49 protein-coding genes (2 of these 49 running past the window's edge) are annotated in these 57,510 nt (G+C 63.3%); 25 read left to right on the forward strand and 24 right to left on the reverse strand.

The annotated features are described in order from the left end of the window. The 3 genes from C4S68_RS18545 to C4S68_RS18555 form a co-directional block, all read right to left on the reverse strand. Nucleotides 1–720: the 5' portion of a PDZ domain-containing protein gene (locus tag C4S68_RS18545; RefSeq protein WP_103934607.1), read on the reverse strand. Its footprint begins 168 nt before the window's first position; only the first 720 of its 888 coding nucleotides appear in the window; its start codon is at nt 718–720; its stop codon lies off the left edge, out of view. Nucleotides 721–817: 97 nt separating this feature from the next. Further along, nucleotides 818–1,777 (reverse strand): HEAT repeat domain-containing protein, encoded by a 960-nt coding sequence (locus C4S68_RS18550; protein WP_103934608.1) that lies wholly within the window; start codon nt 1,775–1,777, stop codon nt 818–820. 106 nt (nt 1,778–1,883) lie between these two features. Further along, on the reverse strand, nt 1,884–2,657 hold the full coding sequence (locus C4S68_RS18555) for an RNA polymerase sigma factor (protein ID WP_103934609.1): 774 nt from the start codon (nt 2,655–2,657) through the stop codon (nt 1,884–1,886). Between the two features lie 198 nt (nt 2,658–2,855). Between C4S68_RS18555 and C4S68_RS18560 the strand changes: the two genes are divergently transcribed. The 3 genes from C4S68_RS18560 (at nt 2,856) to C4S68_RS18570 (ending at nt 7,340) form a co-directional block, all read left to right on the forward strand. Next, nucleotides 2,856–3,389 (forward strand): gamma carbonic anhydrase family protein, encoded by a 534-nt coding sequence (locus tag C4S68_RS18560; protein ID WP_103934610.1) that lies wholly within the window; start codon nt 2,856–2,858, stop codon nt 3,387–3,389. Nucleotides 3,390–3,406: 17 nt separating this feature from the next. Continuing rightward, nucleotides 3,407–6,655 (forward strand): DUF3857 domain-containing protein, encoded by a 3,249-nt coding sequence (locus C4S68_RS18565; protein WP_103934611.1) that lies wholly within the window; start codon nt 3,407–3,409, stop codon nt 6,653–6,655. Between the two features lie 217 nt (nt 6,656–6,872). Beyond that, nucleotides 6,873–7,340 (forward strand): ferritin-like domain-containing protein, encoded by a 468-nt coding sequence (locus tag C4S68_RS18570; protein WP_103934612.1) that lies wholly within the window; start codon nt 6,873–6,875, stop codon nt 7,338–7,340. 81 nt (nt 7,341–7,421) lie between these two features. On the opposite strand, the gene C4S68_RS18575 is transcribed toward C4S68_RS18570, so the two are convergent. Together C4S68_RS18575 and C4S68_RS18580 are read right to left on the reverse strand one after the other, a co-directional pair. Then, complete coding sequence (locus tag C4S68_RS18575) at nt 7,422–7,754, reverse strand: hypothetical protein (protein WP_146072222.1); 333 nt, start codon at nt 7,752–7,754, stop codon at nt 7,422–7,424. A gap of 68 nt (nt 7,755–7,822) precedes the next feature. Continuing rightward, entirely contained in the window at nt 7,823–8,482 is a 660-nt protein-coding gene (locus C4S68_RS18580) for an RNA polymerase sigma factor (RefSeq protein WP_103934614.1), read from the reverse strand. 180 nt (nt 8,483–8,662) lie between these two features. Here C4S68_RS18580 and C4S68_RS18585 point away from each other — a divergent pair, with 180 nt between their 5' ends. From C4S68_RS18585 to C4S68_RS18610, 5 genes are all read left to right on the forward strand, one after another. Then, nucleotides 8,663–9,139 carry a DUF6249 domain-containing protein gene (locus tag C4S68_RS18585; RefSeq protein WP_103934615.1) on the forward strand — a complete coding sequence of 159 codons (477 nt, stop codon included), beginning with the start codon at nt 8,663–8,665 and terminating at the stop codon, nt 9,137–9,139. A gap of 172 nt (nt 9,140–9,311) precedes the next feature. After that, nucleotides 9,312–11,006: a histidine--tRNA ligase gene (gene hisS / locus C4S68_RS18595; protein ID WP_235011703.1), complete on the forward strand. Its 1,695-nt coding sequence runs from the start codon at nt 9,312–9,314 to the stop codon at nt 11,004–11,006. Between the two features lie 23 nt (nt 11,007–11,029). After that, nucleotides 11,030–11,218 (forward strand): type II toxin-antitoxin system HicB family antitoxin, encoded by a 189-nt coding sequence (locus C4S68_RS18600; protein ID WP_103934616.1) that lies wholly within the window; start codon nt 11,030–11,032, stop codon nt 11,216–11,218. 3 nt (nt 11,219–11,221) lie between these two features. Next, the gene (locus tag C4S68_RS18605; RefSeq protein WP_103934617.1) at nt 11,222–11,515 is read left to right on the forward strand and encodes a type II toxin -antitoxin system TacA 1-like antitoxin; all 294 of its coding nucleotides are present in this window, start codon (nt 11,222–11,224) and stop codon (nt 11,513–11,515) included. Then, entirely contained in the window at nt 11,484–11,903 is a 420-nt protein-coding gene (locus C4S68_RS18610; RefSeq protein WP_103934618.1) for a type II toxin-antitoxin system VapC family toxin, read from the forward strand. Before C4S68_RS18605 ends, C4S68_RS18610 begins: the two co-directional genes overlap by 32 nt. A 35-nt stretch (nt 11,904–11,938) precedes the next feature. Here the strand turns inward: C4S68_RS18610 and C4S68_RS18615 are convergent, their stop codons facing one another. From C4S68_RS18615 to C4S68_RS18625, 3 genes are all read right to left on the reverse strand, one after another. Beyond that, nucleotides 11,939–12,784, reverse strand: coding sequence for a 3-keto-disaccharide hydrolase (locus C4S68_RS18615; protein ID WP_103934831.1), 846 nt, complete (start codon nt 12,782–12,784; stop codon nt 11,939–11,941). Nucleotides 12,785–12,960: 176 nt separating this feature from the next. Continuing rightward, entirely contained in the window at nt 12,961–14,079 is a 1,119-nt protein-coding gene (locus tag C4S68_RS18620) for a nucleoside hydrolase (RefSeq protein WP_235011704.1), read from the reverse strand. Between the two features lie 23 nt (nt 14,080–14,102). Next, nucleotides 14,103–14,774, reverse strand: coding sequence for a TetR/AcrR family transcriptional regulator (locus C4S68_RS18625; RefSeq protein WP_103934619.1), 672 nt, complete (start codon nt 14,772–14,774; stop codon nt 14,103–14,105). Between the two features lie 87 nt (nt 14,775–14,861). Here C4S68_RS18625 and C4S68_RS23295 point away from each other — a divergent pair, with 87 nt between their 5' ends. After that, on the forward strand, nt 14,862–15,017 hold the full coding sequence (locus tag C4S68_RS23295; protein ID WP_160115230.1) for a hypothetical protein: 156 nt from the start codon (nt 14,862–14,864) through the stop codon (nt 15,015–15,017). Between the two features lie 34 nt (nt 15,018–15,051). Here C4S68_RS23295 and C4S68_RS18630 read toward each other — a convergent pair whose 3' ends face one another. The 4 genes from C4S68_RS18630 to C4S68_RS18645 form a co-directional block, all read right to left on the reverse strand. Further along, nucleotides 15,052–16,188: an esterase/lipase family protein gene (locus tag C4S68_RS18630; RefSeq protein ID WP_160115231.1), complete on the reverse strand. Its 1,137-nt coding sequence runs from the start codon at nt 16,186–16,188 to the stop codon at nt 15,052–15,054. 92 nt (nt 16,189–16,280) lie between these two features. Beyond that, on the reverse strand, nt 16,281–16,766 hold the full coding sequence (locus C4S68_RS18635) for a DUF6968 family protein (protein WP_160115232.1): 486 nt from the start codon (nt 16,764–16,766) through the stop codon (nt 16,281–16,283). Continuing rightward, a complete protein-coding gene (locus tag C4S68_RS18640) occupies nt 16,738–17,034 on the reverse strand; it encodes a BrnT family toxin (protein ID WP_103934622.1) in 297 nt (98 codons plus the stop codon). Before C4S68_RS18640 ends, C4S68_RS18635 begins: the two co-directional genes overlap by 29 nt. Nucleotides 17,035–17,039: 5 nt before the next feature. Then, the gene (locus C4S68_RS18645) at nt 17,040–18,524 is read right to left on the reverse strand and encodes a circularly permuted type 2 ATP-grasp protein (protein WP_103934623.1); all 1,485 of its coding nucleotides are present in this window, start codon (nt 18,522–18,524) and stop codon (nt 17,040–17,042) included. 244 nt (nt 18,525–18,768) lie between these two features. On the opposite strand from C4S68_RS18645, the gene typA reads away from it, so the two are divergent. Beyond that, nucleotides 18,769–20,592, forward strand: coding sequence for a translational GTPase TypA (gene typA / locus C4S68_RS18650; protein ID WP_103934833.1), 1,824 nt, complete (start codon nt 18,769–18,771; stop codon nt 20,590–20,592). Nucleotides 20,593–20,669: 77 nt separating this feature from the next. Here typA and C4S68_RS18655 read toward each other — a convergent pair whose 3' ends face one another. After that, nucleotides 20,670–21,083, reverse strand: a complete 414-nt coding sequence (locus tag C4S68_RS18655) for a methyltransferase family protein (protein WP_103934624.1) — start codon at nt 21,081–21,083, stop codon at nt 20,670–20,672. A 110-nt stretch (nt 21,084–21,193) separates the two neighbouring features. On the opposite strand from C4S68_RS18655, the gene C4S68_RS18660 reads away from it, so the two are divergent. Then, nucleotides 21,194–22,171 (forward strand): bifunctional helix-turn-helix transcriptional regulator/GNAT family N-acetyltransferase, encoded by a 978-nt coding sequence (locus C4S68_RS18660; RefSeq protein ID WP_103934625.1) that lies wholly within the window; start codon nt 21,194–21,196, stop codon nt 22,169–22,171. An 8-nt stretch (nt 22,172–22,179) separates the two neighbouring features. Here C4S68_RS18660 and C4S68_RS18665 read toward each other — a convergent pair whose 3' ends face one another. From C4S68_RS18665 to C4S68_RS18675, 3 genes are read right to left on the reverse strand one after another with little or no spacing between them, the layout of a single operon-like run. Further along, nucleotides 22,180–24,243 carry a TolC family protein gene (locus tag C4S68_RS18665; protein WP_103934626.1) on the reverse strand — a complete coding sequence of 688 codons (2,064 nt, stop codon included), beginning with the start codon at nt 24,241–24,243 and terminating at the stop codon, nt 22,180–22,182. Further along, a complete protein-coding gene (locus tag C4S68_RS18670) occupies nt 24,240–25,835 on the reverse strand; it encodes an efflux RND transporter periplasmic adaptor subunit (protein WP_103934627.1) in 1,596 nt (531 codons plus the stop codon). The genes C4S68_RS18665 and C4S68_RS18670 overlap by 4 nt, the downstream gene beginning before the upstream one ends. Then, nucleotides 25,835–29,080 carry an efflux RND transporter permease subunit gene (locus C4S68_RS18675; protein ID WP_103934628.1) on the reverse strand — a complete coding sequence of 1,082 codons (3,246 nt, stop codon included), beginning with the start codon at nt 29,078–29,080 and terminating at the stop codon, nt 25,835–25,837. The genes C4S68_RS18670 and C4S68_RS18675 overlap by 1 nt, the downstream gene beginning before the upstream one ends. Nucleotides 29,081–29,343: 263 nt before the next feature. On the opposite strand from C4S68_RS18675, the gene C4S68_RS18680 reads away from it, so the two are divergent. Then, entirely contained in the window at nt 29,344–31,197 is a 1,854-nt protein-coding gene (locus C4S68_RS18680; protein ID WP_146072223.1) for a tetratricopeptide repeat protein, read from the forward strand. A 69-nt stretch (nt 31,198–31,266) separates the two neighbouring features. Here C4S68_RS18680 and C4S68_RS18685 read toward each other — a convergent pair whose 3' ends face one another. After that, nucleotides 31,267–31,878: a superoxide dismutase gene (locus tag C4S68_RS18685; RefSeq protein WP_103934630.1), complete on the reverse strand. Its 612-nt coding sequence runs from the start codon at nt 31,876–31,878 to the stop codon at nt 31,267–31,269. Between the two features lie 293 nt (nt 31,879–32,171). Further along, nucleotides 32,172–32,477 (reverse strand): hypothetical protein, encoded by a 306-nt coding sequence (locus tag C4S68_RS18690; RefSeq protein WP_103934631.1) that lies wholly within the window; start codon nt 32,475–32,477, stop codon nt 32,172–32,174. A gap of 546 nt (nt 32,478–33,023) precedes the next feature. Here C4S68_RS18690 and C4S68_RS18695 point away from each other — a divergent pair. Together C4S68_RS18695 and C4S68_RS18700 are read left to right on the forward strand one after the other, a co-directional pair. Beyond that, entirely contained in the window at nt 33,024–35,492 is a 2,469-nt protein-coding gene (locus tag C4S68_RS18695; protein ID WP_103934632.1) for a glycoside hydrolase family 15 protein, read from the forward strand. 21 nt (nt 35,493–35,513) lie between these two features. Then, nucleotides 35,514–36,050, forward strand: coding sequence for a VIT1/CCC1 transporter family protein (locus tag C4S68_RS18700; RefSeq protein ID WP_235011705.1), 537 nt, complete (start codon nt 35,514–35,516; stop codon nt 36,048–36,050). A 42-nt stretch (nt 36,051–36,092) separates the two neighbouring features. Here the strand turns inward: C4S68_RS18700 and C4S68_RS18705 are convergent, their stop codons facing one another. From C4S68_RS18705 to C4S68_RS18720, 4 genes are all read right to left on the reverse strand, one after another. Then, on the reverse strand, nt 36,093–36,515 hold the full coding sequence (locus C4S68_RS18705; RefSeq protein ID WP_103934633.1) for a VOC family protein: 423 nt from the start codon (nt 36,513–36,515) through the stop codon (nt 36,093–36,095). A gap of 82 nt (nt 36,516–36,597) precedes the next feature. Continuing rightward, on the reverse strand, nt 36,598–37,584 hold the full coding sequence (locus C4S68_RS18710) for an SRPBCC family protein (RefSeq protein WP_103934634.1): 987 nt from the start codon (nt 37,582–37,584) through the stop codon (nt 36,598–36,600). Further along, entirely contained in the window at nt 37,581–38,102 is a 522-nt protein-coding gene (locus C4S68_RS18715; protein WP_103934635.1) for an SRPBCC domain-containing protein, read from the reverse strand. The genes C4S68_RS18710 and C4S68_RS18715 overlap by 4 nt, the downstream gene beginning before the upstream one ends. Further along, nucleotides 38,074–38,535: an ArsR/SmtB family transcription factor gene (locus tag C4S68_RS18720; RefSeq protein WP_103934636.1), complete on the reverse strand. Its 462-nt coding sequence runs from the start codon at nt 38,533–38,535 to the stop codon at nt 38,074–38,076. The genes C4S68_RS18715 and C4S68_RS18720 overlap by 29 nt, the downstream gene beginning before the upstream one ends. Before the next feature lie 192 nt (nt 38,536–38,727). Between C4S68_RS18720 and C4S68_RS18725 the strand changes: the two genes are divergently transcribed. From C4S68_RS18725 to C4S68_RS18755, 8 genes are all read left to right on the forward strand, one after another. Then, entirely contained in the window at nt 38,728–39,018 is a 291-nt protein-coding gene (locus C4S68_RS18725) for an ArsR/SmtB family transcription factor (protein ID WP_103934637.1), read from the forward strand. A 308-nt stretch (nt 39,019–39,326) separates the two neighbouring features. Continuing rightward, the gene (locus tag C4S68_RS18730; protein ID WP_103934638.1) at nt 39,327–40,076 is read left to right on the forward strand and encodes an SDR family NAD(P)-dependent oxidoreductase; all 750 of its coding nucleotides are present in this window, start codon (nt 39,327–39,329) and stop codon (nt 40,074–40,076) included. Nucleotides 40,077–40,202: 126 nt separating this feature from the next. Further along, a complete protein-coding gene (locus C4S68_RS23810) occupies nt 40,203–40,328 on the forward strand; it encodes a hypothetical protein (RefSeq protein WP_268807300.1) in 126 nt (41 codons plus the stop codon). 132 nt (nt 40,329–40,460) lie between these two features. Beyond that, the gene (locus tag C4S68_RS18735) at nt 40,461–42,116 is read left to right on the forward strand and encodes an ABC-F family ATP-binding cassette domain-containing protein (RefSeq protein ID WP_103934639.1); all 1,656 of its coding nucleotides are present in this window, start codon (nt 40,461–40,463) and stop codon (nt 42,114–42,116) included. Between the two features lie 198 nt (nt 42,117–42,314). Next, nucleotides 42,315–43,160 carry a response regulator gene (locus tag C4S68_RS18740; RefSeq protein ID WP_103934640.1) on the forward strand — a complete coding sequence of 282 codons (846 nt, stop codon included), beginning with the start codon at nt 42,315–42,317 and terminating at the stop codon, nt 43,158–43,160. Between the two features lie 114 nt (nt 43,161–43,274). Further along, nucleotides 43,275–44,726, forward strand: coding sequence for a sensor histidine kinase (locus C4S68_RS18745; RefSeq protein WP_103934641.1), 1,452 nt, complete (start codon nt 43,275–43,277; stop codon nt 44,724–44,726). Between the two features lie 14 nt (nt 44,727–44,740). Then, the gene (locus C4S68_RS18750) at nt 44,741–45,169 is read left to right on the forward strand and encodes a response regulator (RefSeq protein ID WP_103934642.1); all 429 of its coding nucleotides are present in this window, start codon (nt 44,741–44,743) and stop codon (nt 45,167–45,169) included. A 29-nt stretch (nt 45,170–45,198) separates the two neighbouring features. Continuing rightward, the gene (locus C4S68_RS18755) at nt 45,199–46,701 is read left to right on the forward strand and encodes a hybrid sensor histidine kinase/response regulator (RefSeq protein ID WP_160115233.1); all 1,503 of its coding nucleotides are present in this window, start codon (nt 45,199–45,201) and stop codon (nt 46,699–46,701) included. An 86-nt stretch (nt 46,702–46,787) separates the two neighbouring features. Here the strand turns inward: C4S68_RS18755 and obgE are convergent, their stop codons facing one another. Then, entirely contained in the window at nt 46,788–47,909 is a 1,122-nt protein-coding gene (obgE, locus tag C4S68_RS18760) for a GTPase ObgE (protein ID WP_103934644.1), read from the reverse strand. 324 nt (nt 47,910–48,233) lie between these two features. Between obgE and C4S68_RS18765 the strand changes: the two genes are divergently transcribed. The 3 genes from C4S68_RS18765 (at nt 48,234) to C4S68_RS18775 (ending at nt 56,446) form a co-directional block, all read left to right on the forward strand. Next, nucleotides 48,234–51,656, forward strand: a complete 3,423-nt coding sequence (locus C4S68_RS18765; RefSeq protein WP_103934645.1) for a TonB-dependent receptor — start codon at nt 48,234–48,236, stop codon at nt 51,654–51,656. Nucleotides 51,657–51,909: 253 nt separating this feature from the next. Next, the gene (locus C4S68_RS18770; protein WP_146072224.1) at nt 51,910–55,320 is read left to right on the forward strand and encodes a TonB-dependent receptor; all 3,411 of its coding nucleotides are present in this window, start codon (nt 51,910–51,912) and stop codon (nt 55,318–55,320) included. Nucleotides 55,321–55,462: 142 nt separating this feature from the next. Then, nucleotides 55,463–56,446 carry a VTT domain-containing protein gene (locus C4S68_RS18775; protein WP_103934647.1) on the forward strand — a complete coding sequence of 328 codons (984 nt, stop codon included), beginning with the start codon at nt 55,463–55,465 and terminating at the stop codon, nt 56,444–56,446. Nucleotides 56,447–56,476: 30 nt separating this feature from the next. Here C4S68_RS18775 and C4S68_RS18780 read toward each other — a convergent pair whose 3' ends face one another. Continuing rightward, on the reverse strand, nt 56,477–57,510 hold the 3' portion of the coding sequence (locus C4S68_RS18780) for a geranylgeranyl reductase family protein (protein WP_103934648.1). 217 nt of this gene lie beyond the right edge of the window; 1,034 of the gene's 1,251 nt are visible here — the last part of the coding sequence; the start codon falls outside the window, past its right edge; it ends in the stop codon at nt 56,477–56,479.

The raw sequence follows: 57,510 nt of genomic DNA on the forward strand, positions 1-57,510 counted from the left end.
TACGCCGTCGGCCTTCAGGAGCACGTCTCCGGCCTTGAGTCCTGCCTCGGCGGCCGGGCTGTTGGGCGCGACGCTCTGGATCAGCAGGCCGTTGCCGTCCGCGACGCCGAAGAACCCGGCGAGCTGTGGCGTCATCACTTCGAGCTCCAGGCCGGTGAACGGGCCGGTGTGGAGCACTGTGCCCAGGAAGGTCTGCCCGCGCATCGCCTTCGTCGGAGGCGGTGGAGCTGGATCGGCGAAGTCGGCCCGCGCCTCTTCCGCGTCGACGGGGTCCGAGGCGGAGTTGGTCGAGATGGCAGGCTGGTTGTTGACGCCGATGTGCGCGATGACGTCCTTCTCAATCTGGCTGCGATCGGCGAGGACGGTGTTGACGTGGACGTCCCGGCCCTGGCGGACCAGCGAGAGCGCCATGTTGAAGCCCGCGCCGGCGTCATGGATCATGCGACGCAGCATATCGGCGCTGGCGGAGTTCTGGCCGTTGACGGAGACGATGACGTCCTGCGGCCGCAGACCGGATTTGCCGGCTGGGCCGTCGTGGTCAACGGCGACGATCAAGATGCCGCGGGTGCCTTTTTCGTGCAGGGCAGTGGCTTCGGCGTCGGAGAGGTCGTGGAACTCGATGCCGAGGTAGCCGGAGGTGTGCTGCGGCTGGGTGTGGCCGGTATGCGCTGCGAGGCCGAAGGCACTGGAGCTCGCACCGGGAAATAAAGCCGTAGCCATGCACGCATACAGGCATACCGTCTGCGCGCAGCGGTGGAGCGCCGCGCGGGGGACGCCGGGCCGAAGAATATCGCGATGAGCGAGCACGGTCACAAGCCTACTGAATATCTGACGCCCCCTGCAGGACCTGGAAGCTGGCGTTACGGACGGCGGGGTTCACATCGCGTGTCGAGACGGAGCGGAGGACCTCGCGAACGCTGGTGTCGGCGTGAACGGGAGTCAGCATGCTGATGGCCTGGGCGCGGACGTCGGGGTTGTGGTCGCGGAGCACAGCATCGAGCACGGCGTCGCGCACGTTCTCGTCGTCGGCCACATACGGCTGCAGGCCGGTGAGCGCCTTGAGGCGTACGGCGGAGTTCCTGTCGCTGCGCAGCGAGGTGATCAGGGTGCCGCGGATACCGTCGGGCTGCCCGCTGCTCTCGCAGTCATGGCCGGCGATGCATTCCTTCGCGAGCAGGTCCACGGAGTTTGCATGGACCTCACCGGAGCTTGCCAGCGTGGTGCCGAGCATCAGCAGGTGGCGGATCTGGGGATCGTCGAGCGAGCCCTGAACGCTCTCGGGGACGAGGCGGTTGTAGTTGACCTGCACCACCTCGGAGTTGGGGGTCTGCACGATGCCGGAGACGCTGGCGATGGGGCCGGTGCCGCCGTTGAGAACGACGGTCGACGGGAGCCTGGGCGCGTGGGCGACCTGGTAGCGGTTCAGGATGTTGCCGCTGAGGAAGCCGACGCCGAGCAGCAGCGTCGCGAGTGCGGGAGCGCCCTGCAGGAAGCCGAGCCAACGGAAGGCGTGGCCCAGAAATCGTTGTCCGGCGGAGCGCGGCGGGATGGCGTCGAGGGCTTCGTCCAACCGCATGCGCGAGGCTGCCAGCAGGTTGGGCGAAGGTTCGACGACCGGCAGCGTGGCCAGCTCTTCATTCAGGGCGATCAGCGCGTTCCATTCGCGCCGGCAATCCGCGCACCCGTTCAGGTGTTGCTCCAGCGGGAGCTGCATCTCGTCCGGCAGCTCTCCGTAGTGCGCGAGGATCATCGTCTGTTGCGAAGTCTCACAGTTCATGGTGCGTACCTCAGTGGCCTATCCGAAGTGGGTGCTGCCTTGTTGCTGCTGCCCGGCGCCGATCATTTGTCGTCGGCACTCTGAGCGGGGTGTTGCCGATGCTGCGCTACCGCACCTCCGCGAGTTTGGCTCGCAGCTTTCTGGTGGCGCGGAAGAGCGTATTCTTGGCCGTTTCCTCAGTCGTCGAGAGCATCTCGCCAATCGTACGAAGCTTGAGGCCCTGGTAATGCTTGAGTTCGAAGACCGTGCGCTCCCGGGGGGTGAGCTCATCGAGCGCGCTCTGGATCGCGGTGTGCATGGTCTTGCGTTCGAGCTCGCGGGCTGGATTCGCTCCGGCGCGCCCGTCGGTGATGTTGGCCAGCAGGTCCATCTCTTCGCCTGCAGCGTCGGTGGCCGTGGAGGGATCTTCGCGGCGGCTCTTGCGGCGGCGAAGCTGGTCCAGGCAGAGGTTAGTGACGATCCGGTAGAGCCACGTGTAAAACGAGCACTCGAACCGGAAGTTCGAAAGATGCCGGTACGCCTTGATGAAGGCGTCCTGGTGCACGTCCTGCGCGTCCTGCTCGTTGCCGAGCATATGCAGCGCGAGTCGAAGTACGCTGCGGTCGTAGCGGCGCACCAGCGTGTCGAAGGCGGCGCGGTCGCCCTTCTGGGCCTGGCGGATGAGTTCGTCATCCTCAGCCCGCTGCTGCTGGCGCACTTCCATCTGCTCGGCGGTTAGCCGGGCGCGGGCGCCGGGTTGGGCTACGGCTCTGGGCACTGAGGGCGATTCTACCGCCAACAGGGTAGACGATTGCGTCAACGTCTCCTCCAAACCGAGAGCAAAGGGACTGCGGCGCCGGCCTACGTCGCCGGGGAGGACGATCGCATCGGAAGCGTTCATTTGTTGCTGACTCCGGAAGTCAGGGTACGTACCTGTTCTGGTAGACGCGGGGGTGGTGGAAAACGTGAGCAGGGAAAGGCGAGGGTCCAGGGCCCAGGGTTTAGGGCCCAGACGGCGTGTGTGTTCCGCGGAAGGCTTTCCTGGACCCTGGACCCTGGGCCCTGAGCCCTGAGCCCTAATCCCTGTACCCTGTCTTTCATGCTCCGTCCCTTCAACAACATCCTGCCCTCCGTCCCGGCTTCCGCCTATGTTGACCCCAGCGCGCAGGTTATCGGCGACGTGGTGCTGGGCGAGCACGCCAGCGTCTGGATGAACGCCGTCATCCGGGGCGATGTGAACTCCATCCGGGTTGGGGCGCGGTCCAATGTGCAGGACTGCGCGGTGCTTCACGGGCAGCGCTATCTCTACTCGGTCACCGTGGGGGAGATGTGCACCATCGGGCACAATGCCACGGTGCACGGCTGCGTGCTGGAGGATGAGGTGCTCATCGGCATCAACTCCGTGGTGCTGAACGGGGCGCACATCGGTACTCAGTCCATCATCGCGGCCGGGGCGGTCATCCCGGAGCGCACGGTGATTCCTCCCCGTTCGCTGGTGGCAGGCGTGCCCGGCAAGGTGCGCCGCGCCATCACCGAGGAGGACATCGCGCTGATCCGAACCTACGGCAACAACTACCTCGACTACCTGAAGGTGTATCTTTCCTCCAACAGCACCCCCAGCAGCATTCCATAGTCAGGCCCAGATACCTCATGCAGAGCTCGTTCCCCGCACGCCCGCTTTCCGTCCTGTCTCTCCTGCTTGCGCTCACCGGCATCGCCGGAAGGATGCACGGGCAGGCTGCCGCGTCTGCCGTCGCCGATTACCGCAATGAGTCGAGCTACTTCGAGCGCGTTGACCGGACGTATACCTACAACGACGATGGCACGGGGGTGCGCGAGTTGCTGGGCATCGTGCATGTGCAGACGCAGGCCGGCGTCAAAGATCTGAGTGTCCTCAGTTTTCCGTTTGCCTCGGGCTCGGAGCACGTCGAGATCGACTACGTCCGGGTGCGCCACGCTGATGGCACGGTCGTGAATACGCCGGCGACAGACGTGCAGGAGCAGCCTGCGCCCGTGACGCGCGAAGCTCCCTTCTACTCCGACCTCAAGGATGAGCAGATTCCGGTGCGGAGCATCCGGCCCGGCGACACGCTGGAGTACCACATCCGCTTCGTGCGGACCCGCGCCGAAGCTCCGGGGCAGTTCTGGCAGAGCGAGAACCTGATGATCCCGTCGAGCGGCGTGGTGACGCTGTCCGAGAATGTGATCCTCCGCGCTCCCGCGGCCAAGTATGTGCAGGTCTGGAGTCCGGGACGCACGCCGGAGATCGCGACGGCGAACGGCCAGAAGACCTGGACGTGGCATAGCTCGCAGCTCACGCCCATCGTGGGCAACGACAAGGCGACGCTGCTGAAGCTCGACAACCTGCCTGACCTCGGGACCAACGATCAGCCGCGGCTGCCGGCCATCGCGTGGACGACCTTCCACTCCTGGGCGGAGGTGGGCGCCTGGTATCGCAAGCTGCAGGCTGCTCGCGTCGAACCCGATGACGACGTTACGGCGAAGGTGCAGCAGCTCATCGCCGGCAAGACGACTCCCGAGGAGAAGGCCCGCGCGGTATATGGCTTCGTCGGCCCGCAGGTGCGGTACATCGGTGTGGCGTTTGGCATCGGGCGCTATCAGCCGCATGAGTCCGGTGATGTGTTGCGGAACCAGTACGGCGACTGCAAGGACAAGCACACGCTGCTGGCCGCGATGCTGTCGGCCGTCGGCATTCAAGCGGATGCAGCGCTCATCGGCGCGGGCGAGGCCATCAGCCCGGATGTACCTTCGCCGGGCTGGTTCAACCATGTCATCACGGTGGCGCACATCGACGGCAAGGAGAACTGGCTGGATGCGACCGCCGAGGTGGCTTCCTTCCGCCTGCTGATGCCGCAGCTCCGCGGGAAGCAGGCGTTGGTGATTCCGGCCACCGGGGACGCACACCTCGAGACCACGCCCGCGAAGGCGCCGTATGCGCTCGAGGACCACTTCGTCTCCATCGGCACGCTGGATGAGCAGGGCACCGCGCACTCCAAGATCACCCTCGACCTGCACAGCGATGCGGAGATCCTCTTCCGCCAGGCCGCGCGCTCGGTATCGCCCGCGCAGTGGGACGACCTGATGCAGAAGATCAGCGAGTCGCTGGGCTTCCAGGGCAAGGTGGCGGATGCGGAGTTCAGCCGTCCGGACGACCTCAGTACACCGCTGCACATCGCCTACAGCTACACGCGGGAGAAGAGCGGCGACTGGGAGAACCTGCGCATTGTGCCGCAGATTCCTCCTGCGGGGATCGGGGACGTCGACGAGAAGGATCCGCCCGTGACACCGATCGAGCTTGGCTCGCCCAATGTGCAGATCGCCCACTCGGAGATGAAGCTTCCTCCGGGCTGGACCGCGGAGCTGCCGCTGCCCATCCACGCGCATGCCAGCTTCGCCACGCTGGACAAGACCTACAAGCTCGATCACGGCACGCTGATCGTGGATCGCCGGGTGGAGATTCTGACCGACCACCTTCCCGCGACAGAGTGGAAGACCTATCACCAGTGGTTCAAGGATGCGAGCCTCGACGGTGAGCTGTACATCCAGCTCGATCGCGCGACCGGGCACACCACGGTGAACAACGAGAGCGCGGGTTTGCTGATTCAGGAAGCGTCCGAGCTGATCTCGCAGAAGGACCTCGAAGCGGCACGCAAGAAGCTCGACTCGGCGAAGTCGCTGAACGAGCACCAGGCGCGGCTCTGGAGCACTTACGCCGCGGTGGAGCTCGCCTATGGAGCGCCCACGAAGGCCACCGAGGATCTCAGGAAAGAGATTGAGTACCACCCCGATGAAGGCCTCGCCTATCGGATGCTCGCGACCGCGCAGTTCCAGCGCAAGGACAACGATGGCGCCATCGACACGATGCGCAAGTTCCTCGATCGCAACCCGGGCGATGAGAGCGCAGCGCTGTTCCTGGCATCGATGCTGAAGACCAAGGAAGATCTCAAGGGCGCGGAGGTGGTTCTCCGCTCCGCGCTGGAGAAGAACCCCACGAGCGTCCCCATCAAGCTCGAGCTGGGCTCCGACCTGATGCAGGATGGAGGTCAGGCCGAGGCTCGTCCCCTGCTGGAGTCGATCATCAACGAGGTCCGCGACCCGATCCAGCTGAACAACGCAGCGTATGAGCTCGCCAACCACTCCTTCGACATTCCACTGGCAGAGAAGGCCGCTCTGAAGGCGCTGGACCTGCTGGACGAAGCCAGCGCTACCGGCGAGACCGGCCGCGCGATGCTCTTCCGCTCCGAGCTGCTGATCAACACCTGGGACACCTACGGCTGGATCCTCTACCAGGACGGCAAATATGACGAGGCCCTGCCGTGGATCAGCGCGGCGTGGCGCAACGGCCTCGCGCAGGAGCCCGGTATGCACCTTGGCCAGGTGCTGGAGAAGACGAAGCACGAGCCTCAGGCGCTTGCGGTCTACCAGCTTGCGACGACGGCGAAGGCGGATGGCGGCGAGAAGCTCGCGGACACCATCAAGCAGCGGATCGCAGCGCTGAAGTCCGCCGGTGTGCATCCGGCGGCGAGCAACGACGCCCGCGATCTCGCCACGACGCTGCAGCAGCAGCGGACGTACAAGGTGCCTCGTGCGAAGAAGGGTGGAGCGTTCTGGTCGGAGGTGGAGCTGGATCTCACCGCGCAGGGAACGAACTCGGTGCGGTTCATCGAGGACTCGTCGAAGAGTGGCAGCGATGCGGGCTCCGTGGCGGATCGCGATGCCGAGCTCGATGCCGTGAAGGGGTTCGATCTCGGGCTTGGCGTACCGCCTGCAAGCCATGGGCACCTCATCCGGCGCGGCGTGTTGAGCTGCCACAACGACAAGGAGTGCGACCTGGTGCTGGAGCTCGCAAACGACGTCGCGACGCAGGCCCAGCAGTAGCGCCTGCACGCGTTTTCCTTTCGCGATTCACAAGCGATCCCTAAGCGATCCATAAGGAATCCAATGGATATTCGCAGGGAATCCACCAGTAGCTCTACGCTCATTTTCCGGGAGACCTCATCCCCGTCGCGTGCATCCTACCGCTTATAAGCCTGGTTCATGCCGTGGCTGCAGCGTTCGACCCGCCTCCCCGCGGGAGAAAAAGAGGATGTATTTCATGTCGACCCAGAAGAGCTCCATCACCAAGGAAGCGTTCATCGATCTGCTCAACGAAGACCTGGCCCGCGAATACCAGGCCGTCATCGCCTATGTGAACTACTCGCAGGTGCTGAAGGGCGCGCAGTACATGAACATCGCGGCCGAGCTCGCCAAGCACGCCGAGGAAGAGCTTTCGCATGCGCTGAAGCTCAGCTTCTGGATCGACTACCTCGGCGGTATGCCCTGTGTGAAGCCCAAGGCCGTGAAGACCAGCGAGAAGGCCGAGGACATGCTGCGCTTCGACCTGGAGAACGAGAGCGAGACGATCCGCAACTATCGCCGGCGCGTGAAGCAGGCCGAGGAGCTGTCGCACTATGCCATCGGTGAGGACCTGCGCGAGATCCTGCGCGACGAGGCCGACCACCTCAATGCGCTCGCGACCGCGCTGGGCGAGGATACGCCCGATCCCGGCGTCGCTGACGAGTAACTTCCAAGGTGAAAGCAACGCAGAAAGGCCTGCCATCGCGGCAGGCCTTTTTATTGCATTGATCTTCGCAGACCGCAGCTGCTACATCTCGCGGCGGAGAGCGTAGTACCATCCGATGGCGCAGAGTTGCACGAGCATCAGCAGCTCCATATCGAAGGCGAAGTTGGTAAGCACCGGGTGCGCGGCAGGAGCCAGAGCGAACATCACCAGCGTCACGACCATCGCCGCTCCCAGCGAGATAAGGCTGCCAAAGCTGCGTGGAGCGCGGCGAGGCGACTGGGGCGGCAGCGCGGCGGCCACGCGAGCGGCGAAGCCTTCCGGAACCGCGATCTGCGGCTTGCGCTCGAGCGTGCGATTGAGCAGAGCGTCTTCGCTTGCGGTCATCTTGAAATCGACTGGTACGTTCTGCTGCATCGCCTTCGCTCCTTTCAGCAACTTCCATCCTATCGTGCGGTAGTTTGGCCGGTCGTTCGTTTGTGCTGTCACGCCCATCGCCAGAGCCTCTTTCTGGGTGCATCGACGACCGGCAGGGCTTCCGGTGCGGCAGCCGGAGCCGACGCTGGCCGCCCGTCCCTGGCTCCTCGCAATCGTTCACCCAGCCGCTTGCGCCCGCGATGCAGGTGGGTCCGCACGGTGTTTACCGGCAGACTCAAGGCCGAGGCGATGCCCTCATAGCTCAGCTCTTCCTGGTGGTAGAGCACGATCACAGCTCGCTCCATCTCGGGCAGCGCCTGGAGCTCGGCTTCGAGCGCGCGTTCCATCTCGGCCAGCTCCATGCGATCGTGCGGGGTGCGGGCATGCTCGCTGGCGTCGGCATCCCCGGCAAAATTCTCCAGCCATGCTGCGCTCTCGCCCTCGTCCTCGACAAAGGCGGGAACCTCCGCGATGTGCTCGCGCTCCTTCTTGCGGCGCTTCCATTCGTCCTGCGCCACGTTGACGACGATGCGGTAGAGGTAGGTCGAGAGCATGGCCTCGCCGCGAAACTCCGGCAGAGCGCGATAGAGCCGCAGGAAGACCTCCTGCGCCAGGTCCTCGACGTGCGTGCCTGCGCCGGTCATGCGCGTGAGCGTGCGAAAGACCATGCCCTGGTGCTCGCGCACCAGCGATTCGAACCCCTCTGGACTCGTCAGGTCTCTCCGCAAACTTACGTCTCCAGTCCCGCAACCATCATGACCCCACCTCAGACCGTGGGGAAATCGAAAAGTTTCACGAGCGGCGCTGAAACTTTCGCAACCCTCCCCGGTCATAGGGTCCATCAAGTTTCGGGCTGCAACGGCGGGACCCCCGGCAGCCCAGAGAAATCCAAATTCAGGAGAACCACCATGCCGCTTCTTTCCCTCGCACTCTTCCTCTTCCACGAGTCCGGCCTCGACAGTCCGTTCATCGTTCCCGTTGCCGGCTGCCTCATGATTCTCGGCATCGTCATCGCGGGCGTGTGGTCCAGCAATCGCGCCAACGAGATGCGCAGCCGCGAGCGCCTGGAGTGCATCGCCCGAGGCGTGACGCCGCCCCCCACCGCCGAGGAGCTGGCCATCATGCACGGCAAACCCACTGCCGACCGCGTCCGCCGCCGCGCCAACATCCGGCTCTCCGGCATCGTCGTGCTCTCCGCCGGCGTGGGCCTGGTCGCGTTCTTCATCGCGCTCTCGGCCATCCTGCAGCAGCGCGAGGTGCTCTCCGGCGCCGCCGTCGGCCTCGTCCCGCTGGCCATTGGGCTCGGCTTCCTCATCGACACCAGGCTTCAGTCGAAGGAGATGAGCGAGTCGAACAGCTCCTCCTCCTCGTCAGACGTGGCCTAGGTTCTATCAACGTATACGGCTCCCTCGGGTGTGTCATTTCGACCGGAGCGGTGCGGCTTCATCGCACCGCGCAGTGGAGAAACCTGCATCTTGCCCAGGCGAACAGGCTGCAGATCCCTCGACTTCGCTCGGGATGACACCTCCCACGGGCTCCCCGATACACTGGAAGGGTATGTCGACCAACGCCGGCGCGCCGCAGAAGCGCCCCACCCTCAAGGCCGTCCGCGGCACCCGCGATCTCCTCCCCGACCAGACTCCGCTCTGGAACTTCGTCGAAGCCACCGCCCGCGGCGTCTTCGCCCGCTACGGCTTCGGCGAGATCCGCACGCCGATCCTCGAAGATACCTCCCTCTTCGCCCGCGCTGTGGGCGAGGAGACCGACATCGTCGGCAAGGAGATGTTTACGTGGGAAGACGGGTTGCGTGAGGACCTAAGGTCGCTTGAGTCAGATTGGCGACGAGTCCACGCAGATTTGTTAGACGTTGAAAGTACCTTCACACTTACCGCGAGGCCGATCGCGTGGACGGTTGCAACAATTGAAGGCAACCTGACGTTCGTGGAATTTCGAGTTCTGGTTCCTAAGACTCCTGACTTCGAGCTGAAGAAGAGAAATTCTGAACTTAAGGACCAGGGGACCCTTCACCGCGTAGTCGTCCCGAATTGGCGGATGGACCTTCTGGATCTGACCGCCTATGAAGATGCAGGTATTCGGGTCGAGGCCTTGAGCGGTCGCCATGTGGCCAAATCGGAATCGGTCTCGCTCCGCCCCGAGAACACCGCAGGCGTCGTCCGCGCGTACATCGAGCACAAGCTGGGCGAGACCGGCCAGCTGCAGAAGCTGTACTACATCGGCCCGCAGTTCCGCCGCGAGCGTCCGCAGAAGGGCCGCTACCGGCAGTTCTGGCAGATCGGCGCCGAGGTCATCGGCCCGCAGTCGTCGGGCTCGGAGTCCGCGCTGCGCGACGCCGAGGTGCTGCAGATGCTCGCCGCCCTCCTGGACGAACTCGGGATCCGAGGCTGGAGATTAGACCTGAACTCCGTAGGCTCCAGCGAAGATCGGGCCCGCTACAACGAAGCCCTGCGCGCCGCTCTCGCACCGGTCAAAGACCAGCTCTGCCCTGACAACCAGCGCCGCGCCGAGACCAACCCCCTGCGCGTGCTCGACTCCAAGGACGAGAACGACCAGGCCATCATCGAAGGCCTGCCCAAGATAGCCGACTACCTCGCCGAAGACTCGCGCGAGCACTTCCAGCAGGTGCTCGCCGCGCTCGATGCCTGCGGCGTGAAGTACAACCTGAATCCGCGCCTCGTGCGCGGTCTGGACTACTACACCCGCACCACCTTCGAGTTCACCGTGACCACCGGCCTGGGCACGCAGAACGCCCTGCTGGGCGGCGGGCGCTACGACGGCTTGAGCGAGATGCTCGGCGGCCCACGCGCGCCTGGCATCGGCTTCGCCATCGGCGAAGATCGCCTGATCCTCACCCTGCAGGCCCAGGCCGAGGAAGACGCTCGCGTGGCCAGGGAATCGGGTGCCCTTGTTTCTGGAGCCAGTCTCGCTTCTGAGACCTGGGTTCCTGCATGGGCAGCGAAGAAGCTCGACGCCTACATCGCCCCGCTGGGCATCGCCCAGAACCCTGCAGCCCTCGCCCTCGCGCACGAACTCCGCTCCGCCGGCCTCACCGTTGAAGTCGGCGATGGCGCCTTCAAACTCCGCAAGAGCTTCGACGTCGCCGACTCGCTGGCCCGCAACATCATCCTGCTCGGCGAAGACGAAGTCGCAACCCAGACCGCAACGGTGAAGAGCTTCGCGAGCGGGGAGCAGAAGAAGATTGCGCGTGCAGAGTTGATCGCCGTGTTGCGGTAAAGTGGACGCACGCGAGGTGTGGCATGGACTTCAGCATTGAGATGGAACGCGAAGACGATGGCCGCTGGATCGCCGAGGTGCCCGAGCTTCCGGGCGTCATGGTCTATGGGGCAACTCAAGCCGAGGCCAAGTCGAAGGTCCAGTCACTCGCTTTGAGTGTCTTCGGATGCGTGAAATCTGTTGACTTGGGCCATGCAACTTCCCAGAATTGATCCATGGCGGGAACCTCCGGTGTCGTCAATCCGATCGATCTTCACGTGACCATGGAGCAGCTTATGCTCTTGCGCGAGGCTGCGGAGCGCGAGCGGAGCTCCCTGGAGGGTTTCGTACTGGACGCCGCATTGGACGCTGCTCGAGCTCATTCCTCCAGCAAGCGCCGCGTAACCCGTGACGAGGCTCTGGCGCTTTTGCGAGAGGCACGCGCCGCCGTTCGGCATGCGAATCCGCTGAATCGCGACCTGGCGGCGGAGTTGCTCGATGAACGCAGAGCCGAAGCGGACCGTGAATAAGGTCGTTCTTGACGCCTCCGTCATACTGGCCCTCCTCAAGGAGGAGCGGATCGACGAACGAGCTCTTGATCTTGTCCAGGGCGGCTATATGAGCGCCGTCAATGTTGCAGAAGTGTTCAGTAAACTTAGCGACCTAGGACCGTCACCCTCCGAAGCCATGGAGAAGATATCCGCTCTCCTGGAACTACTCGAAGAGATCGTCCCGTTCACGAATGGACAGGCTCGGACGGCCGGAGCCCTGCGGGAGTCGACCAGGCATCTGGGGCTTTCGCTCGGGGATAGAGCGTGCCTGGCTCTGGCAATTGCGCTCCAGGCTGATGTCTACACCGTGGACCTGAATTGGCTGTCGCTGGGGATCTCTGGGATCAACATCAAGGCCCTTCGATAGATGCTTTGCCCCTGACAACAAGATCCCTACTATAGCTAATTGATCTTCTTCAACCAGACATTCCGCACGCTGATCGTCGTTGGCGTGCCTTCGAGCTCGATGCCGATGAGTCCCGCGATGTTGTTCGACGACTTCGGATCGTCGTCGATGAACACCGCCATCAGCTGGCCGTTGAGGATGTGCATCATCACCGGGCCTCGGGCGATGATCTCGTACTGGTTCCAGCCGTTGTCGCGCACATAGCCGCCCAGCGCGCTGCGGTCGCCGATGGTGCCAACGACGGCGTTGTTCGTGGTGTCCCCGCCCTGTGTCGTGGTCGATTGCGTGACCTGGCCGCGCCACGTGAGGATGCCCAGCGTGGTGTTCTCGGAGTAGAACTGGCCGCTGTACTGCTCGTGCTGTGGGTCGACCGGGAACCAGAAGTCCGCCTGCGGCCCGGTCATCAGCCATGCGGGTTTGGGCAGTGGCTGGCCGGGACGCGCGCGAATCCACGGCTGCCCCACCGTCCCGCGATACTGGATGCCCGTCCCGCCGCCATGCTCCACCTTCACCTCGAGCTTCAGGTCGAAGTCATGCGCGATCGCCGCCGGATCGTTGGGGCCGCTGCCGTGATAACTGATGTAGGTGTTCGGCGGGCGCACCGTCAGCGACGTCGACTCGCCGACAATGGCGCTGTTCTCCACGCGCCAGATCGCAGGATCGCCATCCCATCCCTTCAGCGATACACCATCGAAGATCTGCGTGAAGCCTTCGTGATTGTCGAAGTCGAAGGCTCGCGGCTCGTGAAACTGCACGCTCACCGGAGGCTTCGCAGCGGGCTGCGCCGGCTGTTGCGCGGAGAGAGACGTAACGCAGAGGGCAAGTGCGAGAGCTGTGCGCATGATGTGCATGAGCGTATCGCAGCCGGATGAGAACTGGGAACGGCGTACGGCCGGCGTGCCGCATGGTGAAACCGTCTCATCGAGTTGCGAGTTGCGAGTTGCGAGTTGCGAGTTGCGAGTTGCGAGTTGCGAGTTGCGAGTTGCGAGTTGCGAGTTGCGAACTAACAACCATCCCGCTACCTACCCGGCTGCGCCTTCATCAGCTCCACAAACAGCTTGTAGAACCGCGGTGCGTCGAGATCATCCTGCACATGCACGACGGGCATGAAGCGCTCCGGCTTGTTCGCCTTCGTCCACGTCAGAGTGTCGCCGTAGTTGGGTCCGGGGTTCAGGTCCACGTCCACGTAGAGCTCGCGCTCCTTCGTGATGATCTTCGGATCGAGCAGCGTCGCGGACTCTAGCTCATCCCACAGGTAGTAGAACTCGTGCGTGTATTTCGCGAGATACTGCGCGCTCGGCGAGTTCGACTGCGCAATCTCCGCGAGCATCTCCTTCGTGAAGCGCGTCTTCACGCTGATGTCGACCGTGGTCAGGTCGATGCGCGGCCATGGCGCGCGCAGCGTGATGTGTACGGCCTCGGGATCGAACCAGAAGTTGAACTCATGCCGAGGGTGCGTCGCGAACTCCGGATCGTCCGTCACCGGTGCCAGCGCTCCACCCATGATGTAGATGCCCTGCGTCAGCTCCGCAAAGTGCGGATCGATCGTCAGCGCGAGCGCGATGTTCGTCAGCGGTCCCGCGGCATAGATCGTCACCTGGTGCGGATGCGCATGCACCTGCCGGATAAGAAAGTGCGCAGCGTCCTCATCCAGCGGCTTCGTCGTGGGGTCGCCCTCTTCGAGCTTTGGCACCACGTAAGGTCCGTGATACGGCTGCGCGCTCGTGGACTGGGCTCCGGGAGTGCGGGCGAGATCGCCCCACGCGCCATACCAGGGCTGTGTGCCGTTGCGCGCCTTGTCGGCGAGGCTATCGGCTTCCGTGCGCAGGAGAGGAAAGATCGCGCCGGGCACGACGGGCACATCGGCGTGGTGGGTGATTTCCAGCATGCGCAGCGTGTGCGCGACCTCTTCGGGCTCCCACGCGTTGCCGCTCACCATCGTGATGCCGAGCACCTTCACCTGCGGTGACTGCAGCAGCACCATCATCGCCATCTGGTTCGAGCCGCCGGGGCCGGAGCCATCCTGATCGATGAGGACAAGGCGTTGCGCGCGGGCGGCGGAGCACGCGAGAGCGAGCAGGCAGAGAAGACCGGAGAGAATGCGGGACATATCCGCAGGGTATCGCAGCTTGCGCATCTTCACTCGAACCGCCAGCTAAGTTACGCGGGATCGCTGCCCAGCCAGCGCTCGATGGACTCCACGGCAAAGCGGTCCTGCTCCTTGCGCGGCAGTCTCCGGCTCAGCGGGCCAGCTGCGCTCAGCACGATCATGCCGTGCAGGAACGACCAGATGGAGACTGTGCGCTCCGACGCCTGCTCGCGCGTCAGGTCGGGCCTGTGCTCCGCGATGAGGTCGCGAATCAGATCGAAGCTGAGGTTGGCTGCCGATTTGAGCTCAGGCGAAGAAGCCGCAGAGACCTCGGGAAGAAACATCGCGGCGTAGTAGCCGCGCTCGCGTCGCGCGAAGCCCAGGTAGGCCAGCGTCAGCGACCTGATCCGGTCGGCGTACTGCTCGCTCTCCTGGGCAGCTTGCAGGAAGTCGTCATACAGCAGCTTGTAGCCATCGATCGCCAGAGCGACCAGAAGGGTCGTGCGGTCTTTGAAGTGGTGATACGGCGCGGCTGTCGTGACACCGAGCCTGCGAGCAAGGTCCCGGAACGATAGAAGATGCGCCTCGGGACCGGAGAGAACCTCCAGCGCGGCGAGCTTAAGCGTCTTGGGCAGGTCCCCATGGTGATACGCAGGGGCGCTGCGAGTCCTGGGCGCTGTGGACTTCGCGACGGTGGGCTTTGTCGGTGTGGATGTGCGTTTTTTCGCGGCTTGTGCGGACACAGGAACGATCCTATACTGTCTAAGCAGTGCTTAGATTGCTTGTCGGCGATTCCTGGCAGGCAGATTTCCGATTCAGGAGGGTGCCCTATGACCGTTGACTGGCTCTTGTCCCCACTCACCATCGCCGTCGAGCTGGACTTCGGACTTCAGTTCGAGGACCTGCTCAACCGCAGGACGAAACAGATGCTCGGTCGGGCCGTCGCCGCACGGCAGCTGGATCTCCGCCCCGTCCGCGTCGCATAACGGACGACCCGCCGGCGCGCAGCCTGGCTGCGGTCTACTCGATCTCCGGCACCTGGCTGTGTACGTGGAAGTGCACCAGCACGGACGCGTGCCCGGTCGGGCAGCCGAAGACACCCAGACCCCGGCCTTGTCCTTTGAAGGAGTACGCGATGTGCGCGATGCCGTTGGGGTCGATCTTTGTCACGGTTGGCCCGGTGATGTCGCGGACTTTCTCGGTATCGACAAGTTCGGCCTCGGCGGCTGTCACCTGTTCATGCTGTGCAGGGTTCAGCGCGATCGGCACCTGCAGATCAGTGCCGGAGTTCACCTTGTTGCAGGGAACGTTCAGGCCGGCGAGCTTGTTGTCGCGCACGGTGTCGACGACGTCGATGATGGGGTTGTTGTGATAGACCTTCGCGAAGAAGGTGTAGGCATCGGCGTTGCGATTGGCGGGCTTCACGATGTCGATGTGGTCGGCCATCACCTTTTGTGGAGGCGTGTCCACGTCACAGCCGAAGGTCGCGCTGTAGTAGCTCACCACGCGAGTGTGTGCGCGAAGATATTTGCCGACGCCGGCGCCGCTCGCGGTGTCCACGCCCTCGTAGGCGCAGTACCGATGGATGCGGGCTGCTGCGGGTGTGCCGCGCCAGCGCTGCTCGAGGTCGATGAGGAAGTTGTTGTCGTCGCCATCGCGCAGGTCCAGCAGCACCGGATCGCTGTCGTAGACCTTGGCGACACTGGCGACGAAGGAGCCCTGATGCGGCGTCGCGTAGGAGACGATGAACTGCACCCGGTTTGCGTCGGCGGGGTGATTCAGCAGCATCTGCTCGGTGACGAGGCCGCCGAGCGAGTGCGCGATGATGACGACCTCGCGGTGGTCCCAGACGCGCTGTTTCTTCAGGCCCTGGTAGAGGATCTCGGAGAGCTGCGTCGTCGAGTTGTGCCCATGCATGGAGGGCGTTGGGTACTCAGCCACCACGACATCGGAGTGCGAAAAGTGCGGGTCGGTGCGGACGAGGTCCGGCCAATACGCTCCGTTGGCTGCGCGCCAGGTCTCCTTGTCGCCATGCAGGCCGTGGATGAAGACGATGACGCGCGGCTTCAGGTTGTCGGCGTGGGCTGAAGAGCACACCGCACCAAACGCAACCAGACTCAGGATCAACGCCCGAACGAAAGCGACTGCACTCCGCAACCCAGACTCCTCTCGCGCACCCATGCTGATGCTTGGACGACGCTGCTTTAAGAGTAGCTGACCGTTAAGCGAGCCAGGAAATGGGCGAATTCCTAGGCACTCTTGAGCTCGTTGAGCCTGTCGAAACCGTGGCCTCGCTCTTGGTGGTACAGCCAACGGTCACCACCGATGCGATCCAGTTCGCTGCCGGTAAAGCGGAGGGCCAGTTGCAGCGCCTGCACGCCATCGACGCCGTGGATGTCGAAGTTGAGTTCCTTATCCGGTGCTGCGATCCGCACATGGCACGAGTAGTCCGCACCTTCATCCTTCAGTGGGCCGATCTCAACGTCCACGCTGGCGTTGGCCGGCGGCTGCAGGAGCGTCAACGTACGGCGAACGAGCGGCTGGGACTGTGAGGTGCCGGAACGCACCAGCGAGCGCAGGCGAATCGCGTGCTGCCACTGAGCGTCGGTGGTCTTCGGGATATCGGAGAAGTCGATTTCGCTGTCGGGCCTATGGCGCAGGGTTTCAAGCTGCTGCAACGCCTCGGGAGAGAGCGGGTCTCCGGGCTTATACATCGAACGTACGATACCGTTCACGTTCGTTTCTGTCGGCGCGCCGGGCCGAGATGATTCGAATGATTTCTTCATCGCGTTCCCCATCGAAAACGGTATGGGCTACCAGAAGAAGTATCTCGCCGGCGGCCATGCCGATTGCCTGCCAGCGAGGTTCGCCTTCCACCATCCTATCCTGCATTAGCACCAGGCCGGGATCCTCAAAGACTGTTTGCGCCAGCTCGAAGCCGATGCCGTGCTTGCGGATGTTGATGCGTTCCTTCTGGGGGTCCCACTCGAAGTAGATCGCCATTGGCGCTAGCTGAGGACCCAGGTGTCCTTCGACCCACCGCCCTGCGAGCTGTTCACGACCAGCGAGCCCTTCTTCAGGGCGACGCGGGTGAGGCCGCCGGGGACGATCGTCACCTTGTCGCCGTAGAGCACGTAGGGGCGGAGGTCGACGTGGCGAGGCTCCCAGGCGTCGCCGATGAGGCATGGGGCGCGGGAGAACTGGATCGTGGGCTGCGCGATGTAGTTGCGCGGGTTGGCCTTGATCTTCTCCGCGAAGACCTCGCGCTCTTTCGGTGTCGAGTGTGGGCCGACCAGCATGCCGTAGCCGCCGGACTCGCCGACGGCCTTGACCACCAGCTTGTCCAGGTTGGCGAGCACGTAGCCGCGCTCCTTGTCGTCCCGGCAGAGGAAGGTCTTGATGTTGGGGAGAATCTCGTCCTCGCCCAGGTAGTACTTGATGATCGACGGCACATACGCGTACAGCGCCTTATCGTCCGCGACGCCGGTGCCGAAGGCGTTCGCCAGCGTCACGTTGCCCGCGCGATAGGCGTTGAACAGGCCGGCGACGCCGAGCATGGAGTCTGGGCGGAAGGCGAGCGGGTCGATGAAGTCGTCGTCCACGCGGCGATAGATCACGTCGACGCGGCGCAGGCCGCTGGTCGTGCGCATGTAGCAGATGTTGTCGTGGCAGACGAGGTCGCGGCCCTCGACGAGCTCGATGCCCATCTGGCGAGCGAGATAAGCGTGCTCGAAGTACGCCGAGTTGAAGACGCCGGGCGAGAGCAGCACGATGTTCGGCTCTGGTCTGCCTTCGGGGGCGAGCGCGCGCAGGGTGCTGAGCAGCACCTGGGTGTAGTGTTCGATGGGGCGCACGTTGTAGTTGCGGAAGAGCTGCGGGAAGATGCGCTTCATCACGCGGCGGTTGGTGAGCATGTAGCTCACGCCGGAGGGCACGCGGAGGTTGTCCTCGAGCACGGCGAAGGTGCCGTCCTGCAGGCGGATCAGGTCGGTACCGCAGATCGCGACGTACACATTGCGCGGCACCTGCAGCCCCTTCATCTGGCGGCGGAACTGCGGGCAGGCGTAGATCAGCTCCTTGGGGACGATGCCGTCCTTGAGGATGCGGCCCTCGTTGTAGATGTCCTTGAGGAAGAGGTTGAGCGCGGTGATGCGCTGCGTGAGGCCGCGCTCGACGCGCTCCCACTCCGCGCTGGTGATGATGCGCGGCAGCATGTCGTAGGGGAAGATCTTCTCGGTGCCTTCGTCGCGCCCGTAGACGGTGAAGGTGATGCCCTGGTTGAGGAAGCTGAGGTCGGCGGCCTGCTTGCGGCGCTGCACTTCCTCGGGGGGAAGGCCTGCATAATGCTCGAGCAGCGGCCCATAGTGCTCGTGGAGGGCGCCTTCGCCCTCGAACATCTCGTCGTAGGCTTCGTCGAGATGGTAATCGCGAAGCGCGTCGAGCGAGAGAGGGTCCGTCGCTGAGGAAGTCACAGCCTGCTCGAGATTATCCATGGGTTCGGACAGTATAGGGCACCGGCGGACGACTTCCGCCCCCCGCATTCACCGTGTCGTCACGAAACACCTGCCGGCGGCACGGGTGGGGTAAACTGGTACAGGCGCGCAGAATCAGTTTTCCTACGGCCCGGAACGGTCTATCGCAAGGCCGTTGGCGCGCAACCCGGCGCGCAATTCGCCGCTGGTCGATCGCCCAAAGCAGCGCCCCACAGACTTTTACAGAACAGGACACCTCTTCGCAGTGAGCAGCCCTTCGACCGTCATCCGCAATATCGCCATCATCGCCCACGTTGACCACGGTAAGACCACGCTGGTCGACGCCATGTTGCGCCAGTCCGGCACCTTCCGCACCAACGAGGCTGTCGTCGACCGAGTGATGGACTCCAACGACCTCGAAAAGGAACGCGGCATCACCATTCTGGCCAAGAACACGGCTATCCACTACAAGGACTCGAAGATCAACATCGTGGACACCCCCGGTCACGCCGACTTCGGCGGCGAGGTGGAGCGCGCGCTGAAGATGGTCGATGGCGTCGTCCTGCTGGTGGATGCCAGCGAAGGTCCGTTGCCGCAGACCCGCTACGTGCTGTCCAAGGCCCTCGAGGCCAAGCTGACCCCGATTCTCGTCATTAACAAGATCGATCGGCCCGACGCTCGCGTTGCCGAGGTCCTGAACGAGGTCTATGACCTGTTCATCGATCTCGATGCCGACGAAGACATCCTCGACTTCCCGGTGATCTACACCAACGGCAAGGCCGGCACTGCCACCATGGATATGGCGACCCCGGGCACCGATCTGCAGCCGTTGTTCGAGCTGATCGTGAAGACGATTCCCGCAGCGCCCGGCACCGCAGACGGCGATCTGCAGGTCCTGGTGACGAACCTCGACTACTCGGATTACCTCGGACGCCTCGCGATCGGCCGTGTCTTCAACGGCACGCTGCGCAACGGGCAGGAGGTCAACCTCTCCCGCGCCAATGGCAAGCTCGAGACGGTGAAGATCACCAAGCTCTTCACCTACGACGGCCTCAAGCGCGTCGACACGGACGAGACTACCGTCGGTGACATCATCGCCATCGCGGGCATCGAGAACATCACCATCGGTGAGAGCTTCTGCGCGCTGGAGAACCCCAAGCCGCTGCCCATCATCGCCATCGATGAGCCGACCATCGCCATCGTCTTCTCGGTCAACAACGGACCGTTCGCCGGCCGCGAAGGCAAGCTGGTCACCTCGCGCAACATCAAGGAGCGCCTGGAGCGCGAGCTGCTTACCAACGTCTCCATCCGCGTCGAGGACACCGGCACGCCCGATAACTTCAAGGTGCTCGGCCGTGGCGAGTTGCAGCTCTCCGTGCTCATCGAAATGATGCGCCGCGAAGGCTTCGAGCTCATGGTCTCGCGTCCGCAGATCATCACCAAGCGCATCGACGACAAGCTGATGGAGCCCTCCGAAGTCCTTACGATCGATATCCCGGAGAGCTTTGTGGGCACGGTGATCGAGCGTCTTGGGCCGCGGAAGGGCGAGATGACCAAGATGTCGAACCACGGGTCTGGACGCGTAAGGATGGAATTCAAAGTCCCATCAAGAGGCCTCATCGGCCTGCGCAACGAGATGCTGACGGAGACGCGGGGCACGATCGTGATGAACTCCATCGCGGGCGAGTACATCCCCTACACGGGCGAGATTCCGCAGCGTCCCACGGGCGCGCTCATCTCCGACCGTCAGGGTACGACGACTCTCTACGCTCTCGATGGCATCCAGGAGCGCGGCGTTCTCTTCCTCGGCGACGGTGTGGAGACCTACGAGGGCATGATCATCGGCGAAAATTCGCGCGATAACGACCTCGACGTCAACTGCGTTCGCGAAAAGAAGCTGACCAACATGCGCGCGTCCGGTTCGGACGATGCCGTCCGCCTCGTTCCGTTCAAGGTGCTCACGCTCGAGCAGTGCATCGAGTTCATCGCCGATGACGAACTGGTTGAGGTGACGCCGAAGTCGTTGCGCATGCGCAAGAAGGTGCTTCAGGTGAACCGCCGCCCCAAGAAGAACCAGCCGGTCGACTAGTTGATTCGCTTTACAGATCAAGGCCCGGAGCACACACTGCTCCGGGCCTTTTTGCGTTTGCAGAACAAGGAATCGGGTCAGAACCAGGTCTTCTGCCTGTACCTCACGTACTCGTCTCCAAAGGCCTCGAGGAGTTCACGCTCTTCGCGCCGGATGCGCTGGAGCTGCAAGGGAAGCAGCACCACGACGCCCAGCATCATCCAGGGCTTGTGAATGAACATGGCGACGCCCGCGATCACGAACATGCCGAAGGTATAGATTGGGTTTCGGAGCCTGGCATAGAGACCGGTGGTGACGAGCCTGGTGGGAGTCGAGGTGTCTCCCAGCGGTCGACGCAGCTGGAAGCGAGCGATCACCACGCCCGTGATGCCAACGAGGCCCACCACCGCGCCCGCACCGCGGAGGCCATCCCACGGCGCGTTCCTCGTCTCGCGCTCCAGAATGATCAGTGAGGCGATCAGAGCGGCAGTGCTGGCGATGTTGACCTTCATGCAGGGGAACCGGACGAAGGCTATCGGGCTTCAAGCGATCCGGCTGTGACGAGCGTCACGCTTCGTGTCGATTCGTTGACAGAGTCAACGAATCGGTTCGATGATGCGTCATGAGCGAAGATTCAGCCCACGACTCCGTGCTAAGGACCGAGATCACCGCTTTTCGCGGCTTCAACCGTTTCTACACGCGCTTCATCGGCATCCTTGGGGAGAGCCTGCTGGAGACTGGCTTCAGCCTCACCGAGGCCCGCATCCTGTACGAACTCGCGACCCGGGGAACCTCGAATGCGAGCGAGATCGCGCAGACCCTTGGCGTCGACCCGGCCTACCTGAGCCGTGTGCTCACGCGTTTTGAGACTGCGGATCTTCTGCGCCGGACAAGGTCGAAGCAGGATGCGCGCCGCGCAGAGCTCTCGCTCACGCGCCGCGGCAAGACGCTCTTCCGCAAGCTCAACAGTCTGTCCGAGGCCCAGGCGCTGCAGACCCTCGAACCTCTGAGTCTCGCAGAACGCCAACGGATGATTGCGGCGATGGGCACCATCGAGTCGCTGCTGTTATCTCGTCCGAAGCAGGACGGGGCTGTGGCGCAGGACAAAGCCGCACCACGCTTCATCCTGCGAGCGCCGCTTCCCGGTGACTATGGGCTGGTGGTCAGCCGCGAAGGCGCGCTCTATGCGCAGGAGTATGGCTTCGACGCCAGCTTCGAAGCGCTGGTCGCGCGCATCGTCGCGGACTTCGTGGATCATCTGCAGCCGGCACGCGAGCGCTGCTGGATCGCCGAGAAAGACGGCCGCCACGCCGGACACATCTTCCTGGTGCAACATCCGAAGCAGAAGCACACCGCCAAGCTGCGGCTGCTACTGGTCGAGCCCGAAGCGCGCGGCTGCGGCGTAGGAGCTGCACTCGTGGCTGCGTGCATCGCCTTCGCGCGCGAAGCCGGCTACCGGAAGGTCACGCTGTGGACGCAGAGCATTCTCGGTGCAGCGCGGCAGATTTATACGCGCTCAGGCTTCACGCTGGTCGCAGAGCAGGATAACTTCCAGTTCGGCAAGCAGCTTACTTCGCAGACCTGGGAGCTTGAGCTCTAGCACTCGAGTTACGGGAGCTTGCCTGCGATGGCGTCGTCGAGCTGGATGTGGTTTTTGTCGAGCAGGTCACCCAGCGAGTGGTCTAGCTGCAGCCGCGCCTTCATCCAGTTGCTGCGCGCCGCGATCTCGGTCGAGCGCGCCTGGGCGAGATACGCCTGGCTCTGGATGACGAGGAGGTCCGTCGACTGGCCGACAGAGAGCTTGTCGCGTTCGGCCTCCAGCAGCTTCTCCTGGTAGGTGCGGCTCTCTGACGAGGCGCGGTACGCCTCTTCCGCGGTCTCGAGGGCCACGACGGCTGTCTCGATCTCTTCCCGCACCTGTGCGGAGAGCTTCTCCGTGCGGGCTTCCACCTTGCGGAGCTCGATCACGTCGCGAGCCGCATCGCTCTCGGCTACACGATTGCGCAGCGGCAGTGTGAGCTGGATGCCGCCCTGCACGATGGTGGATACGCGCTGCCCACCCGTGGCGAGAGCCTGCGGAGTCGTGGGCAGTCCCGTGCCCGTTGAGCCCAGCTGCTCATAAGGCTGCTCTGTGGCGCCGCGTGTTTCCACGTTGGCGTAGACGTTCAGCTGCGGTCGGGTGCTGTTCTGGCTCGCACTCACGCTGATGCGGCTGGTGTCGATCTGCATCATTGCCTGCGCGAGGTCGGGACGCTGCGCGAGGCCCTGCTGCACGAGCGCATTCACATCAAGCGGCTCGAGCTGATCCGGCACGGTGATGCGATCCGTCGGGACGATCTCGCTGAACTGCGCGGTGAAGGCGGGTGAGGCCGTGCGCAGCAAAAGGTTGCGAAGGATGATCTCTTCCTGGCGATACAAGCCCTGCGCCTGGATGAAGTCGAACTGGCTGGAGCGCTCGAGCGCCACGGCCTGTGCGAGGTCAATGGGCGCCAGTGTACCGAGCTGCTCCTGGGCCTGTTCGTCTTCGCGCTGCTTGCTGGCCGCGCGCAGCGCCTCCTGCTTTACGAGGACGTTTTCGCCCAGGGAGACGAGATCGAAGTACACGCGCGAGGTGCCGTAGATGGTGTCCATCACCTGCTGCTCGAAGAGCAGGCGGGAGATCTTCTCATTCGTGCGCGCAATCCGCAGGTAGCGAACATTCACCGCGCCACGACCTCGCAGCAGCGGCTGCGTGAGCGTGAGCGAGGTGCTTGGCGAATGGAAGGGATCGATCTGCGAGTTCGAACCGTAGAGTACCGCCGGAGCATTGTTCACGATGCCTTCCAGCTGTGCTCCAGTGGCGAACCCCTGCAGGTAGGAAGCGTTGAGCTCGGTAAATTGAGCCGGGCTGGTCGATGTGGTTGTCGTCGTCGTGCTCAGCAGAGCGGAGGTCCCGCGATGCAGGTATCCGGCCTCGGCGATGAACTGCGGATCGAAGAGCGGAACGTTGGGGCCGGCCGCGAAGGTGAAGCCCTGGCTGGTTTGTGCGAGTGCCAGACTGCTCTGTGCGGTCGAGTTCAGGCTGGTAAGGTCCGTGACCGCAGGCGTCGTCGGGTTGGAGTTCACCGTGGTTGCATTGAGCAGCGGCGAGCCCGGGCCACCAACGCCGTTGGGCGGCTCAGCGATGCTGAAGTCGAGGCCGCGAAGGCTGCCACCACCGGCGGCGCGAACCTCATCGGTGCGGGCCGCAGCGAGATCGTAGCGCTCGGTCTCGACGTCGAGATTGTTCTCGAGCGCAAGCGCGATCGCGTCCTGCAGCGTGAGGTACAGCTTGCCGTCACGCACCAGGGATTCGAGCCGCGTTTGCGAGCCTGGAAACAGCGGCGGCACGATGGGCTTGCGATACGGCCCCAGGAATCCGAGATAGTTTGGCGTAAGCCCCGTCGCGCTGTTGCGTTGTGGCATGGAGCTTCCGTTCGCAATCTGTGTGATCTGCGGTGCGGGAGCATCGGGTGTCGCGACGTGGCCGTTGATGGCCGGAACGTCGGGCGGTGTCATCTGCTGCGTCGGACCACTGCCTGGTAGCTGTGGCGAAGAGGCGACCTGCGCCTGCACTGACGCAGCCAGAGTGCACGCCCACAATGAGGCTCGCGCGGCGCTTCGCAGGCTACGGTGCTGAAGGCGCGGACTCATCGCTGGCCTCCGGATTGCTTCTCGCCGGAACCGTTGCTCTGCGCCTTTGGAGCGTTGCTGGCCTTCGGGCTGGTGGAGTTGTTGCCGCCCTCCGACTGGTTGGTGGCCGATTGAATGCGTGCCTCGACCTCGCGGCCTTCGGTGACGTCATCGGTCACGGAGATCACGATGATGTCGCCCTGCTGCAGTCCTGAGACGATCTCGACGACGTCGCCGAAGTCGCGGCCCAGGGTGACAGGGGTGAAGTGCACGCGGCCGTTGACGATCTTGGCCACGGTGGTGGTGTTCTGGCGCACGATGATGGCATCACCGAGGATCGTGAGCGGGCCCTGCACGCCAGCGGTTGGGGGGAACGTCACCGTGCTGTACATACCGGGCAGCAGCTTGCCATCCTTGTTGTCGACCTGCACTTCGGTCAGCAGCGTGCGGGTGTTGGGGTCGATGGAGTTGGACGTCCGTGTGATCACGCCGGTGAAGCTGGCGTTGGGATACTCCTGCACGGCGAGCTTCCCAACGGCACCGGGATGGATGGCGGTGGCGTAGCCTTCCGGCACGGAGATGAGGATGCGCAGGCGGCTCTGGTCGGCCATGCCGAAGAGCGGTCCGCCCTGTCCGGGAGACTGCGCTGGCGTCGCCGCCGTTCCGATGCTTCCGCTGGCGCCGGAGTTGTTGCTTTGGCCAGCCTGCTCGGAGCCTCCGGTGGTGGAGAACTGCCCAGTGGGAGCCGGGCCGCTGGCTGCGCCACTGCTGCCACCCGATGCGGAGATCAGAGCTCCGACGTCGACGTTGCGCTGCGTGATGATTCCGGTGAACGGCGCGCGCACCTGCTCATACGCCTGCAGCGAGATGTTGCGATCGAGGTTCGCTTTGAAGGCCTGTACGTTGCGCTGGGCCGCAGCGACGTTGGCTACCTGGGTTGCGTAGTTGGTCTCCTGCTGGTCGCCGACCTGGCGGCTGAAGACCCCTTTGGTGACGAGAACGCGATAACGATCCAGCGTGACCTTCTGCAGGTCGAGCTGAGACTTCTGGTTGTCCAGTTGCTGCTCTGCCTGACGCAGCTGCTGGCGCGCCTGGTCCACCTGGGCGTCGAGGTCAGGCGCTTCGATCACAGCCAGTAGCTGACCTTTCTTCACGTGATCGCCAATGTCGACGTAGCGGGTCTTCAGGTAGCCGTTGGAGCGGGCGTAGACGTAGGCCTCGGTGAGCGGGATGGTGGTACCGGGAAGTACCAGCGCTGCACCGGTGCGAGCTGCATCCACGCGCTCGGCGACCACCACGGGCTTGTCATGCTTCTCCGCGCTGGCGTCCTTCTGCAGCTCGCGGTCGCGCGCAAGCCGGGGCAGTCCGCCCAGCAGCAGAGCGCCGATGAAGATGACGACGGCTACGGCGATGCCGATCCACAGGATGCGGCGGCTGCCCGGTTCCTGCGGATGCTCTTCGCGCGCATGCTTTGGCTTGCGGCTCGCGTTGGTCGCTTCAAAGCTCTTGCCCAGGCGAATGTCATCCTGCGCGTTGGGGTCCGCGAAGGACTCGCCTACCGTGCGTTCATCGCGATTGTCGCGATGGTCGTTGGGTTTCAGATCGTCTGGCATCAGGCGTGCTGCTCCTGCGACCCATCCGGGCCGTGGGGATGATGTTTGGTCGGATAGAGCTCGGTGCCCGCTTCCTCCTCGATCTCCTGGGAGTAGTCAATGGGCGGGTGCTTCTTGAGCAGTGAGTAGATCGTCGGAACCAGGAACAATGTGCCGAGCGTCGCGAACAGCAGACCGCCGATGACGGCGCGGCCCAGCGGCGCGTTCTGCTCGCCGCCTTCACCGAAGGCCAGCGCCATGGGCAACATGCCGATGATCATGGCGAGTGCGGTCATCAGCACAGGGCGCAGGCGGGTGTGTCCGGCAAGCAGTGCGGCCTCGCGACGATCCTTGCCTTCGAGGCGCTGATCGTTGGCGAAGACCACGAGCAGGATCGAGTTGGCGGTGGCCACGCCGATCGTCATAATCGCGCCCATCAGAGAAGGCACATTGAAGGTGGTCTGCGTGACGAACAGCATCCAGAGAATGCCGCAGAACGCACATGGGATCGCCATCAGAATGATGACCGGGTCAAGCCAGCTCTGGAAGTTCACCGCCATCAGCAGGTACACCAGCATGATGGCGAAGATGATGCCGATGCCGAGACGAGTGAAGGAATCATTCATCGTCTTCACTTCGCCCACGACTTCGATGCGCGTCGTCGCCGGAAGACCCTTGCGGGCCTGTGCGACGATCTTGTCGATCTCGCCGGCGACGCCACCCAGGTCGCGGCGATCGACATCCGAGAAGACGTCATACACCGGCTGGATGTTGTAGTGATTGATGATCACTGGCGACTCATCGCGGCGGAAGCTCGCGACGTTGCCGAGCAGCTGCGTGGCGTTGCCCTGGTTGGAGGTCACCGGGGTGCGTGAGAGCGCGTCCAGCGTGTTGATTCGGTACTGCGGCGTCTGCGTCACCACCTGGTAGTTCACGCCGGTCAGCGGGTTCAGCCACTGGTTTGGCGCGGCCTGGGCGGTACCGGAGAGCGAGACAAGCGTGGCCTGCGACACATCCTGATCGGTGAGGCCGATCTGGCGGGCCTTGGTGCGGTCCACGTCGATGCGCATCGTCGGGTAGGTCACCTTCTGACGGATGTGCACGTCGACGGCGCCGGGGATGTCCTGGATCTGCCGTGCCAGCTTCGCTGCGATCTCGTAGTTATTCTTGCCGCGTCCGATCACCTGTACATCGATCGGCGCCGGGAGACCGAAGTCGAGGATCTGGTTGGTGATGTTTGCGGGTGCGAAGAAGAACTCGCCGTCGGGAAACTTCTGCCGCAGGTCGGAGCGCAGGGCGCGCATGTACTCCTGCGTCTTCTTTGCGCCGGGCTTCAGCGAGATGAGGATCTCGCCGTCGGAGTTTGAGAGTGTGGAGGAGTCGCCAAAGGCCAGGTTGATACCGCTGTTGGGCAGGCCGATGTTGTCGAGGATCAGGTCGAGACGATCCGTGGGAATGACGTTGCGGATCTCGTTTTCGATCGAAGCGAAGTACTGTTCGGACTGTTCGATGCGCAATCCCTGCGGAGGCGTGACGTGCAGGCGAAGCTGCCCGGAGTCCACGTAGGGGAAGAAGTCCTTGCCGATGAAGAGCGACAGCGGGAGCGAGATGACCACCAGCAGGACGAAGAGCAGGATGGTGAGGCCGGCGTTTTCAAGGCACCACTCCAGCGCATGCTTGTACTGGTGCTGCATCTTCTCGAACTGGCGATCGAACTTGGAATGGATGCGCCAGATGAAGCTGCGGCGTTCTTCAGCTTCAGCCGCGGCTGGATCCTGGTAGAGCTTGATCTCCGCGCCGAGCAGGAAGTGCATCATGGTGGGAACGAGCGTGCGCGAGAGGAAGTAGCTGGCCATCATCGCGAAGGCCACGGCCTCGGCGAGCGGCGTGAAGAGGAACTTTGCCGCGCCCGTGAGCAGCACCACCGGGATGAACACGATGCAGATGGAGAGTGTCGAAACGAAGGCGGGTGCTGCCACCTGCTGCGCAGAGTGCAGGATGGCCTGCGTGAGCGGACGCCGCTCCGCCATGTTGCGATGCGTGTTCTCGATCTCCACGGTAGCATCGTCGACGAGGATGCCGACGGCGAGCGCCATGCCGCCGAGCGTCATGACGTTGATGGTCTCGCCCAGCGCGGTAAGGATGCAGATTGAAGCTGCGATCGAGAGCGGGATCGACACGCAGACGATCAGCGTCGAGCGCCACGAGCCGAGGAAGAGCAGGATCATCAGGCCGGTGAGGAGAGCCGCGATTACGGCCTCGCGCACCACCTCGTTGATCGACGTGCGAACGAAGAGCGACTGGTCGAACAGCGGCTTGATCGTGAGGTTGCCGAGGCCGGCCGTAAGCTGCGGAATCATCGCGATCGTGTTGCTTACGATGTCCAGTGTGGAGGTGTTGCCGTTCTTCAGCACCGTCAGCAGGGCGGAGCGCTCGCCGTTCTCGCGCACGATGTTGGTCTGCACGGCGTAGCCCATGTGGACCTGGGCTACATCCTTCATGGTGACGACGGCGCCGTTGGCGGCGCGGATCGGCATCTCGTTGAACGAGGCGAGGATGTCTGGGCTCGAGTTGGTGCGGACGACGTACTCGCGGTTTCCGAGGCGCGCGGTACCGGCCGGCAGGATCAGGTTCTGCTGGCCCAGCGCGGTCGAGACATCCGAGGCCGAGAGGTGATGTGCGTAGAGCAGGTTGGGGTCGGTATCGACCATCACCTGCTTCACCTTGCCGCCATAGGGCAACGGCACGCTCGCGCCTTCGACGTTGGCGAGGCGCGGCCGCACGAACTGCAGGCCATCGTCGTAGAGGTCAGCCTCGGTCAGCCCCTGGCCTGAGAGTGCCAGCTGCACCACGGGAACGGACGAGGCGTCGTACTTGATGATGAGCGGAGGGAAGGCCCCGGGCGGAAGTACGCGCAGAATGGTCTGCACGATGGACGTGACCTGCGCCTGCGCAACGGCGATGTTCACACCCGGCTGGAAGTACACGCGGATGATGGCGACACCCTGGTAGCTGGTGCTTTCCGTGTGCTCCATGTTGTTCACGGTGGTGGTCAGCGCGCGTTCGCAGACCGTGACGATGCGACCTTCCATCTCCTGGGGTGTCAGACCGGTGTAGGTCCACACGATGGAGACGACTGGGATGTTGATGTAGGGGAAGATATCCTTGGGAGCTTCCACCGCGCAGCCAATGCCAAGCATGGCGATCAGCATCGAGAAGACGACAAACGTATAAGGGCGGCGCAGTGCCAGCCGGACGATCCACATGCGGCAGCCTCAGCTGTGGTTGGGGTTGGCTCTTACTCAGTCTGTGTAGACTCTTCGAAGTGTATCGAAGACTCGGTATCGGCGTTGTGGGCGATGTTCGGTTGGGGTGTTCGATGCCACAAGAGGGCGGATGTTCGATGCTGCAGATGAGCCTCCGGATGCGCAATCGGGAGGGTCATGCGCTACTTTGGCGCGATATGCTCGCTAGCAGAGCAGAACATGAGGCGCAGGTCCGGCGCATCCACCTTTCGAGGAAGCTAACGATGAGAAACACGATGTGTGCTGCGGCGATGCTGGCGGCGATGGGTTCCATGACGACGCTCGCAGCCGGCCATGCAGGGGCCCAGATGACTGCTTGTCATGATATGGGATCGATGCAACCCGTCCCTCCTCCAGAGACGTTGCCCGCACCGTTGAAGATGTCTGGCATTGGCAACGGACATCTAAAGATCACAGCTTCGCCCGAAGCGCAGGCATGGTTCGACCAGGGTCTGAACCTGCTGCACGACTTCTGGGATTTCGAGTCGGCCAAGGCCTTTGAGCAGGCGATTCGCGTCGATCCGAAGTGCGCCATGTGCGAGTGGGGACTTTCGGAGGCGCTGGCAAATTCTCATAACCAAGGCGGGAGCTACTCCCAGATTGCGATCAACAAGGCGCAGGAGCTGAAGTCGCACGCAACGAAGCGAGAGCAGCTGATGATCGAGGCGACGGCGCTGGAGCTCGACGAGAGAGCCTCGCCCGCATCGCACGGTAACGGAGCGACGAAGGAGTCCGCGGCGACAGCGAAGTGGCGCGAGGTGGTGAAGCTGGACCCGGCGGAGCCGCAGGGCAAGATCTTTCTCGCCGAGTCGCTGATGGATGGCTTTGACGACAAGGGCGAACCACACGCCGGCACGAAGCAGGGGATTGCGCAGCTCGAAGAGGTGATGAAGGCGTGGCCTGATGACTCCGCGGTGAACCACTACTGGATCCACGCCATGGAGCCGAGCTCGCACCCGGAGCGTGCGATCGAGAGCGCAAAGAAGCTCGCGAGCCTCGCGCCGTCCTCGGGCCACATGGTGCACATGCCTGGCCACATCTTCTATCGTGTGGGCGATTACGCCCAGGCCGAGCATTGGTTCGTTGCGTCGACCGAGGTGGATGAGGCCTACATGCGCCGCTCGCACGTCTCCGTGGATGACGACTGGAACTACGTGCACAACCTGATGTACTCCATCGACAACTTCATGGAGGAAGGCAAGATCGGGCAGGCCACCACGCTCTCTGCGAAGCTTGCCGGGGCGCGCGGCACTCGGGCGGACACCCTCTACATCGGAGCTCCACGGGACGGCATGACGCGTATCAACACGATGCTGCCCATTGCCCTTCGGCGGGGCGACTGGCGCGGCGTCGAGGCTTTGCTCGCGCAAAGCCAGCCCGATGCGAAGCTCGAGAACCTGCTCTTTCTCTCCGGCGAGCTGAAGACCTTCGCCCACGGCATGATCGCTCTCGAGAGCAACAACGTCGCGGCGGCGCAGCTGGATTCGAACGCGCTCGATGCCACGCTGTGGCGAAAGTCGCAGAGCTTGAAGGACGTTGTTGCCGAGCACAAGGACGATGCCAGCTCCGACAGCGCGAAGGATAATGCGGCAAAGAAGGCGGAGGCGATGAAGCCCGTGATGACCACGATGTCGCCGGATGCGATGGCCGCGCCTCTGGTCTCGGTGCTCAGCATCATGTCGCTGGAGCTGCGGGCTTCGATCCTCGCAGAGCAGAAAGACCTGCCCGAAGCGAAGAAGCTCTTCGCCCAGGCCACGCATGAAGAGAAGCAGCTTGGCTATCGCGAGCCGCCGATGTATATCCGTCCCGTAGGCGAGACGGAGGGCTTCGCGCTGCTGCGTGCGGGCGACGCGGAAGGCGCTCATGCGGCGTTCGCCGCGGCGCTCGTCGAGCGGCCCAACGCTGGATTTCCGCTGTACGGTATGGCTCTCGCGAGTGAGGCGGGCAAGAAGCCGGTGCAGGCTCGCGAGGAGTACGGCAGGTTTCTCGAAGCTTGGCGCGATGGGGATCCGAGCGCGGAGATGGAGCATGCCCGGGCCTACGTGAAGGGCACGCCGGTCATGGCGGAGCTGCGATAGCAGGCGCACGCACCGTGCACAACCAAGGCCGCCCGCAGGCGGCCTTGGTTATTGCAGGAGAAAACCGGCTTACGCCTTCGCCTTCTCGAAACGCTTATTGATCTCGTCCCAGTTCACGACGCTCCACCAGGCAGCGAGGTAGTCGGGGCGCTTGTTCTGGTACTTCAGGTAATACGCGTGCTCCCAGACGTCGTTGCCGAGAATCGGGTACAGGCCATCGGAGATGGGCGAATCCTGGTTGGGCTTGGTCACGATCTCGAGCTTGCCGCCCTTGAAGACCAGGAAGCCCCAGCCGGAGCCGAACTGCTTCGCGGTGGTCTCGTTGAACTTCTTCTTGAAGTCCTCGAAGGAGCCAAAATCGGCCTTGATCTGCTCGCCGATGGGGCCGGTGGGATCGCCGCCGCCGTTGGGCTTCATGATCTCCCAGAACATGGTGTGGTTCACGTGGCCGCCACCGTTGTTGCGGACCACAGGGCGCACGTCCTCAGGAACGCTGGCGAGGTCGGCGATCAGCTCCTCGGGGGTCTTCGTGCCCAGCTCAGGGTGCTTCTCCACCGCGCCGTTCAGGTTGGTCACGTAGGTCTGGTGGTGCTTGTCGTGGTGCAGCTTCATCGTCGCTTCGTCGATGGTCGGCTCGAGGGCGGCGTAGTCGTAGGGCAGGGGAGGCAGTTCAAAAGCCACGGGAGTTGCTCCTTTTCCTGAATGATTCTCGGTTGAGCTGCGGAGGTCGACTCCGCGCAAACTTTCTGGGGGTTTCCGCGGAGCCAACTCCGCGCCAAAGGGGTCTCGCCCGGTTGTGACAGTTTGGATGCGCGCTGGAGGGCGTGCGACGCATCCCCGAGGTCGAGAATAGCGCAACGGGCATCAACAGGTCGCGAACGAGTCGCTTCGGGGACAAAAGAAGGGCCGGGGAGGTGTCTCCCGGCCCTTGAGGTCCTGATGAGTTGCAAAGATTCAGCGGCCGCTGGGTGCGGCTAATTTTTTGCCGGAGCGCTGGGCGCCTTGTCGCCGTGCATCTGGGCACACATGCCGGCGCAGTCTTTAGCGTCCTTCGCGCCATCTTTCGTGGCGCTCATGCCTTCGCAGCAGCCTTTGGCGCAGGTCTTGCCGCAGCACTTCTTATCTTTGCAGCCTTCGTCGCAGTGGCCGGACCTGGTGCAGGTGGCGTTTTCGCCGCAACCGCAGTGGCCCATGCAGCAGCCTGTGCCCTGGGCAACACCGTAGACCGTCATGACAGCGCCGAGAAAGAAAACGGCAAGGGAACCGAGAATACGTTGCATAAAAATGTCTCCTGAGGGTTGAAAACCGCACATCGCAGGCCACGACATCGGGTCGTGACGCCGGCGTGGCCGGCTAGAGTCTCAGGTCGCGGTACAGGACGTATCGAGCGGTGCGTTGCTGCGGCCCGGGCGGAGGGGGCGTCCGCACCGGGGCCGAGACGTAGACCAGACGATCCCATGGGCTCGCGGCCGTCCTTTGCAGCACGGCGGCAGGGGGGATGACCGCCAGCTGGGGTGCAGGGTCAGCGGGTTGGCTGCCTGCACAACACGGTCGCGAGCACACGTTGCTGCGCGTCGCCTGCATCTGCCCGCAATCCGTCTCCGCATGATGGCGGCAGCAGGGCATCGAAGCAGGTTCGGACGCAGCGCAAAGCACCTGAGCCAGTCCGGGCAGTGGCGTGAGCCAGAGGCAGATTGCCACCACTGCGAGTTGGAAGAGGCGCTTCATCGTCCACAATCAGCATCCGCCCCGGGGATTGCCAATACGGTGACGAGCATCACTTCCGTGTGTGCCGCGGAGCGAGCCTCTGTGGTCGAATAGGTGGCATGAGTGTGTTCAGCGGAACGTATCAGTGGCTCGACGACGATGGAGCAGCCTTTGGAGCACCGGGACTCGAACCCCGCTGGACATCGAGCAAAAAGGACACCGTAGCGACGGCCTATGCCGCTTCCAGCCGCATCTGGTTCACCGCCTCGCACGGCACCCTGAACGAGGTGTATTACCCCACCATCGACCGTCCGCAGATCCGCGACATGGAGCTGCTGTTCACTGACGGCGAGACCTTCTTCCACGAAGAGAAGCGTGACTTCGAGTACGACTTCCATTACATTGATACGTCCGCGATGGCCGTACGCGTGGTCGCCAACGACCTCGGCGGCCGCTATACCGTCACCAAGGAGTTCATCACCGACCCGCATCATCCCGTGGTGTTGATGAACGTCAAGATCGAGGGTGAGGAAGAGGTTCTTTCCAAGCTCAAGTGCTACGCGCTGCTGGCGCCGCACCTCGATGGCGGCGGCGAAGGCAACAACGCCCGCTCGCTGGATATGGCCGGGCGTCGCTGCGTGCTCGCGTGGAAGAACGGCATCTCGCTGGCCTTCGGCGCAGACTGCGGCTTCACCCGCTCCAGCTGCGGGTACGTGGGGTCGAGCGATGGCTTCCAGGACCTCTCCACGCACATGCGCATGACCTGGAACTTCGGCCAGGCACTCAACGGCAACATTGCGGTCATGGGCGAGATCGATGTGGCCAGGACGCGGGAGTTCACCATCGCGATTGCCCTCGGCGACGGCCATCACTCCGCGCTCTCGGGCATGATGCAGACGCTCTCCACGCCCTACGAGCTGCATCGCAAGCGCTTCATCGAGCAGTGGCGGCGTGCCGGCTCGCCGGAGCGCCTCGCGTCGGTCTCCGGTGATGACGGCCGCCTGATGCGCATCTCGCACAACGTCATCCTCACGCATGAGGACAAGACCTACCCCGGCGCCTTCATCGCCTCCGCATCCATTCCGTGGGGTGCGGCCAAGAGCGACGACGATCTCGGCGGGTATCACCTGGTGTGGACGCGCGACATGTGCCACTCCGCCACGGCGCTGCTGGCCTGCGAGCGCGTGGATACCGCCCGCCGCGCCCTTGTCTATCTCGCCTGCACGCAGCATCCTGATGGCGGCTTCTCCCAGAACTTCTGGATCGATGGAACGCCCTACTGGTCGGGCATCCAGCTCGATGAGGTTGCGTTCCCGATCATGCTCGCGTGGCGGCTCTGGAAGGTCGATGGCCTGGGCAGCTTCGACATCGTTCCCTTCGTCAAGAACGCCGCGTCGTTCCTCGTGCGGTACGCTCCGGTGACGCAGCAGGAGCGCTGGGAGGAGAACGCGGGCTACTCCCCGTCGACCCTCGCCGCGGTCATCGCGGCGCTGATCTGCGCTGCAGACGTCCTGCGCAGGCACGGCGACGAGGTCCTCGGCACGTTCCTCGAGGAGTACGCCGACTGGATCGAAGCGCATCTCGATGAGTGGACCACCACGTTCCGTGGTGTGCTGCTGCCGGAGATCGCGCGCCACTACATGCGCATCCGCCCGCCGGCCGAGGGCGAGCCCTTCCACAATCCGGGCATCGCTCCGGGCATGATCCACATCAACAACCGGGGTCCCGGTGAGAAGTTCGACTTCGAGGCGCGCGAGGTCATCGATGGCGGCTTCCTGGAGCTGGTGCGTTACGGCATCCGCCGCGCCGACGATCCGCTCATCATCAACTCGCTGAAGGTCGTCGATCATGTGCTCAAGATCGACACGCCGTATGGCCCCTGCTGGCGTCGTTACAACCACGATGGCTACGGCCAGCGGAAGGATGGCGGCCCGTTCATCCACTTCGGCCAGGGCCGCGCGTGGCCTATCCTCACCGGAGAGCGTGCGCACTACGAGCTTGCTGCGGGAGGCGATGTGCGCCCTTACATCAAGGCGATGGAGCGCTTCTCGAGCTTCGGCGGCATGCTGCCGGAGCAGGTGTGGGACTATGCCGACATGCCCTCCGAAGGCATGTACTTCGGCCGCTCGGCAGGCTCGGCGCAGCCGCTGGTCTGGGCGCATGCGGAGTACATCAAGCTGCTGCGCTCCGTCGCCGATGGCCGTGTCTTCGATCGCATCGATATCGTCGAACAGCGCTACGCGGTGCCGAAGGAGAGCCGCACCTTCGAGAGTCGCATGGAGATCTTCCAGCTCGGCCGGCCCATCAGCGCGATGATGCAGGGTGGCACGCTGCGCATCGTCGACCACGAAGACTTCCACGTCGTCTGGTCGCCCGACAACTGGGCCACGACCAACACCACTGTGTCGCAGAACGTCGGAAAGCCGGGCAGCTTCGCCGACATCGAAAGTGCAAAGGATCACACCGGCAACATCACATTCACGCTATATTGGCCCAAAGATAACCGCTGGCTCGGGAAGAACTTCCAGGTGGAGATCCATACCGATGCGATCCCGCAGGAGGTCGCGGCGATGAAGCCGCGGTCATAGCGGTCAGCGAGCAGGAGACAGGTGAGGGCTACAGCCAAGCGCAAGGTAAAAGAGATCGCGAGCGCGCACGATCTGGTGGCTCTCGCAAATGACGACAAGGCATTCCTGCTGCGCGTCGTGCAGCCCGGGCTTGCGGGCCTCATGGATGGCTCGGTCTCGACACTGGCTCCCATCTTCGCCACGGCCTTCGCCACCCACAAGTCGCATACGGTCTTCCTGATTGGCGCGGCGGCTGCGGTGGGTGCAGGCATATCGATGGCTTTCAGTGAAGGCCTCTCCGACGATGGCGAGCTGACCGGCCGCGGCAGCCCTGTCGTCCGTGGGCTGATCACGGGCGCCATGACCTTCCTCGGCGGCTTCCTGCACACGCTGCCGTTTCTCATCCCCAACGTGCACACGGCCCTCATCTGGGCCTACTTCGTCGTAGGCGTGGAGCTGCTGCTCATCTCCTGGATCCGCTACAAGTACTTCAAGTCGAGCTTCGCGGTGTCGTGCCTGCAGGTCATCGTCGGCGGAGGTCTGGTCTTCGCCGCGGGGGTACTGATCGGGAGCTCTTAAGGCGCGAAGCTCGGCACGACTGCCGAGCTTCGTCCTCTGCGGCTAGGCTGTCGGCATCTCGGGTCCCGGCACGCTGACCATCCAGTTCATGCCGAACTTATCCGAACACATACCGAAGAGCGGCGACCAAAACGTCGGCGCCAGCGGCATCACGATGCTGCCGCCTTCGCTCAGCGCAGCGTAGATGCGCTTCACTTCGGCTTCATCCGCATCGCTGACCGAGACCTGGAAGCCACCCATCGGGGCGCCACGGTCCGGCGGAGCGTCGCAGCCCATCAGCGTGATGCTGCCTACCGGCATTGAGGTATGCATCACCTTGCCGCTCCAGTCCTCGGGGACCGGCGCCGGTTGGGGCGCCTCGCCGTAGGTCATCGTGATCAGGCGCTTCGTGCCGAAGACCGTCTCGTAGAACGAAAAGGCTTCGTCACAGTTGCCGGAAAAGTTCACATGCAGGTCGGTCTTCATACAGCGTCTCCTTTGACGGTCGTGCAAGAGTAGAAGCTTTGTAGCTCCAGGGCATTACCGGGCGGTGAAACGACCCACCGTGTCAGGCGATGGCCGCGAGGTACTCTTCCAGCTTGCCGAAGCTCATCGTCCAGCCTTCGCGCATGCCCTTGAGGTATTGCGGGGCCTGCGCGGTCTGGTTCATCACGTGGACGTCGAGCGTCACACGTGTACCACCACCGACCTCCTCGAAGAACACAGAGTTCCAGTTGGTGAAGAGAGGGTTTCCCTCTGCATCCAGCGCCGACGCCGTGAAATGAAAGCGATGCGGCGGATAGAACTCGATTACTGTACCTGCCATGGGGTAGATGACGCCATCCGGTGAGCGCATGTCGATCTCGATGCGGCCGCCATTGCGCCGCTCGAACTCGCAGTGGGGGTTGGTAAAACCCTTTGGCCCCCACCACTGGGCCAGATGCGCCGGGTTGGTCCACACAGCGAAGACGGTCTCCATCGGCGCCTTGAACACGCGCTGCAGATGCAACTCTGTCGGGATGTCGCCCGCGGCCTCGGTGCGTCCTGGCTGTTGAGTGCTGAGGAGGTCCGTGAGCTTGTCGAAGGAGCTGTTCCAGCCGCCGGTGTGCCCGTTGCATTCGCTCGCAGAAGCAAAGGGCCCCTGCGTGAAGTGCATCACCGTCTTGTTGCCTTGTTCTTCGAGGCGCACGGTGACGGTGTTTTCCTGGTACGGGCTCGGCGGGAGTCCAACAGTGTTGCGGTCGTCCCAGGCAAAGGTGAAGACCAGCAGCTCCGGCGGACGCATCTCCAGCACTGTCCCGCTCTGGCCGAGATACGCCATCTTCTGCGTCGCGGGAGCGCAGCCCTCCATCTTGCGGGCCCATTGGCCGCCAGCTTCCGCGGGCCACGTCACGGAGGTGACGCCAAAACCCCGGGGTCCCATCCACTCCTGCATCATGTCCGCCTCGGTAAAGGCCTTCCATACGAGCTCGCGTGGTGCGTTGAAGATGCGGCTGATCTTGAGTTCGTGGGCGGCGGGAGTTTGAATCTCGACGGGCATTGCGCTCGTGCTCATGCGGTTACCTCTTCCTCGTTGCTGCAGGGGTTGGCTGCAGAGAGAAGACTCTCCAGCCGTTCAAAGAGATCGCGCAGCCCCTGCACCGAACCGTACTCGCGCACGTTGGCGTCGCGCTGCTCGCGGCTGGGGAAGTCGATGCGCCAGGTCATCAATGTACCCTCGGGCGCGTCCTCCCAGGTCAAGGTCTTGTTCAGCCGGATCGGCTCAGCACCTTCGCGGCAGCCAAACAACCCCAGGCGAATACGGTTGTACGGGACCACCTCGATGAAGGTCATGGTGTTGGGATAGTTCGTGCCGTCGGGACCGTGCATCGTGAGTTTCCACTTGCCTCCCGTGCGGACGTCCATCTCGTGGATCGTGGTGGTGAAGCCATGCGGCCCCCACCACTGCACCACCTGCCGGGGGTCAACAAAAGCCTCATAGACCAGCTCGCGAGGAGCGCGAAAGACGCGCGAACTAAAGATAGCGCTTTCGTCATACGCCAGTTCAGGAAGGCTTGCGAGATCGAGTTCCATGACCGTTCTCCTTGTGTGGGACCTGGGACTTGCTGGTATTGCGGGTCTTATTTGTGGCGGTTTGCTTTGCCTTTGCAGGGGTTGGAGGCGATCCCGGTGGGGATGTAGCCGCCTGCTCGGCCTGGATCCGCTGCAGGTAGGCGTCGAGCCGGTCGAAGCTCTGCTCCCAGAACTGGCGGTATTGCTCCAGCCACCCAACGGCCTGCTCCAGTGGTTGCGCACGCAGCCGGCAGGGCCGGAACTGCGCCTCTCGCCCGCGTTCTACGAGACCGGCTTTCTCCAGCACCCGCAGGTGCTTGGAGACGGCGGGCATACTCATCTCAAACGGCGCGGCCAGCTCGGTGACGGAGGTCTCTCCCAGCGCCAGCCGGGCGAGGATCGCGCGACGCGTCGGGTCGGCCAGGGCGGCGAAGGTGTGGCTGATCGTGTCCATCTCGTTCCTCATGGGTCGATTGCAGATAACCAATAGGTTATGTAACCAATTGGTTCAATAGACACCGCGCGGGCGATCGTTGTCAAGAGTCAGCGCGAGGTTTTCAAGCTCCGCAAATGAAGCCCTCTTCCATCCGGGGCGTGGAGTCGCATCGTTTTGTGCCGCCGGATCATCTACCATGAGGGTGTCTGTATGCCGGTCGCAAAGAAAAACCGCCTCACGCAGGAGCAGTTCGACGCCATCGCGCGAGCTGTGGCGGACCCGCGGCGGTTTGCGATCCTGAAACAGATTGCCGCCCAGCCGACGATGGGCTGTGGCTCGCTTGAAGAGCACAAGACCATCAGCCCGGCCACCATCTCCCACCACATCAAGGAGTTGACGGAGGCCGAACTGGTCGAAGTCGCCCGCGAAGGCCGCTGTGCGCACCTTACGCTGCGCCGCGACGTCTGGGATGCCTACCTTTCGCAGCTGAGTTCTCTGTAACCCTCCCCTCGCCCTGCACGCCGATGGGGGTGCTGTGTTTGCCTCCAAGCAGGCGGTCAAAACCACCCCTTTCGAAGGTTGCTGACAGCAGGCTGTCAGTAGACCCTGTCTAGGCTGCTTCTTGTCCGTGGCCATCGGCCGCGCCGGGAGTCGCATCCCCAGGGAATTCCAGACAACTTCGTCAACGTTTCGATGATCGTCGAAGATTTCTGAATCCTGTTCCTCTCCACCTCATCCATTTCGATGTGCGTCGAAATATCCGGCGCGATGAAATCGGAAGCAAGACGGAAACACGAAAGGAAACAATCATGAGCAAGCTTCAGGGCAAGGTAGCAGTGGTAACGGGTTCGTCCAAGGGTATCGGCGCAGCGATCGCGAAGCAGCTGGCGTCGGATGGCGCAAGCGTTGTGGTGAACTACGCATCGGACAAGGCCGGTGCAGAGAAGACCGTCGCTGAGATCGTCAAGGCCGGTGGCAAGGCCATCGCCGTAGGCGCCAGCGTCACCAAGCCGGAAGACGTCGAGAAGCTCTTCGCCGAGACTAAGAAGGCCTACGGCAAGGTGGACATCCTGGTGAACAACGCCGGTGTGTACTCCTTCGCGCCGATCGAGGCTTTCACGATCGAAGAGTACACCCGCATCTTCGATACCAATGTGCGTGGGCTCCTGTTGACCACCAAGGCCGCTGTTGAGCTGATCCCGGCTGAGGGCGGCAGCATCATCAACATTGGTTCGATCGTCTCCGAGACCACGCCCGCCGCGTCCTCGATCTACACCGCTTCCAAGGGTGCGGTGGACGCCATCACCCGCGTACTCGCTCGTGAGCTCGGCGCCAGGAAGATCCGCGTGAACGCCCTCAACCCCGGCATCACCGGGACGGAAGGCATTCAGTCTGCCGGCATCTCTGGAAGCGACTTCGAGAACGGTCTGGTCGCCCAGACTCCGCTTGGCCGTCTCGGCAAGCCGCAGGATCTCGCGACTGTCGCCTCGTTCCTCGCCTCCGACGATGCAGGCTGGGTCACCGGCGCTCTGCTCCAGGCTGGTGGCGGCCTCCGCTAACAACCCCGAGACCTGTCCCGTCTCAAGATCTGAAATGGGACAGGTCTCACACTTCTTTCCTCTGACGCCGAAATTCCCGGCGACGAACCCGTATCAATCAGCGCAAGACCGATAAAGGAGGCTCTTATGGACGCCGCTATCTTCTTTCTCCCCATCGCACTCGTGGTCGCCCAGTACTTCACCTCCTACGGTCAGCGCCGTCAGGAGCTGGCTCGCGCTCCTCAGGAGTGCGGCGACCCCTGTAACTCGTAAGCGACCGCGCCCGGCAGGCGCGCCGAAAACCGTGACAAAACAGTGAATGCCGCGCTCCGGGCAGGATGTCCCGGGGCGCGGCATTCGTGTCTTCACGTCGATTTGCCCGCCAATCATGCGAAAATATAAGAGATGATTTCTGTCTCGAATGTAACCATGCGCTACGGCTCGAAGCTGTTGTTCGAGGACGTCTCCGTGACGTTCATCAACGGCCGCCGTTACGGATTGACCGGCCCCAACGGCGCCGGCAAGTCGACCTTCATGAAGGTTCTCACCGGCGAACTGGACGCCCAGAAGGGCGTCGTCGTGCGCCCGCGCAAGCTCGGCATCCTGCGCCAGGACCAGTACGCGTTTGACGCCTACCGCGTCATCGACACCGTCATCATGGGCAACAAGGGCCTGTGGGCCGCGCTGGAAGAGCGCGAAGAGATCTACAACAAGCCCGAGATGACGGACGACGACGGCATCCGTCTCGGCGAACTCGAAGGCATCGTTGGCGAGGAAGACGGCTACGAGGCTGAGTCCAACGCTGCGATCCTGCTGCAGGGCCTGGACATCCCGGACGAGGTGCACGAGCGCAAGATGAGCGAGCTGCAGGGCGGCCAGAAGGTCCGCGTGCTGCTGGCGCAGGCGCTCTTCGGCAACCCCGATGCGCTGCTCCTCGACGAGCCGACGAACTACCTCGATCTCGACTCGATCCACTGGCTCGAGACCTTCCTGAATCGCTACAACGGTCTCGTCATTACCATCTCGCATGATCGCCACTTCCTGAACTCGATCTGCACCCACATCGCCGACATCGACTACGAGACGATCATCACGTACACCGGTGGCTACGACGACATGGTGCTGCAGAAGACGCAGGTCCGGTCGCGCATCGAGGGTCAGAACGAGCAGCGTGAGAAGAAGATCGCCCAGCTGAACGAGTTCATCGCGCGATTCTCCGCGGGCACACGTTCGTCGCAGGTGAACTCGCGTAAGAAGGAAGTCGAGCGCCTGGCGACCACGGAGCTGGCGCGCTCCAACATCCAGCGCCCGTTCATCGCCTTCAAGGTGGAAAAGCCCGGCGGCAAGCACGCGCTGGAGTTCGAGGCCGTCAACAAGAGCTACGCGCAGCCGAATGGCAAGACCGAGCACGTGATCCAGGGCTTCAGCGCGTCGGTCATGCGCGGCGAGAAGGTCATCCTGATGGGCCGCAACGGCCAGGGCAAGACCACGCTGCTGAAGGCGCTACTCGCCAATGCGCCCGGCTGGCAGACCGCGCGGCTCGAGGAGGCTAACCCGGCCGACATCGACTCAGGCACCGTGAAGTGGGGCCACGAGATCTCCATCGGCTACTTCGCGCAGGACCACAAGGGCTCCATTCCGCACGGCACCACCGCGGCGGAGTGGCTGCATTCCTTCGATCCGAAGGCAGCCAAGGAAGACATCCGCGGCCTGCTTGGCCAGATGCTCTTCAAGGGCGAAGAGGGCAACAAGAAGACCGAGGCCCTCTCGGGCGGCGAAGCGGCGCGGCTGCTCTTCTGCAAGATCATGTTGATGAAGCCCAACATGCTCATCCTGGACGAGCCGACGAACCATCTCGACCTCGAGAGCATCAACGCGCTCAACCAGGCGATCCAGAAGTACGAGGGCACTGTCTTCCTCGTCACGCATGACCAGGACCTCATCGAGGAATCGGGTACGCGCATCTGGCACTTCGACGGTGGACCGGCCGACTTCCGCATCACCGACTTCAAGGGCCCGTACGAGGAGTACGAGCAGAAGATGGCAGCGGCGGCGAAGTAGCTCTTCGTGCGGGAAAAAGTTGAGCGGCGCAGCCTCCGGGCTGCGCCGCTTCTTGCTGCGGGAAACATCGCCGGCGGGGTACCTTGCAAGCGGGTCGAATCGGGAATTTGTCATGCGGATGTGTTCAAAAGGAGACAGACCTCTCTGCCCTGCAGACCGCAGCATCCAAAGCAACACCATAGAGTGAGGGGCCCGCGCATGCTCGAATCCACGAAGACACAGCTCCTTCTCGTCGACGACGATGACGAATTACGGGCAGCCGTCGGCGTCATGCTCGAGAGGAGCGGCTTTAAAGTACGAGCGGCTTCCAACGTCAATGACGCGCTCAAGCTCATCGGCTCGGATCACTTCGACGTGCTGGTAAGCGATCTGCATATGCCTGGACAGGGCGATGGACTCACGGTTGTGAGTGCGATGCGCCACGCCAATCCGAGGGCAATCACCATCATCCTCAGCGCCCATCCTGAGATGAAGGCTGCAGCGGCGGCCATCCTGTCGCAGACGGACGACATCCTCGTGAAACCGACAACGGCAGGCGCACTGGTCGCCTTGATTCGAGACAAAATGAAGGCTGTGCCGGCAACCCCTCGTATCACTGCGAGCCTTGCGACGATCCTCGAGGAAGAGACGCTGAGAACCATCAGCGACTGGCTTGTTCGCGTCGATAACGATCGCCTGGTTCTTTCGGTGGATTTGGACGATAGCGCCCGCTGCGCTCATCTTCCTCAACTCTTCGCCGACCTGGTTCACCGCTTGAGACAGCCGCTGCCTTTAGGCAGCCGCGCTCTGGTCTCCCCCGCGGCGGTGGAACACGGATCGTCGCGAAGAAGGCAAGGCTACACTGCCGCCATGATGGTCGAAGAGTCCCGGATGCTGCAAGTGAGCATCTTCCAGACGCTGCAGAACAACCTGCACCGGGTCAATTTCAGCCTGCTGTTAGTGGGGGTGATGGCGATCGCCGATGAGGTGGACTCTCAGCTGGCCCAGGCCATGGCCGCCTATGTCAAAGAGGAAGAAGTGGACGCGCGGCCGCTCGTTGCGTAGCGGCAGAACGCCGCGCCGGGCCACCGGGGTCAGCGCTGGCGGTATCTCTTCGTGGAAACCCATACAACTCGAACAGCACTGTCGCCTTCTTACCTCAGTGGAGCTTCTGCTGCAATGAGAACTGGTAAGTACCGCCTCGCCATGGCGGCGGCGATGTTGATTGTCGCGTTTAACGCCTGGCTGGCGATTCGCGCGCTGCATGCCTTCTTTGACGTGCAAAACTGGCGCGCCCACACCTTTGAGGTCCTGGTGCACACCAAGACGGTCGAAGCCGACGTGAGCAAATCGACCGCGGCCGTGCGGGCGTACCTCATCTCGGGCGACCCGCTGTATAAGAGCCGGTACAACGATGCGACGGCAGATATTGACCGCGAGCTGGATGCCATCAAGACGCTCACCGTGGATAACAATACCCAGCAAGAGCGGCTCGCCTACACCCGTCAGCGGATCCTCGTGCGCATGAGCGCCCTGCAGACCGGGATTGCGATGCGCGATGCCACCCACGAGATGCTGGGGCCCGTCTCGCTGATGGCCGTCCTTACCGACTCGCCCGATCACGGTCCCACAGTTGCCTATTGCCTGCAGCAGATGGAAAACGAAGAGAACCGGCTCCTCAACGATCGAACGGCAGCGTCTCTGCGGGCGCGATCCGTCGTCGTCTGGACCTTTGTCGCCGCCTCTCTGCTCGCTATCCTTCTGCTCGGCGCCACGGCGGAGCTTGGCATTCGCGCAGTCCGTGATCGTCAGGCGCTGATCAACAGCGAAGCGGAGATCCGGGTGCTCAACGAAGAGCTCAGGATCACGAATACCTCCCTGGAAGAACGGGTGGAACAACGAACCAAGGAGCTTGCGAACACCAACCAGGAGCTCGAGGCCTTCAGCTACTCGGTCTCCCACGATCTGCGCGCGCCGCTGCGTACGATCGACGGCTTCTCGCTCGCGCTCTCCGAGGATTACGCCGACAAGCTCGACGAGACGGGGCGCGACTACATCACGCGCGTCCGTGGTGGCGTTCAGCGCATGGGCCTGCTCATCGATTCGCTGCTCCAGCTCAGCCGCGTGACGCGTATGGACCTGCAGAGCGAGCGCTTTGACATCTCCCAGGTGGCGTCGCTGGTCTTCGGCGAACTCGAAGCGCTGGACAAGGACCGCAGTGTTGAGCTGGTGGCGCAGCCCGGGGTGCTGGTGGTGGGAGATCCCCGCCTGATCCGCATCGCGCTGGAGAACCTGATGGGCAACGCCTGGAAGTTCACCTCCAAGACTCCCAACGCCCTCATCCAGTTCGGCAGCATGCCGGGTACGGGCGAATACGAAGGAACCACCGTATACTTTGTGCGGGACAACGGTGCAGGCTTCGACATGCAGTACGTCGACCGCCTGTTCACGGCGTTCCAGCGGCTGCACGGCGACCGCGACTTCAAGGGCTCGGGCATTGGCCTGGCCACTGTCTCACGTATCATTCGCCGCCATCATGGATCGATCTGGGCAGAAGGCCAGATCGGCCAGGGCGCTACCTTCTACTTCACACTTGGTGGCCCAGGCGCGGATGTCAACGCACGGGCCTGACCGGAAAGATCCTGATGCCAACGACCCCAGTCATTCTGCTTGTAGAAGATGATCCCGATCACGAGGCGTTAGCCATCCGCGCGCTGCGCAAGGCCAACGTCGTCAACGAAATCCAGGTAGCCCGCGATGGCGCAGAAGCCATCGACTTCCTGAAGAGCATCGGCGAGAACAATCCGCTTCCCCAACTCGTGCTGCTGGATCTCAAGCTGCCGAAGGTCGACGGGCTCGAGGTGCTTCGCTTTATCCGCGCCCTGGACCGCACATCGATCCTTCCGGTCGTGGTGCTCACCTCCAGCGATGAAGAGCGGGACATCGTCGCGAGCTATCGCCTGGGCGTGAACAGCTACATCCGCAAGCCCGTCAACTTCACCGATTTCGCCGAAGCGACTCGTCAGCTCGGCATGTACTGGTTGCTGCTGAATCAATGTCCTCCGGCCTCTTAAACACGGCTCCCCGGCCACTTCGGGTCCTCATGATCGAGGACTACGAAGAGGACGCACTGCTGCTCCAGCGACACCTGGGGCGCAGCGGCTTTCGCGTGGACGCGCTGCGCATCGAGACTGCAGAGGCTCTGGGGCACGCGTTGTCCGGCGACCGGGAATGGGACCTCATCATCGCCGACTACACGCTGCCGGGATTCGGCGCCCGCGAGGCGCTGGAGCTCATGCAGCAGCGCGGCATCGACGTGCCCTTCATCATCGTGTCGGGCACCATCGACGAGGTGTCGGCGGTGAACGCGATGCGCGCCGGGGCGCATGATTACGTCCTCAAGGGGCATCTCGAGCGGCTCATTCCGGCGATCGAGCGCGAGCTGCACGATGCCGAAAAGCGCCGCGAACGTCTGCGTACCGAGCGAGAGCTGCAGCTTCTGCAGCAACGCTTCTCGGCGACGTTCAATCAGGCCGCCGTGGGCATGGCACACACGACCACGGACGGACGCTTTGTTCTGGTGAATCAGCGCCTCAGCGAGCTGCTGGGGGTGCCGGTCGATCGTATGCTGGCGCTCAATCTCAAGGACTTCATCCTGCCCAGCGAACGCGATGCCGACAAGGAGCTTTACGCGGAGCTTGTGGAGGGAAGGCGAACCGGCTACCGCTCTGAGCGGAACCTGATGCGCCACGATGGCTCGGTATTTCCGGCGCAGCTCACCGTCTCGCTTCTCCTGCACGGCAGCGTCGGGCACGATGTCACCGAGTCCAGCGTCCTTTGGGTCGTGGAAGATATCTCCGCCCGCAAGGCAGCGGAGCGCGAGACCTCCGAGCTGATGCAGCGCCTCATCAACAGCGAGCGGCTGGCGGCGGCGGGCCGCATGGCCAACACGCTGGCGCATGAGATCAACAATCCTCTCGAGGCGCTCACCAACATCTTCTATCTGCTCGACAAGGAATCGCTCACGCTGGCGGGCCAGGAGCTGATTGCCATCGCTGCGCGCGAACTCGACCGCGTCGGCCACATCACTCGCTCGACGCTGAGCTTCTACCGCAAGATGCCGGGCCGAACCCTCGACCTGCAGACCCTGCTCACGGAGGTCGTGCAGCTCTTCCAATCGAGGGCCACGCAACACCAGATCCACATGGATAGCTTCTACGGCCCGGGTATCGACCAGACGGGCTACGATCCGGCGCTACGACAGGTCTTTGCCAACCTGGTCGGCAATGCGCTGGAAGCCATGGAGACGAGCGGCGGCCGCATCCGGATCCGTGCCCGCATCCGCGATGGCCACGCCGTTGTGACTGTGTCGGACACCGGCCACGGTATCGATGGAGCCAACTTGCAGACCGTCTTCGAGCCCTTCTTCACCACCAAGGGGGAGCGGGGCACGGGACTCGGACTATGGGTCACGCGCGGCATCGTGGAAGAGCAGGGCGGAACGCTGCAGTTGCGTTCCGCGACGCGTGGCAAGTACCGCGGCACCATCGTCCGCATCACGCTACCGGCCGCGGGAGTCCGCGAGCCAGCTGTGCTGGTGAACTGAAAGAGAACGTGAGTAGAGGACAGTGAGTAGTGAGTCGAACGCTACGCTCTGTTCTCTACTCGCTGTCCTCTGCCCACTGCTTAGCCTTACTTCGTCTTGCTGCCCGCTGAATTCGGCGCCGGCGGAGGATAGTTCGGCTTCCGCTTCGGAGCCTTTTCGATCGCGGGTGCTGGCTTGTCCGGGTGCGTCAGGTTCACCGTGCGGTGCTTGGCGACAAAGTCGGCAATCGCAAACTTCAGCTTCTCGATGCCCTCGCCGCTGACGGCACTGATGAGGTAGAGCGGCAGCTTCTTGCGCTTGGCGAAGGTGGTCAGCTTCTTCAGCTTATCGGGATTCGCTACGTCGGCCTTGGTGGCGACCAGTAGCGTGGGCTTCTTCGGCAGCTCGGGGTCGAAGCTCTTCAGCTCCGCCGTGATGACCTTGTAGTCCTCGGTGGGGTCCTCGCGGCCGCTGCCATCCGAGACATCGATGAGGTGCACCAGCACGCTGGTCCGCTCGATGTGCCGCAGGAACTGGATCCCGAGCCCGTGGCCTTCGCTTGCGCCCTCAATCAGCCCTGGAAGATCCGCGATGGTGAACGAGAGCGTGTGCGGGAAGTCGCCTACCTGCACGACGCCGAGGTTCGGCTCGAGCGTGGTGAACGGGTAGTTCGCGATCTTCGGCTTTGCGGCCGAGATGCGGGAGATGAGGGTCGATTTGCCCACGTTGGGGTAGCCGACTAGACCGGCGTCGGCAAGCAGGCGCAGCTCCAGGCGGAAGTTGCGTGCCTCGCCCGGGCGGCCCAGCTCGTGCTCGCGCGGCGCCTGGTGCGTTGACGTGGCAAAGTGCTGGTTGCCACGCCCACCGCGACCGCCCTTACAGATCACGATCTCTTCGTCGACCCGGGTAAAGTCGTGGATCAGCTCGCCCGTCTCGTCGTCGTACAGCACGGTACCGACGGGGACCTTCAATACTGTGTGCTCGCCCGAGGCGCCGGACATGTTGGAACCCAGGCCATGCTCGCCGCGCTCGGACTTATGCTCGGGGTTGAAACGGAAATGAATCAACGTGTTATGCGACAACGACGAGCGCATGACGATATCTCCGCCATGGCCGCCGTCGCCCCCGGAAGGGCCGCCTTTGGGCACGAACTTTTCGCGGCGGAACGCCATGCAGCCATTGCCGCCATCGCCGGCCTTTACACGGATGCGTGCTTCATCAATAAACATCTTGTTCCTTCGATATCTCTAGAACTTAGCGAAATGCGGGGCAGTCTGACCGGTTTTCGACCAGAATTTGGCCGATTATCGTCGTTAAGGCCTCGTGAAAACTCGAGGGCCTGCATTTTTCGCTTGCAGCCCACAGTCTAGAATCGCACTATTGAGTCTTTCATGGAAGATCTGACGCGGCACAGCAACCTGTGCTGCCTGTGAACCCCGCTCGAAGGGGTCGCAGAGCTTTTTGGAGGAACCAGGCTCTTCTGGTTCACCAAACGCGTTGGTCCCGATAACCATTGCAGCTAGTTTTCTGCTGTCTTCTTTTAAGGAGTGCTGATGAAGAACCGCTTTCTGCTTCGCTGCCTGCCCCTCGGGCTGGCCGCGATCCTAGCCGCCCCGGCTGCTTTTGCGCAGTCGACGACCGAGGGTGCCATCTCAGGAACGATCGAGGACCCGACCGGGGCCGTCGTTCCGCAGGCGAAGATCACCATCCACAACGACGGTACCAATGCCGAGAAGATGCTGACCTCTGACGGCAGCGGCTTCTACAGCGCTCCACTGCTCGACCCTGGCACCTACACCGTGACGGTGAGTGCGACCGGCTTCGGGAATAAGGTTACCCACGTCATCGTGCAGGTCGGCCAGGTCACCAACGTTTCCCCGAAGCTTTCGGCTGGCTCCGACAGCACGTCGGTCGATGTGACGGCCGAAGTTCCGGTGCTGAACTTCGAGAGCCCTGACATGTCGACGGTCATCGACCAGAAGGCCCTCGTCAACATTCCTGAGAACAACCGCCGCTGGTCGTCTCTTGCGATGCTCACCCCCGGCGTGGTCTCGGACTCCAACGGCTTCGGCCTGGTCAGCGTTCGCGGTATCAGCACACTGCTGAACAACGTCGAGATCGACGGTGCCGATGACAACCAGGCGTACTTCTCCGAAGAGCGCGGACGTACGCGTGAAGCGTACTCGACCTCGGAAGACGCGGTGCGAGAGTTCGCCGTCAACACGGGCGTGTACTCGGCTGAGTATGGCCGCGCGGCTGGCGCCGTCATCAACTCGGTGACCAAGAGCGGCTCCAATGATCTCCATGGCGAGGTTTACTTCTACGATCGCGAGAGCAACTGGGCAGCCTACACGCCGCTGGTGACCAATACCACTGCAACGCCCAACGGCACCGGTGGCTACAACTTCACGACTGCTCCGCTAAAGCCCAAGGACGAGCGCAAGATCTACGGATTCTCGGCCGGCGGCGCGCTGATCAAGAACAAACTGTTCTGGTACTACACCTACGATCAGCACTCGCATATCACCCCCGGTATCGGCAAGCCGCAAAATCCTGCGACCTTCTTCGCTCTGCCGGACAGCACGCTCCCCGGAGCTTCTACCTGCAACCTGGCGACTGGATACTTCAACGCCAACGGGACGACCGGTACCCTGGCGAACGATCCGTCGGCTTGCACCCTGGCTGCTCGCGAAGGCTTGACCAGCTATGCGGCTGGCGCAAGCGCGTATTCCGCCGGTCTCGCAGCCCTGCTTCCTGACCTCGGCTACACGCCGCGTATCGGCTTCCAGGAGATCAACACCCCGAAGCTGGACTACCAGATCACCCCCAAGGAGCACGTCAGCTTCCTGTACCACCGCCTCCGTTGGGACTCCCCGGGCGGCGTGCAGACCCAGGCCACCGTGCCCTACGCGATCGATACCTTCGGCAACGACTTCGTCAAGTTGGACTATGGCGTCGCTAAGCTGGAGAGCCAGATCACTAACTCGATCACCAACGAGCTCGGCTACCAGTACGGTCGCGAGCTGGACGATGAGACGCAGCAGCCCTACAGTGCATACACCAAGGCCAACCTGCTGGGTACTGGCAGCTCCGCTGGCAACGTGCCCGAGGTCAACCTGGCCGAGTCGACGAGTGGTGTCTATCTCGGTTCGCCCTACTACTCTTATCGCTTTGCTTATCCTGATGAGCGCAAGTGGCAGGTCTACGACACGGCGTACTGGTCGCACGGCAACCACAATGTTAAGTTTGGCGTGGACATCCTGCACAACCACGACCTGATCAACAACCTGTACGAAGCCAACGGCGTGTACACCTACACCTACATCGGCAACTATCTTGCCGACCTGAACAGCCGCAACACCGGCGGCACCAGCGACAAGTGCAACAGCACTGCAGCTCAGTCGGGAACGGCAACTGTTTCAGCGCTCGGCACCCTTCCGTGCTACTCGTCCTACGTGCAGGGCTTCGGTCTCACCCCGCAGTATGCGATCGATACGACGGATTACGGCTTCTACGCTCAGGACAATTGGAAGATTACGCCGCGCCTGACGCTGGAGCTTGGTCTGCGTTACGACTACGAGTCGCTGCCCCAGCCTAGCGCTACCCTGGATGCTCCGCTCACCGTGGCCAACGCCGCGGGATCGACGCTCTATACCTTCACCCCGTACGCTGGTCTCACCAATCGCCCCAGCGACAAGAACAACCTTGGCCCGCGCGTCGGCTTCGCGTATGACGTGTTCGGTGGAGGCAAGACCGTTCTTCGCGGTGGCTTCGGCATGTACTACGGCCGCATCATCAATGCGACGATCCTGAACGCCTACCTGAATACCGGCAGCGCGCTTGGTCAGTACACCGCCTCCCTGAAGAACACGCAGGGTGGACCTCTGCTCGCCAACATCCTGCCCAACGTTACCGCTGGTACCTCGGGTTCAGTTACGCAGCCGGCTGGCGCCTTCGCCACCCCGAGCTCGTACTACTTCGATTCGCACTTCCAGAATCCGGAAGTCAACGAGTTCGACTTGATCCTGCAGCAGCAGCTGACGAGCAGCACGGTACTCGCAGTCAGCTACCTGGGTGGTTTCGGTCGCGAGCTGCCTAACTTCCTCAATGTCAATCTGAATCCTGCCACCGAGCAGACCGCGACGATCACCGTTGCCGACACCACTGGCAAGGGACCGATCGCCAACGGCACGGTCTTCACCGTCCCCACCTACACGGGCTACCTCAATTCCAACTTCGTGGGTATCACCAAGATCACCAGCAACATCAATTCGAGCTACAACGCGCTGGTGTTTGAAGTGAAGACGACCAACTACCATGGTCTGACCACGGACTTCAGCTACACGTTCTCGCACGCGCTGGACTACAACCAGAATGCGGGGACCACGGCGAGCACCAACAACTGGTATGACCCGTACGGCAACCCGCGCGTCAACTATGGCAACTCCAGCTTCAACGTTCCCAACCGCGTGACCGGATACGCTTTGTACAGCCTGCCCAAGCTGCACACCGAGAGCTGGGTCAAGTGGATCACCAACGGCTGGGGTATCAACGACAGCTTCCAGGGCCAGAGTGGCTTGCCCTACTCCTACGGCACCAGCAGCTACAACTCTTACGCTGCGGTGGGGACGGGATGGAACGGTGCCGGTGGTATCTCGTACGTACCGGCGCTGGGCCGCAACACCCTCAAGCTGAAGCGCGACCTCGTCGACGACGTTCGTCTCGTCAAGGGCTTCGCATTCACCGACCGCTACAACCTCGAGCTGCGTGCTGAGCTGTTCAACGTAGCCAACCACGAGAACGTGACCTCGGCAGGAACCACAGCCTATGTGCTTTCCAGCGCCGGTTCGTCCACGCCGCTGGTGGGTACCGCGACCTTCCAGCCGACCACGTTCGGCGTTCCGACCAGCATCAATTCGAGCGGCTTCCTGTATCGTCCGCGCGAACTGCAGCTTTCGGCCCGCTTCTCGTTCTAACTCTGGATCAACCCAACACGAAACGCGGTGGCCTCGGCCATCGCGTTTTGCTTTTAAATCGCACTGAGCCCTGCAGGAAACACTTCCCAAACGAGGAGAACTCATCTAGCCTTCGGCTACGCTTTCTGTTTGTTCGTGGCCGTGGTTCTTGCGTGCGGCTTACGATGTTCGATTCTCCAGCTGAGTAGAGGGTGCTCCGGCCCATGTTCCCCGGAGCGGAGATACGCGGTTGCGAAAGATATGTGGTCTCATCATGCGGCGTGGCCGCATGGCGTTGTTGTGTGCGTTGGGCCTCGCTGTCGCAGTGAGCGCGCGGGCGCAGGGTCCCATGGATGCGGCGCTGCGGGGACGCGTCGTTGGCACTGGCGGTCGATTCGCGGACACCGATCTCACGCTGCAATCTACTGCTGGGGTGGCCAACAGCTTCCATACAGCGCGCGACGGCACGTTCTTCCTTCTGCGTCTGCAACCCGGCGCATACACTCTCACCGGTACCTTCGCGGGCCATCGCGCCTCGGCGACCATCCTCCTGGAGCCCGGAGAGATTGCGGAGATCACCCTGGATCTTTCGCGCGACTCCGGCGCTGGTGTTTTCGATCAGAGTGGGGGCGTAGAGACGTTGGCGCAGGTGGCCCATGCCAGTGACGAGCTCTCGCTGCTGCCGGTCTCCTCGCGGACCTTTGCGGCGCTTGATGAGCTCTCCCCGCTGTCCGTCGACGCAACCTCCGCCGCGCCGGAAGGCAGCGGAGCCGCCGATCTGGAGACCGATCCGCAGCCGGACGGAGCTGCGCGCGCGACGAGCGATGAAGGACTTGCAGCCTCCGGGCTGAGCGAAGCGGGCCTCGCCATCACGGCGAGCGGACAGAGCCTCGATGGCCTGAGCGCGATGCAGTACTTCCGCTCCGGCCCGCGAGGCAGCGCTGCGGGTGGGGCTGCGTCCACTGCAAGCTTCGCCCAGGGAGCTGTGCAGCGGTTCAGCGCGCGGTCGCTCGACTACTCCGCCGAGTCGTCCGGCTCCGGAGGCGCCTCAACCTCGATCCGCACGATACGCGGCGGGCCTGCGCTCCACGGCAGCGCCTTCGCGCTGCTGCGGGATGGCGCCTGGTCGGCGACGAACCCCTTCGCCATGGTCACGCACTACAGCAATGGCATCGTGAGCAACAGCCTCGCGCGGCCCGGCGGCGAGGCCTGGATCTTCGGTGGCAGTGCGGGAGCTCCGCTCCAACTTGCGCGAGCGCACCACCATGCTGCCCCGCCGCACGCCTGGATCTTTGGTTCTCTCGAAGCGCAGCTCCACCACGATCAGCTCACCTCGACGCCACAGCTCGCAAACTTCTATCAGCTCACGTCCACGCAGAGCACGCTGCTCGCGGTGCGTGGTGTCAGCGGCATGCAGGTGCAGCAGGCGCTCAACTATCTCGACAGCCTCACTGGAGTCATTCACCGCTCAGCCCGCCGTCTGAACGGGTTCCTGCGTGTGGATCTCAGTGCAGGTCCTCGAGACCAGCTGGCGCTCACGTACGCCGCGCATCGGCTCAACTCGCCGGCGGGCGCGGCCTTTGGGCAGAGCTCCGATGCTGTTGTGGCGCGCGGCATGGGCAGCGTCGGAGATCGCACCGTGAGCGTGGATGCCGTTGCGGCGCATTGGCTGCACCGCTTCACTTCAGCGATGGACAACGAGGCAAGCGTGCAATGGTCGCATGAGCTCAACCAGGAATCTCCACGCGCACCGCTCGCGCAGGAGCCTGCCATCGGTCCCGGAGGCTACGCTCCGCAGGTCAGCATCGCGCCTGAGGGCTTCGCGTATGGCACGCCGCCAAACCTGGGCCGCAACGCTTATCCCGAAGAGACACGCATCGAAGTGCACGAAGCCTTCGAGCTTCGCCTGCACACGCACCTCCTTCGTGCAGGCGCGAGCTGGAGCCGCATCGACGATCGCACCGACTCCATCAACAACGCCGATGGAAGCTTCAGCTATAACAGCGCGACGACCAACGGCTACGCCGGTGGCCTGGTCGATTGGATCACCGACTACGCCTACAACGTGCATGCCTATCCCAACGGCGGCTGCCCGAGTGTGTATGCCTCGCCGCACTACTTTTGCTTTCACACCTTCACGCAGAGCTTCGGGGAGCAGCAGCTGGAGCTTGCGGTGCACCAGGTGAGTGGCTTCGCGCAGGACTCCTGGCGCGTGCGCGACGGCCTCGTGCTGAACTTCGGCGCGCGCTACGAGTACACGCTGTTGCCGCTGCCGCAGGCTCCGAACTTTGCGCTCGATGCCGCTCTTGCCACGCTGGGCCGCAGCGATGCGGGCGCGACCGCCACCATGCCCGAGGACCGCAACAACGTAGGTCCCCGCGTGAGCGTAGCGTGGTCACCGCGTCCGCGAACCTCTTCGAGGTCCGCTGGGCGACCATGGTTCACTGCGCGCGTGGGCTATGGGGTCTTCTATGGGCGTACGCCGGGAGCCACCATCGCGGCGGCGCTCACAGACACAGCACTGCCCAGCTCGATCGAGCGTGTGCGAATTCGGCCGACCACCATCACGCAATGCCCGCAGGTCACCACCGTGAGCCAGGGCTTCGGCTATCCCTGCGACTACACCGGCGCGCCACCGGCGGCGGTGGTTCAGACGACCTCGGCGCTCGTGATCTCCAGCCACTTCCGCGAGCCTGCCATCCAGCGCGCTTCGCTTACAGTCGAGCACTCGTTTGGCGGCCACCTCTGGCTGCGTATGGGCTATGCCATGGCGAACGCGACGCAGCTCGCGACCACCTCCGACATCAACATCGCGCCGTCGACCACTACAAAGACATTCCAGCTGCAGGGTGGTGATGGCCGCATCGGTGTTCGCAACGGCGAGATCTTCAGCCTGCCCCTTTACACCACACGGCCCATCACGCAGTACGGCGCTGTATCGCTGCTCTCCTCGCACGCCAACGAGACCTTTCATGCGGGCACGCTGGAGGCAGGCGTGCGCGCTTGGCACGGGCTCACAGCGCATGGCAGCTTTGCCTTCTCGCGTGCTATCGACTACAACCCGCAGCAGGGCGCGACGCCGCGACTCAACTCACAGCTCGATCCCTTCCGCATCGGCTACGACAAGGGCCTCTCGAGCCTAAGCCTCCCGGTGCATGTCTCCGGTGCTCTGGAGTACCGCACGGGCCGTGCGAATGGAGCCGGCCCGCTGCGGGCGATTCTCGCCGACTGGACGATCGGCGCCATCGCCATCGCAGGTTCAGGAGCACCCTTCAGCTATGGCATCTATGGCGGCTCCTACCTGTCCGGCGGCGGCGACTCCATCAACGGCTCGGGCGGGGCTGTGTATCTTCCCACCGTCGGGCGCAACACGCTGCGGCTTTCCGCGAAGAGCCGCGTGGACCTCCGCGTTACGAAGGAGTTCCATCTCCACAAGATGCACTTTGAAGCCTTTGCGCAGGCCTTCAATCTTGCCAACTCGGTCAGCCTGTCGCGGGTGGAGACGCGGGCGTTCCTCGTGGGCACGCCCGCGACCGCCGGTGCGCCCACACCGCTGATCTTCCAGGACGCAGCCACGGTCGCCAGCGAAGGTGTGCAGACTCCGGCCTTCGGCACGCCTCTTTCGTCCACCACCGGGCTCAGCCGCGAGCGGCAGATCGAGATCGGCGTGCGAATACAGTTCTAGCCAGCAGGTATTCCCAATACAGCGCAATCCGGCGGGTGCCGGCGTGCGTCTGAAAGATACCGTAAGACACAGGAACATCTCATCGGTCTTGTGCATCTGAGCCTATAGATTCGCGACCCGAGCCCGGAGTATTTGCACGACCATGAACCTCACTGCGACAGTGCAGCACCACGGATATGCCGCAATTGTGATCGTGCTGCTGCTATCCTCCTGCGGCCTGCCGCTTCCGCTCTCGGTTGTGCTGCTGGCGGCCGGCGCCGCGGCTCACGGTGGCGTGCTTTCGTTCCCGCTCATCCTGCTCTTTGGTTGTGGGGCGGCGTTGCTCGGCGACACCATGATGTTCTTCGGCGGCCGCACCACGGGCTGGTGGCTGCTGGCCGGCATCTGCCGGTTCTCCATCAACCCGGAGGCCTGCATCCATAGCTCGGCGAAGAACTTCTACCGGCGCGGCGCGAAGACGCTGCTGTTCTCGAAGTTTGTCCCGGGGCTCGCGACCATCGCGGCGCCTCTCGCGGGCAGTCTTAACATGCGGCTGTGGCGTTTCCTGCGCAACGATGCGATCGGCCTCATCCTTTACGTCTCCGCGTGGTCGGGGCTGGGATACATCTTCGCCCCGGCGCTGCACCATCTCATCGCGCTCGTGGAGCATCTGGGCCAGGCCACCGCGGGCACGATGATGTTCATCTTCACCATCTATGCCGTGTGGCTGACGATCGGCTACCTGCGCGATACCAAGTTCACCACCGTCCAGCGTGTCGCGGCGCGGGAGCTCTTCGAAAAGCTGAATGCCCCAAGTAACGACCGCCTTGTCGTCATCGCCGACGTGCGCTCCCACGGCTACTATGACCCCGGCATGCAGCGCATCAAGAACTCCATCCGCGTGGAGCCCGCACGCCTGCGCGACGAGCTGGTGGCGCTGCGCGAGTTCATGCAGCCGGAGTGCGAGATCTACCTCTACTGCTCCTGCGCGCACGAGGCCACCAGCGTCCGTGTCGCGAAGATGCTGGAGCGCGAGTCCTGCCACACCAAGGTCATCCAGGGCGGCCTGAAGGCGTGGATCAAGGCCGGCGGACCGCTCGAGCCCGTACCGGCGTGCGACGTGGAACACCTGCCGCGCTTCGATTAAGCGAGTCAGGCGAGTCGATCGGCCCCCTGCCTACTTCGAGCGCCATGCCGCGAGCCGCACCATTGGCCGCAGGAATCTCACCGGTAGCCCGTCTGTGTACGTCTTGAGCGCAAGCCACCCCACCATCGGAGTTCGCATTACGCGGAACCCGCGTTCGGGCTCGCGATAGAAGCTGCGCGCCGCTCGTTCGCTGAAGGCCAGCGTCTCCTGCAGCGGCGTCAGCTTCTTCGCATAGCTCTCCGCGATGCCTGCAAAACCCTGCGCGCGCGTACTCAGGACAGCCGCAGCCGCAGCCTGCCCGCTGACCACCGCCGAGTGGATCCCTTCGCCGGTCAGCGGATCGACCAGCCCGGCTGCATCGCCCACCAGCAGGACACGTCCCCTTGGCGCATACGCATGGCCACCCATGCCGAGATATTGCCCCGTGACTGGTCCGCCTGCCTGCACGAGGTCCACGCCCAGCTTGCGCTGCGTGTAGTCCGCCAGCAGCTTGCGCGTCACCTGCTTCAGCGCAGCATCCTTGGAGGCAGCAACGCCATCTCCCGGAGCAAAGGCGCCCACGCCGATGTTGATGTGATCGCCCTTGGGAAACAGCCATCCATAGCCTCCCGGCAGCGGACTGAAGTCGAAGAGCAGATCCTTTGGGCCATCGCCTTCGGGAAGCGCCGCTGGCAGCACGGCATAGGGCGCGGTCGCTTCGAGCGCGAATCCCCGCTCGTACCAGGCAGCCTCGGACGGCTGCGTCACCACGGCTTCTGTGCGCCCAGCCTCAAGCTGCGCCGCGAGCCGCCGCGTCTGCCCGTTCGAGCCATCCGCGCCGATCAGCACGCCTGCGCGGAGAGTCTCACGGTCATCACCCGTCAGCACGTCCAGCTCGATCCCATCGCCCGTCTCGCGCAGCGCCGCGATGCTGTCGATCCGGCGGAAGGTCACGCCGCCACCGTTCTTCCCGGCCGCGAGCGTCTGCTCCAGGCAGAAGGCATCGAAGCGCTCGCGAACAGCCATGGCCGCGATGGGCTTGCTGTCGCGCAGCCGCAGCTTCGCCGAGTCGCCCGCCGCAGCCT

This window comes from Bryocella elongata, assembly GCF_900108185.1.
In the GTDB taxonomy this organism is placed as follows: Bacteria; Acidobacteriota; Terriglobia; order Terriglobales; family Acidobacteriaceae; genus Granulicella; species Granulicella elongata.

Excerpts from the sequence above, each read along its gene's own strand:
- C4S68_RS18735 (WP_103934639.1), top strand. The coding sequence starts at position 40,461 with ATGATTTCTGTCTCGAATGTAACCATGCGCTACGGCTCGAAGCTGTTG.
- C4S68_RS18755 (WP_160115233.1), top strand. The coding sequence starts at position 45,199 with ATGATCGAGGACTACGAAGAGGACGCACTGCTGCTCCAGCGACACCTG.
- hisS (WP_235011703.1), top strand. The coding sequence starts at position 9,312 with ATGTCGACCAACGCCGGCGCGCCGCAGAAGCGCCCCACCCTCAAGGCC.
- C4S68_RS18550 (WP_103934608.1), bottom strand. The coding sequence starts at position 1,777 with ATGAACTGTGAGACTTCGCAACAGACGATGATCCTCGCGCACTACGGA.
- C4S68_RS23295 (WP_160115230.1), top strand. The coding sequence starts at position 14,862 with ATGACCGTTGACTGGCTCTTGTCCCCACTCACCATCGCCGTCGAGCTG.
- C4S68_RS18555 (WP_103934609.1), bottom strand. The coding sequence starts at position 2,657 with ATGAACGCTTCCGATGCGATCGTCCTCCCCGGCGACGTAGGCCGGCGC.
- C4S68_RS18585 (WP_103934615.1), top strand. The coding sequence starts at position 8,663 with ATGCCGCTTCTTTCCCTCGCACTCTTCCTCTTCCACGAGTCCGGCCTC.
- C4S68_RS18745 (WP_103934641.1), top strand. The coding sequence starts at position 43,275 with ATGAGAACTGGTAAGTACCGCCTCGCCATGGCGGCGGCGATGTTGATT.
- C4S68_RS18680 (WP_146072223.1), top strand. The coding sequence starts at position 29,344 with ATGAGAAACACGATGTGTGCTGCGGCGATGCTGGCGGCGATGGGTTCC.
- C4S68_RS18660 (WP_103934625.1), top strand. The coding sequence starts at position 21,194 with ATGAGCGAAGATTCAGCCCACGACTCCGTGCTAAGGACCGAGATCACC.
- C4S68_RS18740 (WP_103934640.1), top strand. The coding sequence starts at position 42,315 with ATGCTCGAATCCACGAAGACACAGCTCCTTCTCGTCGACGACGATGAC.
- C4S68_RS18770 (WP_146072224.1), top strand. The coding sequence starts at position 51,910 with ATGCGGCGTGGCCGCATGGCGTTGTTGTGTGCGTTGGGCCTCGCTGTC.
- C4S68_RS18570 (WP_103934612.1), top strand. The coding sequence starts at position 6,873 with ATGTCGACCCAGAAGAGCTCCATCACCAAGGAAGCGTTCATCGATCTG.
- C4S68_RS18565 (WP_103934611.1), top strand. The coding sequence starts at position 3,407 with ATGCAGAGCTCGTTCCCCGCACGCCCGCTTTCCGTCCTGTCTCTCCTG.
- C4S68_RS18645 (WP_103934623.1), bottom strand. The coding sequence starts at position 18,524 with ATGGATAATCTCGAGCAGGCTGTGACTTCCTCAGCGACGGACCCTCTC.
- C4S68_RS18605 (WP_103934617.1), top strand. The coding sequence starts at position 11,222 with ATGGCGGGAACCTCCGGTGTCGTCAATCCGATCGATCTTCACGTGACC.
- C4S68_RS18560 (WP_103934610.1), top strand. The coding sequence starts at position 2,856 with ATGCTCCGTCCCTTCAACAACATCCTGCCCTCCGTCCCGGCTTCCGCC.
- C4S68_RS18705 (WP_103934633.1), bottom strand. The coding sequence starts at position 36,515 with ATGAAGACCGACCTGCATGTGAACTTTTCCGGCAACTGTGACGAAGCC.
- C4S68_RS18710 (WP_103934634.1), bottom strand. The coding sequence starts at position 37,584 with ATGAGCACGAGCGCAATGCCCGTCGAGATTCAAACTCCCGCCGCCCAC.
- C4S68_RS18730 (WP_103934638.1), top strand. The coding sequence starts at position 39,327 with ATGAGCAAGCTTCAGGGCAAGGTAGCAGTGGTAACGGGTTCGTCCAAG.
- C4S68_RS18600 (WP_103934616.1), top strand. The coding sequence starts at position 11,030 with ATGGACTTCAGCATTGAGATGGAACGCGAAGACGATGGCCGCTGGATC.
- C4S68_RS18725 (WP_103934637.1), top strand. The coding sequence starts at position 38,728 with ATGCCGGTCGCAAAGAAAAACCGCCTCACGCAGGAGCAGTTCGACGCC.
- C4S68_RS18675 (WP_103934628.1), bottom strand. The coding sequence starts at position 29,080 with ATGTGGATCGTCCGGCTGGCACTGCGCCGCCCTTATACGTTTGTCGTC.
- C4S68_RS18695 (WP_103934632.1), top strand. The coding sequence starts at position 33,024 with ATGAGTGTGTTCAGCGGAACGTATCAGTGGCTCGACGACGATGGAGCA.
- C4S68_RS18750 (WP_103934642.1), top strand. The coding sequence starts at position 44,741 with ATGCCAACGACCCCAGTCATTCTGCTTGTAGAAGATGATCCCGATCAC.
- C4S68_RS18665 (WP_103934626.1), bottom strand. The coding sequence starts at position 24,243 with ATGAGTCCGCGCCTTCAGCACCGTAGCCTGCGAAGCGCCGCGCGAGCC.
- C4S68_RS18720 (WP_103934636.1), bottom strand. The coding sequence starts at position 38,535 with ATGGACACGATCAGCCACACCTTCGCCGCCCTGGCCGACCCGACGCGT.
- obgE (WP_103934644.1), bottom strand. The coding sequence starts at position 47,909 with ATGTTTATTGATGAAGCACGCATCCGTGTAAAGGCCGGCGATGGCGGC.
- C4S68_RS18670 (WP_103934627.1), bottom strand. The coding sequence starts at position 25,835 with ATGCCAGACGATCTGAAACCCAACGACCATCGCGACAATCGCGATGAA.
- C4S68_RS18610 (WP_103934618.1), top strand. The coding sequence starts at position 11,484 with ATGAACGCAGAGCCGAAGCGGACCGTGAATAAGGTCGTTCTTGACGCC.
- C4S68_RS23810 (WP_268807300.1), top strand. The coding sequence starts at position 40,203 with ATGGACGCCGCTATCTTCTTTCTCCCCATCGCACTCGTGGTCGCCCAG.
- C4S68_RS18690 (WP_103934631.1), bottom strand. The coding sequence starts at position 32,477 with ATGCAACGTATTCTCGGTTCCCTTGCCGTTTTCTTTCTCGGCGCTGTC.
- C4S68_RS18615 (WP_103934831.1), bottom strand. The coding sequence starts at position 12,784 with ATGCGCACAGCTCTCGCACTTGCCCTCTGCGTTACGTCTCTCTCCGCG.
- C4S68_RS18775 (WP_103934647.1), top strand. The coding sequence starts at position 55,463 with ATGAACCTCACTGCGACAGTGCAGCACCACGGATATGCCGCAATTGTG.
- C4S68_RS18575 (WP_146072222.1), bottom strand. The coding sequence starts at position 7,754 with ATGCAGCAGAACGTACCAGTCGATTTCAAGATGACCGCAAGCGAAGAC.
- C4S68_RS18715 (WP_103934635.1), bottom strand. The coding sequence starts at position 38,102 with ATGGAACTCGATCTCGCAAGCCTTCCTGAACTGGCGTATGACGAAAGC.
- C4S68_RS18765 (WP_103934645.1), top strand. The coding sequence starts at position 48,234 with ATGAAGAACCGCTTTCTGCTTCGCTGCCTGCCCCTCGGGCTGGCCGCG.
- C4S68_RS18620 (WP_235011704.1), bottom strand. The coding sequence starts at position 14,079 with ATGCGCAAGCTGCGATACCCTGCGGATATGTCCCGCATTCTCTCCGGT.
- C4S68_RS18640 (WP_103934622.1), bottom strand. The coding sequence starts at position 17,034 with ATGGCGATCTACTTCGAGTGGGACCCCCAGAAGGAACGCATCAACATC.
- C4S68_RS18655 (WP_103934624.1), bottom strand. The coding sequence starts at position 21,083 with ATGAAGGTCAACATCGCCAGCACTGCCGCTCTGATCGCCTCACTGATC.